Origin of the sequence: Granulicella sp. L46, assembly GCF_009765785.1 — a bacterium.
In the GTDB taxonomy this organism is placed as follows: Bacteria; Acidobacteriota; Terriglobia; order Terriglobales; family Acidobacteriaceae; genus Granulicella.
Genome location: NZ_LMUT01000009.1, coordinates 447,406 through 505,076, shown reverse-complemented (window position 1 = coordinate 505,076; position 57,671 = coordinate 447,406). Strand labels below are relative to the sequence as shown.

The window sequence follows — 57,671 nt, the reverse complement described above, 5'->3', positions numbered from 1 at the left end:
ATGGTGAGCAGTGCGTCGGCGGGGACGTAGGCCGTGAGGGATGCAGGGGCGACGGATTGCTGCGCGATGCGGATGCGATAGGCAATGGCGACCGACGTGGTGATAAGGAAGAGAGCAATGGCGGCGCGGAGTTTCATTGGCTGTCCTCCTGATACGTGTTGGAGGCGGTGAGACGCGGGCGGACCTGACTGGGTTGAGATAGCGCCACGTGCAGATGGGGGCTTCGGGCGAGGTTGCGCTGAGCGACTAGAAGGGCAGTTTTCAGTTCGTCACGGCGGCGGATGAGGTCGGGCTGGGGTGAATCTTTAGCGAGTGTGACTGCGAGCTGGGCATAGGCGAGAGCAGCCTTGAGATCGTTGTCGCGCGCGTTCGCAGAAGCCAGGAGTGTCGCAAGGCGGATTCGCTTGGCGAGGTCAAGACTGTTCGAGCCGGGAGGTAACGAGACGGCGGAGGCAGCGTTGCCGGAAGCGGTAGTGTCCGCGTCAGGGGCTGCGGACTCGTCGCTGGGCGGTGCGTTTTGTATGGAGCGAAGGACGGCCAGGGTAGCGGAGGGATCTGCAGTGGGTGCCTGCAGGAGAAGTAGATCGAGCCTGGCGCGGGTCGTGTCCTGGCCGTCTGGGCGGATGGCGATGGCCTCGCGGAGGAGACGTTCGCGATCGGCGATGGAGGTGGACGCGATGGCGGCGGCAATGATGCGGGATTCGTCCGCATAGGGTTGGCGCGCCGTAGCCGCAGTGGAGGGATGCGCGATGAACGAGAGCTCTTGACTGCCGAGCTCGACAGCTTGCGGTGTGAGAGGAGCCAAGGCGCGCGCGGCTTGAATGCGCAGATTGTAGGGCGCCGTAGCGTCACGGGCTACGGATAGCAGGTCCGTGCGAGCCTGGTCTCGGGCATTTGAAGCGAGTTCGGCCTGGGCTAGTCGCAGACGATAAGAAGCATCCCAAGGCACGGACTTTGCGAGCGACTGGAGGAACGGAATGGCCTCGGTGAAGCGGTTGTTCTTTTCCAGGAGCGAGGCGGCGTATTCCGTGTTGATGAAGGGATTGGATGGCTGGCCGCTGAGGTTGTACTGGATGCTGGCGGGTTGGGCAGGACTGAACTCCGGATCTCCGGAGAGGGGGAACTTCATGGTGCCATTTTCCGGGCTCGATGCGGGCTGGAGCGCTAATTGATGGAGCAGGTCGAGTGCGCCTGGCAGGTCGCCTGTGTCGATGCGGAGCTGGGCGAGTGCGAGGAAGTCGGTGGGTTGAAGGCTGTCGGTCTGCTGCTTGTACGCGAAGATGAATTCGCGCAGCGGGCGGATGGCCGTGAGATTGGGCTTGTAGGCGGGTGTAGGTTTCATCAGGCGATAGAGGGCGGAGCCGAACGAATCCTTGGGAACAGAGTCGGGGTTGGCGCGCCACGCGTCGAGAAGAGCTTGCAGGCGGTTGGAGCGAACCGCGAGGATGATTTCGTCCATGTGATCGGACTGGCGATCTTTGTCAGGCAGCAAGTTGAACGTGGCCTGGGCCTTTGCAACCTGGTCTTGATTGAGGTAGAGCTCGATAAGCTGGGCCTGGTAAGCGGCAATGCTGCGGGAGGATGTGTCATCGGTTGGATGGGCGCGGAGACGTTCGACCTGGCGGAGCAGGATGGGCTCGCGCGATGTGTCGGAGAGCCATTTCTCTCGCTCGAGGTCGTCGAGGATCTGATTGGGGTCCGAGGCCGAGTTGGTGACGGCGAGGATCAGGTTTGCGCCTTCCGCGGGGGTGGGCGATGCCTGGTAGACAGCCCTGAGGAGTTCGTTGGAGCGGTAGTTGCCGTTCTTTGCGAGGTAGAGGCCGAGAATGGCTTCGATCTCAGGGCGGCAGGTTGCGATGAGATGGAACTGGCCGATATGACGGGAGATGGCTTCAAAGGAGGTGAACCAAGTTTCGGGATACATGCCGTGCTGCTGCATGGAGCTGAGGATGGCAAACGACTGGCGCCAGTGGTTGAGCGCGGCATCGTGCATGTTGGCGCGATAGAGCGTGATGGCGAACTCGTCCTCGATGGCGGGATCAGATGGAGACAGTTCGAGAGCGTGGTTGTACTCGGCGATGGCAGAGGGGATGTTGTGAGCTTCGGCGTAGGTGCGCGCCAGGTTGAGATACGGTGTGGGGGAGGCGGGAGAAGCTTCGAGCTCGGCGGGCAGGAAGTCTTCGGCGTTGGGTAGGGGCTGGGCGGCATCGTGAACCGTGGAGAGGAAGATACCGAAGCGGCTGGCGTAGTAGAAGAAGGTGTCGCCGGTAAGCTGGCGCGTGGGATCGGGAGGAACGGCGAGGCGGTCGGCGATGGTGGCGTTCGCGGCGAGAGACTGGTTGAAGTCAGACAGATTGACGGTGGTGGCGGTGGGGCTAACGAAGTAGGTTTGGACGAGCGATGCCGACGCGGGACGCCAGACCGGATGCAGCGATTGCCCGCGACTGGAGACGGCGGCGAGGGCTTGCGCCTCGGTGCCGTGGGTGACCGTGTAGTTGAGTGCGGCATCGGCGAGGGCGGCGTTGCTGTTTGCTGCGAGGGCAGTGAGTGCGAGGGGATCGCGGTGCAGGAGGAGATCGAAGTAGCGGGTACGAAGTGGAGCATTGCCGTGAAGGACGAGGGTGCTGATGACGCGAAGTTCGTCTGTGGTGTCACCGACATCGCGGTAGGCTTGCGCGGCTTTCATGAGAACAGGATTGCGGCGGCGCGCCAGCAGGCGGGCTGCATAGGTTTCGAGGTCGTGGGCTAGCGAGGAGAATTGCAGACGGCTCTGCTGGAGAGATACATAGAGGTTGAGCTGGGTGTTGTTGCGCTCATCGGTGGGCAGGCTCTGTTGGCGCCAGTCTGCTTCGCGGTCGGCGAGGCCGGCAGCGGTTGCAGCTTGTAGGGCGAGAGTTGGGTTGGCGTTGGGCTGGGCTGCATTGTGGAGCTTGTCGAGGATGAGGGCGAAGACTTGCTTTTGTTCGGGCGTGTCGTAGGTCTGGATGGTTTTCCCGAGGGCGTCGACGGCTGCTTTCAGACTGTCGTTCGCGATCTGGCGGCGCTGGGTTGCGAAGTTCTTACGGAAGTCAGCGGACTCGTCGTCGGTGATCTTTTCGCGGGCGAGTTCGGCCGAGAGAACGGTGGGCGAGGTTGCAGAGACCTCGGCTGCTTGGCGGGCGGTAGTGAGCGTTGCGAGGGCGCGATCGGCCTGACCAGAGCGCGCGAGGATGCGGGCGTAAATGACGGCGCCGCTCTCGGGCTGAGGGTAGGCGGCCGTGGTCGGCGGAGTCAGCAAGTTGGAGCCAGCGAGGGCTGCGCCTTGCTCGGCGAAGGCCTTGGCTTCGGTAAGCAGGTTCCAGTGTTCGAGCTGCGCGGCAACGGTAAAGTAGTCGGTTGCGGCTTGAACGTGGCCATCGATATAGGCCACTTGCAACGCTTTGACGGCATCGGCGGGACGCTGCTGGCGGGCCCGGAGCTCGGCGAGGCGGACCATCCATGAGGGATCGTGGTAGGTGAGAAGGTAGAGGCGTTGGAAGTCGGCGGCGGCGAGTTCGGATTGCGCGGGATCGGCCTGGCTTAGTCGCAATTCGATTTCCGCGCGCGTGGTGTAGAGGTCGACTCGATCCTTGCGAACAGCGATAGCGAGCGAGTAAGCGGACTCGGCCGCGGGAAGATCGCCGAATGTGGATTCGGCTGTTGCGAGCAGGATCATGAAGCGGGAGTCGCGCGGAGATTGCTTGATGGTAGCGCGGAGAAAGTCGAGGAGCTGCTGCTGGCGGCTGTGCTGGAGAGCGTAGAGAGCGGCTTCCTGCCCGAGGCTGGCGTCTTCAGGGAAGGCTGAGAGGAGAGCGATGTACTGGTCGGTGGCGCCGGGAAAATCCTTGAGGCGAGTGAGCGCGGGGATGAGTCCGCGGCGGAGAAGCGCGATGTTTTGTTTGCGGGCGTCGGTGGTGAGGCCGGGAGCGCTGCGGGCTGCGTCAAGCTGAGCGAGGTAGAACTGCTTGAGGCCGGCGTCGTCGTGTGCGCGAGCGTAGCTGGTGGCGACGACGTCGAGGATGCGCGGGTCGTAGGGTGTTTGCGCGAGAAGGGTGAGCGCGAGGGTGCGGGCTTGTGCGGTGTCGTTCGTATCGTTGGCGCGGCTGGCGGCTTCGAGGGTGAAGTCGCGTGCTAGGGATGGCGTGGCAAGCTTGGCCGAATCGAGCAGGGTGGCGATGGCGCGCTGTGGCTGGTTGGTCCGTATGAAGAAGTCGGTGGTGGCACGGACGACGCCGAGGATGCGCGGATTCGCGGAGTAGACGGAGTCGATGATACGGGTGGCCGCGGCAATGTCGTCATGGGATTCGAGCGAATGGGCGAGCGAATACTGTAGTTCGATTTTCTGCACGGGGTCGGCGGTAAGAGTCGCTTGCTTTTCGAGCGCGCGCTCGTAGACGGGGGTGAGCGTGCGGTCCTGCGCGAGGGCGCCAATGGCGGCGGCTTCGTCGAGCGTTGAGGTGCGATCGAGGGCCTGGTTGAAGAGGGTGGTGAGGAGGGGATTCAGTTCGGGGCCAGGATGCTGCGCGGCGAGGATGTCGGCGCGGAGAGTGAGCGCAGCGGTGTTGGACGGGTTGTCGGCTACAGCTTTTGTGGTGGCTGCATCTACGATCGCCCTGGTGTTGGTGCGGGTAGCGAGCTGAAGGAGGCGGGCGTTGGACTCCTCCGAGCCGAGGAAGCTTTGCGCGGTGGAACGGAAGTTGCTGTCGCCGGCGTCGGAGGGTGGCTTGAGCCACGCATCGATGACACCCAGCGCGGAGTCGAAGTGACGCGGGATCTCGATGGGATGAATGACGGCGTTCACATACTCGGCGACGGCTGCGGGCAGGTTGTGGCGATTCTCTTCGATGGCTCCGGCTTCGTATCCAAAGAGAGCGGGCGAATGGAGGTGGGTGCGTGCGGCAGTGATTTCGGCGAGGGCGTCGTCGAACTGGAAGTAGTCCCAGAAGATGGTTGCGGTGGTGAGATAGGCCTGCGTGGAGTTGGGGTGGAGCTCGGGGATGCGGCGCCAGAAGGGCGCGGCGGCGGCCAGATCCTCACCGCCGGTGCTGGTGGCTTCGGCGTAGAGATCGCCGAGCGTGGCGAGGCGGTCGGGACTATCGGGTGCGGCGGCGAGCAGGTTTTTTTCGAGCGCTACGGCGCGAAGCGTTGAGGTGGGTTGCGGATCGAGATAGGCGAGGGAGCGATAGAGGGATACGGCCTGGTCGCCGGTATCTGCGTCTGCGGGGTAGAGGTCTGCGACCGAGCCAAGCAGCGGGGCCCCCTGCTCGAAGTGCGAGGTGAAGATGTCGATCTCGGCTTGTTCGCGGATGGCTGCCGGGTTGGATGGCGGCGAAGCAGCAGAGGCCTGGTTGTTGAGCGATTCGAGTTGAGAGAGTTCGGACTGGAGCTTTCCGGCGCGGCTGAGGTAGGTGAGGAATTCGTCACGCAGGTCGTCAGACTCCCACCATTGGCTGCGCAGCAGGGCTTCGTATGCGGCCGTGTCGCGGGTGGTGGCCGCCTGGTAGGCCGTGAGCAGGTTGTGCGTGAAGACGAGGTCGTGGGGAAAGCGTTTGGCGGCGTAGAGGTCGAGTTCTAAAGCGAGCTGCGGGCCGATGGGTTGTTTGGGATTGACGTTAGCGAAGAAGTTGTCGAGGTCGGTTCCGGAGAAGATGTCGGTAGCTTTTTTCGCGAGCTCTGCGAAGGCTTCGCGCTTCTTCTCTCGCAAATAGAGGCGTGCGAGCTTGTCATAGTTGGAGGGTTGCTGAAATTTCGCAATTGCCTGCTGGTAGATCTGCTCCTGCTGTGCGGAGAGATTGTTTTGCTCGAAGAAGGTCGCGAGCCGCTCGTAGAGTAGCGGGTCATTGGGGTTGCGATCGAGTTGCGTACGCAGCACGGTGAGCGCGCGGGGAAGCTGGCCGGTCGCTGTAAGCCGCCCGAGATAGCGGTCCAGGATGGCCGTGTAGGCGGTGCCTTCGGGAAGCGACTTGCGCGTGGGAAGCTGCGCGAGGGGCTGGGCGTTGAGCTTCTGCGCTGGTAAAGCGTCACTATCGACGGAGTCGGGATCCTGCACGCGGACGTAGAAGCCGACGGTGCCGGGGGCAGGTGCGGGCGGTGGCGCGGTGGAAGAGGAGGTGAGCGGAAGGCCGGCGGTTTTCGCGGCGAGCTCGGTGAGGAGAGATTCGTAGAGAGCGAATTCGGCTGAGGTATCGTTCTGGCGAGCGTAGGCATCGGCCATGAGGCTGGCAACGTCGAGACGTTCCGGAGCAGACGGGAAGGATGCAAGGAATTGTTTGCCGGCGGAGATAACGGTTGCGGGTTCGCCGTAATCGGAGAGAGCGCGAATGAGTTGGGCATGCAGTGCGGGGCGTTCGGGCGCAGAGGGAAAGCGCTGGTCAAGATCGGCGAGGAGCTCGGCAGCCTTGGCGCGATGGAAGTAGCGTTGCGCCTTGGAAGTTTCGGATTTGTACTGAGACTCGGGGCTTTCGCCGTTGAGCCAAAGCGAGAGGATGCCATTCCAGTAGCCGGGGCCTTGGTCGAGCGTGGCGATATCACGATAGAGTGTGAGGTTCTGCGCGCCAAGTGCGAGCGGTTGCTCGGGGGCTTGCAGAAGGATATCGATGAGACGGGCGAGACCGGCCTGCGCGGAGGGTTCGCCGGTGGGCGCGGTTCCGGATGAAGCAGCGAGCGCGTAGTTGTAACGGGCGGCCTCTGCGTACGAGTGGATGGAGAGGCTGAGGTTCGCGAGCGTGTAGAGATCGGTGGGAGTCCAGGGGGCATTGCGCGTGTCGCGGGCGATGCGGAAGGCGTCAAGGGTTTGCTGCGCGGAGTCCGTTCGTCCTGCTTGCTGATCGTAGTAGAAGATGCGGGCAAGTGCGTTGAGAGCTTCAGGGCCATCGGGATGCGCGGCGAGCTGGTCGCGGGCCGCGGCGACGAAAGCTCGCTGGCGATGAGTCTGCTGCAGCAAAGCGAAGTAGGACTGGATGAGCTCGGTGGGCCAGAGGGGCTGGAAGGCATGGTCGTAGACGGCGAGGGCGGCGTCGATGTTACCGCGATGGAACTCGATCAGGGCCTGGGCGCGGATGGGGAAGATTTTGTCCTGGGGAAACGCGTGGGTGTAGCGTTCGATCAGCGATTGCGCGGCAGGCCAGTCCTGCTGGTCGATCTCGAATTGAAAGAAGGCGGCGTAGACGGCGGGCTGGTCGGGATAACGTGCGAGGAAGGCGTTGAAGGTGGATGCTGTTTCCGAAGCTGGTAGGCCTTGCTGATAGATGGCGCCGAGAATGCGTTCGAAGGCGAGCCACGAGCGCTGCGCGGCGGGATCGATGTAGGTTTCGGAGGGGAGGGGAGGAGCGGCGGCAACGTCTTTCAGGACCGCGATCTCCTGGGGGATCATGAGGCGGCGTTGGTAGAAGTCGGCCAGTTCGAGACGGGCAGCGGTGGGGTCTGGAGAATGCGCCACGTAGAGCTTCCAGTCAGATTCAGCGGCCGGTTCGTCGAGGGCTTGCTCGTCCGTTCGAGCGCGCAGTTGATACAGCTCGGCGTCACTGGAATTCGTGGCGATGAGGCGCGATAGTTCGCTGGCAGCTTCTTTGGGAGGTCGTGGATAGAGCGCCTGGACTGAAGGCAGCTGCATGGCGCGATAGAGCGCGGACTCAACAGTGGAGGCGCCGACGACGTGTTGCAGCCAATCAGGGAGGGTAGCCCTGGCTGCGAGCGGGACGGTGAGTGTGCCGAGAACGACGCCCGCGGCGAGTAGGCGCCGATTGTCCTTTCGGAATAGACGCGTCGAAACATTGCGTACCGGTTTACGGGACGACATCGAGGGACACCTCCTGACTGCCCAGATTGTGAGCGATGTCCTCGGCTGTAACCGTGAGGGTGTAGCGGCCGACGGGAAGGTCGTTGGGAATGGTGAGAACGCCGGTATTGATTTGGGCGCGGGGATTCCAGCGAAGAGGGGTGGAGGCGACGCCGTCGATCTGGGCTGTAAGCGTTCGTGTCGAAGAGGAGGCGGTGGCGTGAATCTCAAAAGCTTCGCCACGGTGGGCGCTGGTTCGGGCGAGCTGCAGTTTCACTGTTGGCGGAGTGCTGGCGATGACGAAGGTCTTCGCCTCCGTGTAGGTGTTGCCGTGAGTATCCCGGAGGAGGAGGCGCACATTGTAGGTGCCGTCCTTCATGTCAGAAGGAGCGAGGAAGCGGGTCTCCCAGAGGCGGTTGGCTTGATCGCCGGGGGCCTGCAGATCTTCGCTGGCAAGGTGCCGCAGCGGCTTGGTGAGTCCGAAGGGAAAGAGGGCAATCACAGAAGTGATCGCAGGGTCGGTGCGGACGCGCAGGACCGGATCTCCAGGACGGATCACGCGGGGGCGGAGGAGCGATCGCGGGACAGCCAGGAAACTGGTGTACGGGGTGACGAACTTGTAGCGACGCGACAACCGGATGATTTCGGCGATGGCGGCTTCACTTTCGCCGTCGCTGTCGATCTCAGCGAGCAGCGCATTAACGCGGGCCTGTGCCCAGATGCGCGGGAGCTGGGGATGCGTGAGGTCATTCGCAGGAAGCGCGGTCTGAGCGGTTGCAATGAGTGGCTTACCATCGCGGGTTGCGTGCAAGGTGAGTGTCAGAGGCGCTGGAGAGGGTTGATACTGTCCAACCCACTGTGCGATGGAGCCGGGATAGATTGCATCGTCGAGCGGATAGATATACGAAGTGTTCGCAGCCGGCGAGGCGGTGAGGGTCGTGCTTGCGAGGGGATTGAGGGTGAGCTTGGAAATCCACGACTGGAGATGAAAGTCGACAGGCTCCGTGGAGAGAACCGCTTCGAGGAAGCCGTTGTTGCGGGCGAGTTTGCGGAGGAATGGAAGGTTGGCATCATCTCCTACCGCGAAGACATCGGTCTGTGGCGGATGCGGAGACTGCTTCCAGAGGGCGGTGTAGCGGGCCGCGATTTTGTTGCCAAGAACAGTCTCTCCGCGGTCGGAGCCGCCATCGGAGAGGAGAGCGATCGTGGTGTTGGGCTGAGTGGATTGGGCGATGGCTGCGGTCAGGGCTTTGAGGGCATCGGTTCCGCCACGAAGGTTGCTGGAACGAACGAAGGTGAGAACCTGCTGAATGGCATCGGGGGTCGCGGCGATGGGCTGAGGCTTGAAGGGGGTGACGGATTGATTGAAGAGGAGGACGTTGAAGTGGTCTGCGGGCTTGAGAGTGCGAAGAGTGGCTTCGAGTGCCGCGTAACTACGCTCGAGCTTGTCCCATTGCATGGAGAGTGAGTTGTCGAAGAGCAGGATGACGGTGCGTGGAGGAGCCTGAGTGGCAGGTTTCGGGGTATCGGGATTCGCAACGAGGATCTGCGCCTGGAAGAAGCCGGGCTCGGGCGCGGAGATGCGGGACGATGCGAGCGGTTCGCTGGCAGTTGGGAGCGGCGTTTGAGGGTCGCGATGCGTGATGACCTCGACCTGGTCTGCATCGGCTTGAGAAAGAAGCCAGTTGGCTACGAAGTCCTGGTCGAGCGATAGATTGGAGGCATGCATCGTGCCTTCGACGGTATGCTTGTCGTTGCTGGTGAGGGTGAGAGGAAAGTGTGCGGACGGGGCGGTGAAGTTTTGCAAAGCGTTTACGGAGTGAAGGGCGAAATGCAGGGTGAAATTGCCAACGGCTTGTTGCTGGCCAGCGTCGGGCTTCAGTGAGAGAGTGAAGGATTGTTTGAATGCCGAAGTCGCCAGACGCTGGTGGTATTCGATCTCGAGACGCTTGGTGCCATAGGCTGGGATGGGGACAATCTTTGCCGTGAAGAGTGAGGTGGCGCGCGGATCCTTGTCATCGCGCTCCCCGGCTTCGAGCAGACCGGGATCGACGACCTGCAGGCGAGCCTGGTCGTAGACCTGCTCGGCGCGTTTGCGCTCGAGGATCACGGCAGGAATGCGCACGGCCCCGTCCCACACGGCGAAGTCTGAGACCGTGGAGCCGCCGGGAAGCGCGAAGCGGTACGTGCCTTCTTCGATATTGCCTGAGTGGTTTGCGAAGATTTGGATGATGGAAACATGGGCATCGCCATTGTCGATGGTGACATCGACTCGCATCTCGTCGAGCGAGAGGATGGCGGGGTCGGGAGCGTCTTTGTCGCGGGGGATGAGGGTGCCAGACTGCGCGCTGGTTGGGATAGCCGCGAAGGCGAGCAGAACGAACAGAGCCAGGGTCTTCATGGCAGATTCGCCTCAGGAATCCGGACGAGGCCATTCTCTGTTCCGATGTAGATCTGACCTGCGCGGGCGGCGAAGGCAGTGATGTTGAGCGATGGCAAGCCGTTGGTAACCGCGGACCATCGGCCGGAAGCGACAGAGTAGACCAGCATCCCGTTGCCCAGAGTTCCGGCGTAGATGTGCGAGGCAGTTGCATACAGGGCGTTGGGGTTGATGACCAAGTTGCGCGGCATTCCGGGCGGCAGTTCGATGGGTGTGAAATGCCCTTGGCTATCGAGTGTCTCTACGCCTGCGCCGTATGTGCCAACAAGCGTTGTGTTGTCCGTGGATGGGAGCAGGGCGGTGATCCAGTTGTGCTTGAGGCTTGAGTTGGAGACGGTGAGATTGCGCTCGACGGCGTTCGACTTGAGGATAGAGAGGCCGCCGAGGGTGCCAGCGAGTAGTTGGCCCGAAGGACCGGCAGAAGCCAGAGCGTAGACGTGATTGTTGACCAGACCCTGGAAGGCATAGAGGCTCTCGGCGCCGGAAGGACCGAGGAAGCTGATGCCGGCGGACGTGGCGAGGACTGTGACAGCGCCCTCGAAGGTGACGTCGGTGATGTGATTGGAGATAAGGCCGTCGCGCTGGGTGAGCGTCTGGCGGGGCCGACCTTGAGCGTCGAAGAGGACTAAGCCGTCGGCTGTAGCGGCATCCATGGTGTGGCGCTCCGGGTCGATCACGAGGCGGTTGATACAGAAGAGGTGGTCGTCCTCAATGTGTCGAACGGCACCGTCGGGGCTGAGGAGATCAACGCCGTGATCGAAGAAGCCAACGTACAGGGTGCCGTCGGGTGCGAAGGCAAGTGCGGAGATGTTGGCGTCGGCGAGGGTTGACGGCTCGGGAGATAGCGCTGGTGTCCAAGCTGAACCCTCTCGCCGCAGCAGAGTGCCGTCGGCCAGGGCAAAGAGCGCATCGGGCTCAGTTAGAAACGCACCAACCCGCTGGAGAGAGGGGCTGGCCGGTCCGGTCGAGATAGAAACACGGCGAAGTGAGGGAGTGCTGTCCAACGGAATTTGTTGGATTCCCTGGTCGAGTGTGCCAATGATGAGCTGGCGCTGGTCGACAACAAGGCTATGGCTGAACGTGCCTTGAGCTAGCAGACGCGTCGGGCGAAACGAGGGAGCCGCGAGATCGAATTCGGCAGTGCCGACAGGCGTACCGACAAAAGCGCGAGGCGGGCCGGGACCGCGAGTGATGGCGAGGGACTCGACTTGGTCGTCGGGCAGGCCAGAGCCCGAGTTGGCGTGATCTACAGTGCCCGCGTGGACGTAGAACACGCCGGAGTTGCGGGTGCCGATGAGGAAGGATGCGGAGTCGATGGCGGCGAGGGCTGTGACCTGAAGCGTTGCCGCGTTGACTCCGGGTAGGTTGAAGCGAAACGGCATGAGGGTTGCGCCGTTATAGAGGAGAACACCACGACGACGGGTCCCGAGCAGCACGTCGCCGTCGGCCAAGGGAAGCACCGCGGTGAGGTCGCGGGCTTCTGTGTCCTTAGGCAGAAGTTGGTGAAGCGTTGGGGAGGAATTGGATTGCGGCTCAAGGAGGAGCAAGCCGGCCCCGGCGGTGGCAAGCAACAGTTGCGGATCGCTGGTTCCGCGGAGACGGCCGCTGGTCACGCCGTCTATGGGGGCGACCGGGAGTTCGAATCCGCAGCGGAGGCGGAACCGCGGCGTGCCATCGCCACGGAGAATGGTGAGGCCGGATGGGCCGCCAAGATAGAGATTGCCAAGGAAGAATACGCCGCTGTTATAGCTGGGCCTGGAAGCTACGGTTTCGGCTCCGAGGCTGCGCGCGAGGTTGGAGGAGGAGTCCAGGGTCTGCAGGTTGAAGGCTAGCTGGTCTGCAGTGGCGGCAGCTTGCGTGGCGCGATGGAGAGCTCGGCGAGCGCTGAAAACGACCACAAGCGCCGCCGCCAGTAGAAGGACAAGAGGAATGAACAACAGCAACAGACGTCGCGATTTTCCCAGGCCACCGGAAGGGTGCGGCGATTTCATTGCGAGCTTGAACTCCGCTTTCGCCAAAGACTCTGAAGGCTAAGTGGAGACAGCTTAGCATGCTTCTGGAGGGGGCGGTCCCGGACCCTGTGAGGATGAAGTGGCGTTGTTAATACGACGCTTTCTTGAGCTCGAGCTTGGCAATCATGCTTCTACATAGAAGAAGGGGTATCACGCCAAATGCACCGAAACTGCAGTCGATGAGCCGCCAGGCAATGGGTATGCCGCGGACGTGACCTGCGATGAGGGCGAGGGGGATAACGCTGGCGCAGGCAATAAGGCCGAAGGTGATGACCCACTTGTTTCGAACCGGATCGATCAAGGGGCCAACGAAGGCAACGGCAATCACGAGATGAGCGAACGCCAGCCAATCTGTACCGTAAGCAAGGAAGGGATACGTGGCGTTGGTTGCATGGAGTGCGTCGTTGACCCGCGAGATCCAGGGAAGCAAGCGGGTAGCCTCGGAAATGGGGCGAAAGGGGCTTGTGTGCAAGAGGGATACAAGCCAGGTTAGCTCTGTTTGTAGGGGAAAGGCAGTGATCCCGCTCAGCACCAGACCGGTGATAAAGAGGGCGAGCCAGAATCGGATTCGGCGAACAGGGTCAGGCTGTGTCATGTGGGTGAAGAGGCGCGGATGCTCCAAGGTAAAAATCCTACATTACAGGGTTGCTGGAGAAGCGCCGCCGAAACGGCGCTCCCTGCGATGAAATTCCTGCCACGCAGCGTCGAGATCCTGCTCGTCGAACTCTGGCCACATGCGGTCAGTGAATAAGAGTTCAGCATAGGCGGATTCCCAAAGCATGAAGTCCGAGAGACGCTTCTCGCCGCCGGTTCGAATCAATAAATCAACATCCCCGCCTTGCTCATCGAAGGTGTCGGCTAACAAGGCGCGGAGGGAATCTGGCGACGGAGATTCTGTGCTCGAACTAGAAGCGGCGGCTGCGACTGCCGCACGAGTGATGGCGTCGCGTGACGAGTAGTCGATCGCGACATACAGGTTCAGGTTGCACCCGGTTGCGGTGACGGCTTCGGCTCTCATGATTTCGCTGACCACTTCTTTCTGCAAGCGATCCCGGCGCCCGATCACCTGCAGCCGTGCGCCGCGCTTGCGGAGCCGTTCAGCTTCGAGGCGCAGGTACACACGGAGCAGCCAGAAGATACTCTGAACCTCGGCATCCGGTCGACGCCAGTTATCGGAGGAGAAGGCGTAGAGTGTGAGGCGGGCGATGCCCAGGTCCAAGGCCCGTTCCACGACCCGCCGTACCGCGGCGATACCTGCCCTATGGCCTGCGATGCGAGGTAATCCGCGTTGCTGGGCCCAGCGGCCATTTCCGTCCATGATGATCGCTACATGATGTCCGCTTTGGTTACTTTGCATCCGGGACCTCCGGAGCGGACCCGGCTGCCGCTGGAAGGACGCTGTACCAATTGATGTTGCGGGTGAAGTACATTGCTATCGCAACTGCCAGAAAGCTCGCAATCGCGCCGACGAATAACGCGTTGTCTTCAAGTGTCAGGAGCAGATAGATCAGGGTGTAAAGGAAGGTGAAGACAACGAAGGCCCTTGCTCCCTGTAACCTGCTGGAGAATATCCAGCCTGCATTGAGCGAAAGCAGGGTTACCGTGGCAGTCCCAGCGAGCACGAAACCAAGCTCGAAACCAATGCGCTCAGCGAAGGACAAGAGGAGCAGATAAAAGATAATCTGTGCGATGCCTACCAGGATGTACTGGGCTAGATGGGCTCGTTTCCCGGTCGTGACCTCGAAGATGAAGTAGGACAGAAAGACCAGGCCGAGGAATAACAGTACGTACTTGAGAGATCGATTGACGGACTGATAGGGGTCGGCGACTTCGATGAAGGAGATGCCAAGCGCCGTGGAGTCGAGTCCCGTGATGGAGTCACTTGGGCCTTCGGCGCGCACACCGCGGGCGATAAAGGGAACGGACCACTCTGCCGTAAAGCCATGATCCGAAATGGTTCGATTGACTGGAAGGGTGCCTCCGTCGAACCCAGGATTCCGCCAGTCGCCCTGCGCGGTGAGATGCGTTGTTTTGCCGTATGCGAGGACCGAGATCCGCTCCGCACCGGAGAATCGCAGTGTCGAGGTTGCGTGAAATTGGGAGCCAGGCTTGACGATGCCGCCGACCTTGGCGCCGAGGAGAGATAGCTTTACCAGTCGGTTTGGGTCCGCGCCAAATGTGATGGTCTCAGCAACTTCCGCTGGCACCAGCGTTGCTGTTTTGCCGTCTGTCGTCAGGGTCGCGTCGGCCAGCGCTCCTCGTGGATCGCTTACACCCACTACGATCTCTGCCTGGCTCCAATCGAGTTGCGCGCCTTGAGGAGCCGCTGCCGGAACTCCAGACAGGTCGAAGATTGCGTCGAACTTCAAATCCGCCTGAAATACCGGAACCCTGAAGAGGGAGCGGTGACGTTCCTCCGTTGTCGTCTTGACGTCCGCAGCTGCTTGAGCAGGGAACACGAGATAGATGCCGTGCTGTGTTGAAGCAGCTAGAGATTGGGGTGGAATACTGTACGGAATAGCGAGCGTTGGTCCAAGAAACGTCTGCGGGCCACCCACGCGGCTGCTGATTTCATTCGTGACCGTCGCTGCGCGGCTTGTTCTGTCATCCACCAGGCCGCTTACAAAGAGTGCGGGGATGGCCATGAGTAGGGCCAGGCTACAAACGACGATGAGCTTCACGCCCATCGACACGGATCTGAATCGCTCTTGAAGATTCGATGACTTCGCAGGAAATTCCGGCATTTGCTGCTCCTTGTTGGAAAGTACTTTGTGATGCAAAGCTACAGGACAAAAAAACTAAGCCTTGGAGGGTGTGAGGCCGCGTACCTGGCTATGGACAGGTTCGGCCTTCGCTTCCCTGGCCGCATCCTGAATGACCTGTTCGAGAGCGGAGAGGTACTCGACATAACGCTTACGGCCGGAGGACGTAATGCGGCATAACGTCTGGGGCCGATTGTGTTCATACGATTTCGATATCTCGACCATCTTTCCCTTTTCCAGTACGCCCAGGTGTCGACTCAAGTTGCCATCGGTCAGGGCACACAATTTTTTCAGATCGTTGAACGCTAGTCCCTTAGGGTTGGTAATCAAGGACGTCAAGATGCTGAGTCGGGCGCGCTCGTGGATGACCCGGTCGAGACCCTCGTAGGCAAAGCGGCCGTCGCCGGATGGAGATTCAGGCTTCATCTTCATTCTCCGTTGAGGTGAAGAGCAGAATAGCTGACACCAGTAGCTGTCCTACGCCATAGGGGATGCCCATAGCCCACGGGGAGAGCGCCCGACTGCCTCCGATCGCAAGACAGCTTAGACCCGTCAACAAGTACCAAGCTCCCACCGCAATCATTGGGCGCGGTAAGAACCGGCACGATGAAAATATCCCAAGGCCGAAGAGGACCTGCCACATTCCGGGAAGCATCCATCCGGAAGGTGCCACATAGCGCAGAAGCACGACCGTGAGAAGCAGTCCGGCAGCAGCCGCGGGCACAAATTGCTCGACCGCCATACGCAGCATCTCGTTTGATAGCGCAGAGTGAATACGGCGCGAGCGCGTGTACATCTGAACCCCCGTCAAGCCAGCAGATAAAACGGCTGTCGAGATCCAGATGCCGAGGTAGACGGACATGTGCGTGGCGGGCTCGGGCAGCCACAATGCCTGGGCGCCGGCAGCCAAACCAGCGAGCACGCCCGTGGCCGCAAGCGTTGCCGGACCATAACCACGGAACTCCGTAGTATTGGCCAACTGTTTGCGGATGCTGCTGATATCACCAAGCGCTTTGTAGAGATCGTTCATCGCAGTTCACTTTGTAATGCAAAGTACATCAGGATCAGACGGCTGTGTCAAGATACGCCCTATTGCGGAACGACATTGGAGATGGATGGTGACGAAATGGTTCTTGTCAGAGATGTCATTCCGATTACTTTGCGGAAGCCTTGAGGGCAAAGGTCGCAACGTAGCAATTTTGAGTCTCCAGTGAGTCTGCAGAAACGTCGGACGATCCAAAAACCCCTATGAACACCGGGTTTGGACGTAATATTACCTTCTGCATCGGCAAGTGATTGATAAGTATTTTGTTATCTATTACTTACGCAACCAGTGTACGGTTGAGTCGATCGGCCTTGACCCTGATTCCGAGGCATGTGAACTATTTCACGGGGAGCGAAAGTATCGCGCGAGGATCCTGATGGCGTTCTCGCACTATTGCAGTAGGTTGACGGTGTAGGTTGAGGAGGATCCGGGGATGAACGTCAAGGAATAGCCTATTGGCGTGACTTGGATGGGTTTTCCCTGATCGTCCGTTACATGCATCGATGTCGACCGGGCACCATGGGAGGGAGCGCGGAGATTGATCTTGAGGGTGCGGCCCGTGGGGAGAGTTAAGTCAGTTTCTCCGGTAGTGGAGGTGGGGTAGATGCAGACCCGGATGCTGTCTGCGAGATTTTCCAGGGTGACGCCGGAGCCGCCGATGAACACAGGGGTCTTGCCTGGCGGTAGAGCGAAGGATTTCAAGACCTGTCCGCCGTTGTAGATGGTCCCAGTATCGAAGTCCATCCAGCGGCCTTTGGGAAGATAGATGTCACGGGTAGAGGCGGTGGCGTAGTCATTTCCGTACAGAGGGGTCGCCAGGATAGCGTCGCCGATGAGCCATTCGTAAGCGCGGGAGGTTGCGTTCTCGCGACCGTAGGCGAGTGTGTCCTGCGGAAAGGCGATGGGGAGCGGCGTCATGGTCCAGGGATAGCCATCTTCGGCAAAACGGCGAGCGTTGCTGTAGATGTAGGGAGCAAAGCGGGCATGCAACTTTGCTGCCTGCAGCATGATACTGGCTACGGCGGGGCTGAAGGTCCATGGAGGCTCGCCCATACCCATCGAGCTGTGCAGCGCTGCCCATTGCGCGTTACGTTCCATGTAGGTTTCCATGCGCGGTGTGCGAGAGGTCGCGAAATGTTCTTCGCCAAAGGTGCCGCCAACGATGTCGGGATAGACGAGGGGGAATCCCGAGTAGGCGAGGGCGAGCGCATTCACGGGCCCCCGGTCCTGGTCTTGATCATAGTTAAAGTCGTTGATGCGGTGGAGATCGCCGTTGGAGGAGAGATAGCCGTTGCGCTCGATGACGAGTCTGCCTTGCGCCATTAGACGGTCATTCGTGGGATCAACTTTGTCGTCACGCAGATGGTAGCCACCGTAGCCGTAGAAGTCTTCCTTGAAGCCGTCGATGCCATATTTTTCCCAACGAGCAACGAGATCCATATACCAGGTGAGCGCGGCAGGATTGTGGGCGTCGAGAAGGTAGTACGGCGACTTAGGCCAACCGCCTTTGAAGACTTCCGGCTGACCGTCTTTGGTGAGGAAGTAGTGGCCCGCAAGGCCCTGCGTTGCAAACGGTCCATCGGTGATGAAGGTGATGCGGAGGCCGAGCATGTTTTTGAGGCCTTCGTCGTGGAAATGCTGTAAGAGGCCGCGCGGGTCTGGGTACTTCTGCGTGTCCCAAAGACCAAAGCTGGTGGTTTCATGCATGGGCGGCGGGCTGGGCCAGAAGCCGGATCCGATGACGATCCAGCGCAGAGGATAGCCGGCGGCGAGATACCGGTCCACGCTGTCGTGAATGGTTTGCTGGTTTGTGTTCCAGCCAAGCGCTCCAAACGCCTCCCAGCCGACACCGAAGGCGTCATATTTGGGCGTGAGTATGCTGTAGCCTGCGGCGATGCGGGCGGCGCGATAGGCGGCGTAGATCTGGTGAGGGTCGCCGAAGAAGTAATGCATGGGCACCGAGGCTGAAGATTCGGCTACGCCCTGAACGATCTGAGTTTGCGAAGTATGGATGATCTTGGTGTTGGGATCGATGAGGAGTTCGGCGAAACCCTGCTTTGGGTAAATGATGAAGTTGCTGACGAGTCGAGTGATTCCCTGGCCAGAGAGGAACGCATCGTCACGAAAGCCGGTGACGTCGGTATTGAATTGCTTGTCGGCGAGCGTGGAAAACTGTTTCTGTTCGATGGCGTGGTCGGCTAGACCGAACGCGGGGGAAGCTCCGGCGGTTTGAAAGCGGACCTCCGCTCCGACGTGCTCTGGACGGGCGACGAGCTGGGCATGATGCGGGCTAAGAGTGATGTCGATCTGGACGTGGTCGCCAGCGGATGTCTGCGCGAATAGAAGGCAGTGAGCGCCCGTGCAGGCGGACGTGGAAGTGACCGACACGGGGGAACCGGCGAGCAGAAGGCCGGCGCTGGCGTCTGGCGAGACAACCTGTTTGCCGTCGACCTGGAAGCCGTAACGGAAGTTATGGCTGTCTGCGATGAACGTGAGGTTCCCGCTGGTGATGCGGATGGTCGGCGATGGGGTCTGGGCTGAGCTGCCCAGCGACAGGCTGGCGAGTGCGGAAAGCGCGAGCAAGGTCAGGGTGGAACGTGATGACATATGAATCTCCGAAAGCGTCGGTGACCGCGTGTCGTAAGCCGGGACGATGGATCCACTGTAGACAGGTTTAGCGATTAACATATACTCTTTTTGAGCATCCTTCGGCAATCGTCTGCTGCCGCAGGTGGAAGCAACTTGCGGCGATCCCTTATATGCGAGAGAAGAAAGGGCCAGGATTGTGTCTATGAATGCATCGCAGGCAACAGGCGCGCCGGGCACCAAGGCACAGACGAGGGAGATGCCTACGATCTCGGTCGATGCCGATCTGGTGGTGGTGGGAGGAGGACTTGCGGGAACGTGCTGCGCCATCACTGCTGCACGTGAGGGGCTCAAGGTTGCGCTGGTGCAGGACCGTCCAGTGCTGGGCGGAAATGCTTCGAGTGAGGTGCGGTTGTGGGTGCTTGGGGCGACCTCTCACATGGGCAACAACAATCGGTGGGCACGCGAAGGCGGGGTCATCGACGAGTTGCTGGTGGAGAATACCTGGCGGAATCCCGAAGGGAACGCGGTACTGCTTGATTCGCTGCTGCTGGAGTTCGTGTTAAGAGAGCCGAATATCCGACTACTGCTAAATACGGCGATCGACAGAGCAGAGTGCGCAGAGGATGGTGCGATTCGCTCCGTGAGCGGATTCTGCAGTCAGAATCAGACGCAATACGCGTTGCGTGCGCCGCTATTCTGCGATGCGTCCGGGGATGGAGTTTTGGGATTTCTGGCGGGCGCAGCATTCCGAGTTGGAGCAGAGGCTCGCTCGGAGTTTGGGGAACTGTTGGCGCCGGAGCAGGAGAATCAGGACTTGCTGGGTCACTCGCTCTATTTCTACACGCGGGATACAGGGCGGCCGGTGGTCTATGTGCCGCCCGCATTCGCCTTGCAGGATGTTGAGCGGATTGTGCGGTATCGGGAGTTGCGGGTAACGGATTCGGGATGCAGGTTGTGGTGGCTGGAATATGGCGGTTCTAGAGATACGGTCTATGAGACGGAAGAGATCAAGTGGGAGCTTTGGCGAGTTGCGTATGGTGTGTGGAATTACATAAAGAATTCCGGGACGTTTCCTGAGGCGGAATGCCTGACCCTGGAGTGGATGGGGATGATTCCTGGCAAGAGAGAAAGTCGGCGGTTTGAAGGCGATGTGATCTTGACGCAACAGGACCTGGTGGAGCAGAAACAGTTCGCGGACGCTGTCAGCTTTGGAGGGTGGGCTATCGATCTGCATCCGGCGGAAGGCGTGTACAGCCCAAAACCGGGTTGTGAGCAATGGCATGCGAAGGGCGTGTATCAGATTCCGTATCGCGCGATGTATAGCCGAAACGTGCCCAACTTATTTCTTGCGGGGAGGATTCTTTCGGCGAGTCATATTGCGTTCGGATCGACACGGGTGATGGCGACCTGCGCGCACAATGGGCAGGCGGTGGGTATGGCTGCAGTAATTTGTTCGGAGTCGAGTGTGCGGCCAAGGGAGTTGGTGGCGGAGGACAGGATGCGGGCGTTGCAACAGCGCCTGCTTCGCACGGGGCAACATATACCGGGCGTAGCCGGCGGGGATATTGCCGAAAAAGCGCGTTCAGCGGTGGTGACGGCTTCAAGTACGTTCGAGCTTGCGGAACTGGCAAGCAACGGCGAACGTGTTTCGCTGGACCACCCACGGGCAATGCTGCTGCCGTTGACCAAGGGAGAGGTTCCGGCGTTTGGACTGACGGTGTACGCACAGCGAGCGACGACTCTGCGCGCGGAGCTATGGATGTCAGCGCGATCGGGAAATTTTACGCCGGATGTGCTGCTGTCGTCGGCGGAGGCCGCCGTTGACGCGGGAGGCAAGGGGCAGAAAGTTGAGTTGCAATTTCATTGCGAGCTCGAGGAGGATTCCTACGGATTCGTGATGTTATCAACGAATGAAGACATCTCCGTAGCGGTGACAGACGAATACCTGTGTGGGGTGCTGACTCTGTCACAGCGGATGAATGGTGCAGTGGCAAAGAGCGCTGTACAGCAGCCACCGGAGGGATCGGGGCTCGACACGTTTGCCTTCTGGCTGCCGGACCGCCGGCCGGACGCACGCAACTTCGCAATCACGATCGACCCTCCGCTGGCCGGGTTCGAAGCACGCAACGTGATCAATGGTTTCTCGCGGCCATGGCAGAGCGCCAACGTCTGGATGCCGGCACGGAATGACCGCAGACCAGCCTTGAGGTTGACATGGACGGAACCACAGACGCTGGGACAGATAGAAATTGTCTTCGACACGGATTACGATCACCCGATGGAGTCGGTGCTGATGGGACATCCTGAGCGAGTGATGCCAGGATGTGTGACGTCCTTTGAGGTTCGTGGGGAGGGTGGCGAGCTACTGGGGGAGGTGAAAGAGAACCATCAGACACGCGTCCGGGTTCGATTTGCGCAGGCTGTGGTGACGCGAGAACTTTCGGTTATCCTGCTTTCGCATGGACGCGCGCTCCCTGCAATCTACGAAGTGCGCTGCTACTAGAGACTTTTATGGATGCAGCAAAGACACCCGTGATAGAGCGACCGAAGCAGCGGAATCCGTGGTTGCTTGTGGCGGCCTTGTTTGTGGTAGCGCTGATTAACTACTTCGACCGGCAGAGCCTGTCGGTAGTTGCGCCGCGTTTTCAGCGAGAGCTGGGCATGAGTGATGAAGGCTATGGGCATGTAGTAAGCCTCTTTCTTTTTGCATCCACAATCGCGTATGCGCTGTCTGGATTTGTGGCGGATGCGCTGGGATCCCGGAAGGCGATGGCTTTGTTTGTGGGGTGGTGGTCGCTGGCGGAGGCGGCGACGGCCTTTGCGACGACGACGATGCATCTTGGGATTGCGCGATTCTGCCTGGGACTCGGCGAACCGGGCCTGTGGGTAGCTGCGCCCAAAGCGGTGGGCGAGACGTTCAGTAAGGAGAAGCGCGGATTGGCGATTGGGGTTTACACCATGGGCGCAACGGTGGGCGCGGTGGTCGCGCTGCCGGTGATTGCGATGATTACCACCCATCTGCCTTGGCGCTCGATCTTCCTAATCGATGGCGCGGTTGGACTGCTGTGGCTGCCGTTCTGGTTTTTCGCGTTTCGCTCGCAGACGGCGGCAGAACGGGTCACGATTGAGATCGCCGAGAAGGGCGTTGGCCTGGAAGCGAACGAGGCAGGGCTGCGCGCGGTGCTGGCGAAACCGGCAACCTGGAAGCTGGCGCTGGCGCGCGGGATTACCGATCCAGTTTGGTATTTCTATCTGTTCTGGTTTCCGAAGTATCTGCTGTCGGCGAGGCATATGACGCTGGCGCAGGTGGCGCACTTCGGATGGGTCGTGTACCTGGGTGCGGGAGTTGGCACGGTTGCGGGTGGGATGGTATCGGGATGGATGATCCGGCGGGGCGTTCGAGTGGGTGTCGCTTACCGCTACACGATGCTGGGAGCGGGGCTGGTGATGCCCCTCAGTCCGCTGTGCAGTTTGCTCTCGAGCAGTAGTTTGGCGATTGCGGTGGCTTCGATGATTGCGCTGGCGCATATGGCGTGGCTGGTGACGCTGACGGCAACGATTGTCGAGGTGTATCCGCAGTCGATGCTGGGCAAGGCGGCCGGACTGATTGCATCTGGCAGTGGCTTCGGCGGGATGCTATCCAGTGAATTGATTGCGTATCTGGTAACGCACCATGGATACCGCCCGATCTTCTTTCTGATGGCGGTGATGCATCCGCTGGCGATTGTGCTGATATGGAGGGTATTCAGCATTCGGCCACAACAGGAAGTGAGCGTCGCAGCTGCGTGATGCGGCGGGAGCGGAGAGATCGTGCAACTCAGGGGAGGTCCGTTTTGAAGAGCTTCTGTACTGCACTCCAGCTATCGCGGTGCTGTCGATCAAAGGTGACGACGCCCCAGTTCCGGATTCCATTGGGCGGCGTGCCGTGGAAGAGAGAACGGTAATCTGCCCACGTCCATAGCGACGCGCCGATCATCCAGGGGCGTGCCTTGACGGCAGCGACGGCCTCGCTAATGTCCTGGATGCGAAGCGGATCTTCGAGACCGGGTTCGCCCATCTTGCCGAACTCGGTGACGAAGATAGGCTTGTCGGGATAGAGTTCGTGCGCGTGATCGAAGCGTTGGGCGTAGTTACCGTAAATATTAATGGAGACGAAGTCACTGTACTGACTGGCTTCATCTTTGCCGGTTTTGACCGCCGGATCGCTGGTGAAGCGGGAGGCAAAGGTGATGAGGCGCGTGGGATCGACCTTGAGCGTGTAGGCACGCATGTCGCGGGTCCAGGCGAGGCCTTGAGGGGTGTAGGACTCGTACTCGTTGCCTACGCTCCAGGCGATGACGGATGGATGGTTCCAATCTTCCCGCATCATCTCCTGCATCTGCTGCTTCCAAAGCGCGCGCAGACCGGAGTCCGCCATCTGCCATGCGCCAAGGTCCCAGTTGCCAGCTTCGGCGATGATGAGCATGCCGTGCTTGTCGGCAAAGTCAAGGAGATCGGGAGCCTGCGGATAGTGTGCGATACGCATCATGCGCATATTGTCAGCGAGCATGTCGCTGAGGTCGCGGTCGATGATAGCAGGGGACTCACGCAGGCCCTCTTTGGGATCTTCGCTTACACGGTTTGCGCCGAATAGATGAACGGGTGTGCCGTTGAGTAAGAGCTGCGTGCCTTGTACGCGGATGTCGCGGACACCGATGCTCGAGCTCCATTGATCGCCGGGAACCTGTACAGATGCCTGATAGAGAAATGGATCCTTAACGCTCCAGAGATGCGCGCGGCTCAGGCTGGACGACCAGTGAAGAACGACGTCCGATCCAGCGGCAACGTGCGTTGGCGGAAAGGAGATGGTGATCCCCGCAATGGATCCCTGAGGAGCACTGTCGATAGCGGTGGCGCCGCCGTTGTGCAGCCAGAGTTGAACCTTCAACGTGGCGGTGCCGGTGGTTAGATCCGGTTGCGCGTCGACCTTGACGTTGCGGATGTAGACCGCGTCCGTAATGAGCAGGCTAACGGGGCGCACAATGCCGCCGTAGGGCATCCAGCCGACGATGGTGGCGTTGGAGGCGGAACCGAAGTTATCGGAGCGCTGCGAACCGTGTGAGGTTGCCAGCGTGGGGATGGTTGTCGTGAGCGTGGGAACGTTGCTGGCTTCGACGGTGAGATGATTTGTGCCCGGCACAAGGAGCTTGGTGACGTCGAATTCGAAGGGTGTGTAGCCACCGTCGTGCGTTCCGAGAAAGTGACCGTTGAGCCAGACGTTGGCAACATCATAGACTGCGTCAAAGTGGAGACGGATGATTTGGCCGGGCTGGAGCGTGGGGGACTGGAAGTCGCGATCGTACATTCCGTCGCCGATAAAGCTGCGGTAGCCGTCCATGGTTAGCCAGGAGCTGGGGACGGAGACAGCAACCGGACCGTCACTGGTGGCGGTCTTGAAGGTCCAACCGGCACCGTCAAGGTCGATGCGTTGCGACGCGCAGGCAGGCAGACAGGCGCAAAGCAGCAGCGCAAATATAAGCAGGCGCTTGCTTGCAGGTGGTTTCAACGGAACCCCCTTATGGATGCATTGGGCTGCGACGCGCTTCCTCCAGGGACAGTGGAGGAAGCGGTCGCAGACTGGGTTGTACGACGCGGGCAGAGTCGGCTAGAAGATGAGCTTGAGTGCGAGCTGCACCTGGCGTCCAGCTGCGGCCGCGCTGACGACACCGAAGTTCGGATTATTGTTTGGGCCCGTGGCGCTGGCGGAGGAGAACGTCGTGCCAGGGGCGCTGTAGTTGACATGGTTGAAGGTGTTGAAGGTTTCTACGCGAAACTGAAGCGAAGCGCGCTGCGTAATGGGCGTGGTCTTGAAGACGGAGATATCGAAGTCTTCCGTGCCAGCAGCGCGATTATTGGGCAGCGTGCGGGGGACGTTACCGAAGGAGTTGCCGGAAACGTTTGGCGCATTGCTGAAGGCGGCAGTGTTGAACCATTCGCTCTTGCTGCGGTTACGCAGGATCGTGCTTTGGCCGGGGGTAAAGTTTGGACGGGTGGCATACGGGTTGTTGCTATCGCCACTGATCGCCAGCGGAAAACCTGTCTGGAAGGTGGCGATGGCGTTGACTTGATAGCCACCGATCAATCCATTGACGAATCTATTGCTTGAGCTGAAGCGATTCCCTTTGCCAAAGGGGAGATCGTAAAGCATGCTGGTGGTGGAGCGTTGTGAGACGTCCGTCGGATCGAGCGAGTATTCAGCGCGCGGGTTGTAGATGTTCTGGAAGCCGTTGAGGTTGGTGGATGCCGACAGATAGGCGAGCGGCGTATTGATGCTGTCGTCGAGCAGCTTTCCGACGGTGTAGGCGAACAGAATCGTGAGACCATGACCGGCACGGCGCTGTGCGGTGAGTTCGAGATATTGTCCGTTGTAGCTGCCTTCATGGGGTGTGGTGTCGGCAACACTGAGGTAGCAGGGAAATTGGACGAGCGACTGCGCGAGCGTTATTAGCGTGCCCGCGGTGTTAGCACAGGGGCTGCTTACTTTTGCGCCCGGATTGGCTAGCACTTCGTTAATCTCAGCCTGCGTAAGTTGATTGAGGTTCTGATTGCCTTCGGGAAAATCTGTGCCCCGGTTAGCTGCATACGTAGCTTCGAGGACAATCTGGTAGGCGATCTGCTTCTCCAAAGACAGCGTCCACTGCTGAGACATCGGAGTTGGGCTATGGGCGCGCTGGAAGGCTACCGCACCTCCCAGAAAAAGGTTTGGGAAGGGCGTGCTTCCGGGCTGCGCAGGTTGGTACGGCAAGCCTGAGGAGAATTGAAATGGAGTCGTATACGAGGTAGTGGTGTTGGAGAAACCGTTGGTGAGGCCCGTAAAGATGCTGTTGAAGATGGAGGGATAGTAGATGCCGTAACCGCCGCGGAGGATGAATTTTCCAGAGTCCGTGAGGCCTAGCGCAAAGCCGATGCGAGGTGCGAAGTTCAGGTAATTTTCATTCATGAAGTTGCGGTCTTTTCCGCTTGCAGCCTGGAGAAGGCCGGGAAGACCAGTTACGGGATTGATCGCCGTCGTGTTGAAGTTGCTGTATCCATTGTTCTGTTCGTAGGCCTGTTGCTGGTAATCGTAGCGAAGTCCAAGATTAAGGGTGAGGCGACGCAGAGCCTGCCAGTCATCCTGCACGAAGAACGACGTGTCTGTACTGCGATCGGTTTCACCGCCCGTGACGGTGAGGGTAGCAGCGGCCGCGCCCGCGGTTGAGGTGCTCACATTGCCCAGGAGATAAGTGGCGTAGCTACTGCCGCCGACTCCTCCGCTGGCGGTAGTGGTTTGAGCGAAGTTGTAGGTACCAGATGGTGCGTTTCTCTGGAAGTTCGAACCGATGTTGTAACGAACATCTGCGCCAAACTTAAAAGAGTGATTTCCTAGAAGTTTGGAAACCGTATCCGTAATCTGGGGACCGGTATACGTCCTGTAACCGGCGGTGCCGTTGAACGCGGGCAGGCCGTTGCTCAAGACGGGTAACGTGTACTGCGGGACAGCGTGCGGACCGGTGGTGGGAAGACCGAGAGCACCGGGAAGGTCTTTGCCGAAGCTGGCCGCCTGGAATGGAAACGTGACGCGGGTAACGCCTACCAGCACTGTGTTGAACAGACTGGGTGAGAAGATCTGGTTGTCGCTGAGGGCGAGACTTTGAACCATTAGATTATCGTTGCGGTTGGCTGCGAGCGGGTTGGGATACAGGGTTGCAGCGGCTACCGCGCCTGCTGCACCGTCGTTCGTCTGGTTGTCGCTATAGCCGTAACGAACGAAGGCATTGTTCGTGTCTGAAAAGCGAAAATCGACACGCCCGAGAGCCTGACGGCCGGTGACCTGAATCTTGGGCTCGAAGTAAAAGTTGTTGGTGAGGAGGTTGGGGTTGGCGATGGCAGCCGGTGTGTTCGGGACAGGATAAAACTCAGCTTGGACTGCCAGCGCGACGGGATCGAGCCGGTCGGTGGGAATCACATCGTTCGGAAATTGAGTGCCGGGGTTGGTGGGTGGCCCTGTGTAGTTGAGCGGGGCGCCGGGGTCGTAGATGGGGATGGGCACGGCGCTGCCTTGCACGGAAGAACCCGCGTGCGAAAAGTCACCGTTGCGCTCGGCCAAGGTAGGCATGGATAGGTATTGAGGTTGACCCTGAATCTCGTGATATTCTTCCCAGTTACCGAAGAAGAAGGCCCTATTGCGCTTGATGGGACCGCCAAGCGCAGCGCCGAACTGGTTATAACGAAGCTCAGGCTTAGGGAAGGCCGAATTAGCGAAGTAGTTCTGCGCGTCAAAGGCGTCGTTACGGAGGAACTCGTAAGCCGTGCCGTGGAACTGCGATGTGCCGGAGCGGCTGACGAGATTGACGACACCACCAGCGGTATATCCGTACTCGGCTGAGATGACGCCGCTCTGCACTTTGAACTCTTCGATTGCATCAACGGTGGGATTGATGGCGACTTCGCCGGTGACCGCCTGGATGTTGTTCTGGCCGTCGAGGATGAAGCCGGAGTCTCCGACGGGCGAACCGTTAACGCTGATGGCGGACAGAAAGACGCCGCGGTTGCCGAAGCCTTCCTGATTGGCGCCGAGGTCGTTTCGAACGCCGGGCGTGAGTGCCACGAGAGCAAGCGCGTTGCGGCCGTTGAGCGGCAGCTCATGGATCGATTTGGCCTCGAGAACGTCACCGAGCGTGGCGCTCGTGGTGTTGAGTGCAGAGGCGTCGGAGGAGACTTCGATGGTCTGCTCGCCAGCACCTGCCTGGAGGACCATCGAGACTTCAGCCCGCTTGTCGACATCGACCTGAACGCGGCTATCGGCTTTGTTAAAACCAGGCTGAACCGCTGTCACGTTATAGAACCCGACATTGAGCGGCGGCGAGTTGTAGAAGCCGGCTTGATCTGTTTTCAGGTGAATGACTTGTTGCGTTTGCTCGCTGCGAATATCGACGCTGGCGCCTGCAAGGGCGGCTCCGCTGGCATCACGAAGGTTGCCAGAGATGTTGCCTGTTCCCTGCTGCGCATACGCAGCGCCGCCGGCAACTACGGACACGATTAGCAGCGCGATAAGCCTAGCCGCCTGCCTCTTCGTTGACCACGAAACTACCTTGTGAATCTTCAACATTGTTGCGCCTCCTTAGGATCGATTGCGTCGAGGTACAGCTCTATCTGGAAATCCAAAACTCATATGATTGCGGCGGTACTGTGATTGAGATTTGCGACTCGCCGCGCTTCGTTCCCAGAGGGTCGTTAAGCGAAGAGACGGTGTATCGGTGGCCCTGTAGTTCTTTGGCGGTGATGCCGGTCAGGACGAATGTGTACGGGTGTGTGCCACGGTTGGAGAGCGCAATACCGAGCTTGCCAAGCTTGCGCCAAACGAGGATCCGCTGGTCGTATTGCACCGTCGACTCATCTACCTGCAGGCGAGTCGCGTCCCAGGGAAGGTATTTGAGGAAGCCTGCCAGTGCATTCCAGATATAAGGGTTGAAGTCCCAGTGACCAACCTGCAAATTGGGACGGAGCGTATTGTTGATTGCCCCGGCAGGACGCCAGAAACCCAGAGCGTAGCCGGTTGCTTCCATATTGGTGACGGGCTTGAGTGCGTGTAGCCAGTACCACACCGGAGAGTTTTCAAAGACCATCCAGTTCATAAGCGATTGGCCTGTGTTCATGAAGTACTGATCCACTGTGAGGTTCTTTGCCCACGGCTGGTACTCAAACTCATTTTCGTAAACAGGCTTGCCGTCGGCTCCGTCTAGATACTTCGCACGGAGATCGATAGGGTCATTGGAGTCGTGACCTATCTGGTGCCAGGTCCATGAGTCGATATTTTTAGTTAGTGCGGGATCCTTGCGAATCTCGGCCGCGTACTTGCCGGATGGACCATCCCAGCTTGGCGCCTGAATTTGAACATCCGGTAGAAGGGCGCGGACCTTGGGTGCTGTTGCCCTGAGGACAGTGAAGTAGTCCTCGGGCGAGTAGGAGCATGTTGCATAGGCTTGGGCGGCGCTGCCGGATGCATGAGCTACCGCGCTTTTAGCTTGAAGACCCACGCCTGGCTCGTTCTGCAGACCCCATTGCACGACGCGCAAGCCGTGTGCGTCAAGATAGCGGAGGTCCTGGACCATCGCATCACTAAACGCTGAAACGAATTCCGGGGTTGTCGATGCAATGGTGCCCCCGTAGTAGGACTTGTTCGCTTTCCAATAGGGTGCGGGGGACCAGTACTCAACGTCGAAGCCCTCGATTCCGGAGACCTCCTGCATGGTGTGAAGGTCGTTCATCTGGCCTGGGTAGCGCTCGATGATGTGCTTTTGCTCAGCGTCTAATCCACGGAGATATAACCCGAGTGCCAAACGCGAATAACGGAAGCCGTGCAGCATCTGGGTGTAAAACCTGGTTTTCTCACTCGGGGTCAGGTCGTGGGGCACTGCGACTACTTCACTTGGCATGCCTTGGTTTCCCGAGCCAATGCTGTCACTTTGGATTTCGAAGCCGAGACCGCGGATGATTTGCTGTGGCTTGTCCCCGCGAACTGTGTACGTTCCGCTCGTGACTGGCGTTTGCGCCCGAAGGCGAGTTGCCGTCTCTGAAGCAATGAGCAAGAGTCCAAGCGCGAACGCGAGTCGGAAGGAGGGACGGGGAGCGAGGCAGGGATATAACGTCATTGTTTATAAGGAACCGTTAGTTAAGCGTTTAATGAACGGGCTGAGGTTATATAGCTATTGAAAGAATTGTCAAGCGAAAATTTTGCAGAGCGCCTGATCGTTTAACTCACCAGGCCCTGATCTCATAGATGGCTGCGGATGGATCCCCATGGGTGGCAAGAATGACGATTCGGATCGCGCTGACGGTAATTGGCTGGTCGAACGTGTGGCGTCGCAATCTCTGGTAGTTGCCTTCTACGGTTGCGAGGGTCGTCCACTTCCCTAAAATTTCGGCGTGCACCTCGTAGTCCCTCGCACACTGTGGATCCCGATAAAATGGAGCGTATGCGTGGTATTCCCGAAGCAGATGTCCCGGAAACGTTACTTGCACTACGAGCAGCGTTTGAGGCTGCTGCCAACGCAGCTCCACCCATTGAGGCAATGACTGGTGCGGATCGGAGCGCCATAGGTGGGTTTGATCGTGCGGGCGACTCTTGCCGCTGATGACGTTCTCTGCGGGGAAGCAGGACTGCGGGGGGTCTACCTTGAGTGCCAGAGTTACACCGCTGGAGTAGCGGCGCATGGTTGCAGGGGCCATCTGAAATGCGGAGAGGTGGCCCGGCTCGATGGCTCCGGCTACATGCCACAGGACGTTGGAGTTTTCTGTGAGATCGACGCGAACATAGCCTGTAGTGGGAACGGACGTTCCGGACGGGACCTGCCACTCGATCCATTGCTGATCGCCCTGAGGAACTTTGACGGTTCCTCGCGCCAGCTCCATCTCATCGGAAATCCGATAATCCCAGATGTGGATCACTTTCATAAGGCGCACGCCGACGACCTGCTCCACGTCGGAGTGATTGGAGAGACAGAATTGGAGCTTGCGCAAAGGTTCCCCGCCAACGCCGATCCACTGGCCTCGCCGGTGGACCAACTCCTGCTTGAGCGGGACTGCCTGGTCACGCCAGAAGTGCAAGCCGGCGTGAGCACCGATGTTCTCAGGGCTGAGTCCGGCGAACTTCGCTTCACTGGAGGCGATAACACTTGCGCTCCGGGCCTTATCGGCGGGGTCTTCGTTTAGAACATTCGGAAGGAAACAACCATCGCGCAGTAAGTTTTGTTGGACGGCCTTGTACTTGGAACTGCAGATCTCCGCTACTGAGCTCTTTTCTTCAACAGCAATCGCTGCTGTGACGCCGGCGGCCTGCCCCATCAGCGCGGTTGTGGCCATGACGCGGACGGTGGCAAGAGCGCAGTGCGTCGCGCTTACGTTGCGACCAGCCATCATCAGATTGTCCAGATCCTTCGCAACGAGGATGCGCAACGGGATTCCATAGGGACCGGCATAGGACCGAACGGCATATTCACTTGTCTCGGCATAGCCTTCCGCGCTGGAGGGCTCGCTGGTGGCGGCGAGCAGGCCACCCGGGGTATGTAAATCGATAAACCACCCGCCAAATGCAATTTCATCCTCATGAATGGTGCTGTGAATCGCGTCCCATTCGGTCATGAGATAGCGGCCCATGATGCGCCGACTCTCGCGCTTACCGGGTACCTGACCGATCCAATCGAGCGCATAGTTCTCGGCGAGCTTCATGGTCTTAGGGTCTTTGTTTTTGATCCAATCCCACACGCCGAGCGTATGCCGCGTGAGCTCATGGCGGATGATCTCGGCATCGTGGATAGTGTTATAGGGCACACCGATCTCAATCCACCAGTAGCCACCGCGGATCTCCTTGGGGAGACGACCTTGATCGTAGAAGAAGCTGGCATCTTCGTGATGGATAGCCCAGTCGGGCAGCTTGAACGGGGTGGGGCGGCCCATATCGCGAGCTTTGAAGTGAATCGAGTTTCCCATGACGTCGGCGTTCGCGGTGGCGGGGGCGTGGGGTTCATCGAACTCAGCCTTACCCTCGCTGCCCATTCTCCACTCGCAGCCGGCTTCAGAGGCGACGATGCCGTCTCCGGTGCAATCGATGAAGACCTTCCCTTGGAGAGTGAGATCAATCTCGGCATTGCCAACACGGCACTGTACGGAGCGAAGTTCCCTGCCTTCCACGGATACTCCGAGGACAACCGTGTTGAGATGCAGCGTGAGGTTTTCGGTTCGCTGAACGAGATCGTACTGCGTAAGGTCCCAAACAGAGTTGGTCCATCCGTTCTCGAAGATTTCCTCGTGGTTTGCGGCGCGCTCTTCGATCAGAAGCTCGGAGATTATCCCTGTTTCGCGAGCGTATCCGTGAAAAGCCGCGGCGCCGTGGGGCGTTACGCGGACCTCGGATGAGCTGTTGCCGCCTAGTACGGGCCGGTCCTGAACCAGACAGGTCTTCGCCCCGCGACGAGCCGAAGCGACTGCTGCGCACAAACCGGCCAGGCCGCCGCCACAAACCACGACTTCGTATTGCTCTGTGACTTGCTTGATCACGCCAATATTTCTCCAGGGGGGATGTATCCGGCTGAGCGCCTGCCAAGTCGAAGTTGAAAAAATAGAATGGTTATCGCAACCGGGTGCATGAAGGCGAGGCAGACGAAGATCGGTTGGTAGCCATGGGCTTGAATTGTGTAAGCGATGAGACCCGCGGAGACGGCACCACCCGCTGCGCTCGCGGCGCCGATCATGCCCTGCACTGTAGCTACGATCTGGCTCGAGTAGAGATCGAGCGCTAGTGTCGTGATGTTCGTCATCCATGCCATGTGGCTGACGGCGAGTAGCGAGAGAACTACAACGGCCGATGTGGTGTTGCTGATCCGGGGGACGACGCTCAGCGCGAGCATGCAAATGGCCGTGGGGACCATGACCGCAAATCGTCCGGGCACCGCACCGCGGCGTGAAACAAACCAGCTCGATGTAACACCGCCCAGGATGGATCCAAGATCGGCCGCCACGTATAAGATCCACAAAGTTTTGCCTACCATCCCGAGGGTCAGGTGATGGCTTTCCTGCATGTACTTTGGTATCCAGAAGAGAAAGAAGTACCACACGGTGTCGGTCATCATGCGCGTAACGATCATCGCGATGAGGTGGGGCTGGCGCAAGACTTGGCGCCATGGCATTGTCGGTGCCGGGATGCGAGTTGGCGAGTCCGGATCGCGATAAACGGCAAACCAGATCAGCGTTACCAGCAGACCGAGAGCACCGGGTATAAAGAACGCAGCCCGCCAGCCGAAACGCAACGCTAGAAACGCCGTGAGTGGCACGGCGATGGCTGCGCCCAACGTGCCGCCCATGCTATAGATTCCGACGGCGATCGCACGCTGCCTGGCGGAAAACCAGTCCCCGACAGCGCGCACAGACGCAGTGTAGTTTCCAGGTTCGGCAACGCCAAGGAGCGCGCGGTAGATAGCCAGCGAAAAAAAGCCTGTTGCGAATCCAGTAAGAACGCTGGCGAGAGACCAGCAAAGAAGGAAGACGCCCTGTGTTCGCCTGGGACGAAACCTGTCTACCAGTCGACCGGAGACAACATACATGATCATGTAGGCGATCAAAAAACTCTCGACTACATAGCCATACCGAACGTTGCTGAGATGCATTTCGCGTTGGATCGTGACGGCGAGAACGGAGAGCGTCTGGCGGTCCACATAGTTGACAACGCTGACCAACAAGAGGAGGCCTGCGAAGACCCAACGAATCGGCTGCTGATGTGGGTGCAAGGCCGCAGTCGCGTTTACTGCTGCCTCCGGAGGCACGACAACGAGCTTGACCGGCGGAGATTCGGGGGTGGAGTGGTGGGGCATATTCACAGGGTTAAGCGATTAACAACACAGACACTACCACCCGATGGATTTCGTTGTCAACGAAGGAATTTGGTCTTCGGCCCGACGCCGGGGGAAGCTGGTAGAGAGAGCTTAGGTCGTCTGGCCAGGCATGAACTGGAACGGCAGAAGAATCCGGGTGCGTCGGTGGCTGGGGTTCTCGATAGAGTCGATCAGCCTAGCTGCGGCCACCTCACCCATTTGGAAGGTGGGTATAGCGAAGGCGGTTGGCTGGGGACGGAGCATGGAGATGAATCCAGCATTGCCGCGCGCGAGGATCGCGATGTCGGACGGAGACTTGAGATTGCGTGCCTCGACGTAATCGTAGAGATGATTGAGCAACTGATCATCGCCAACGAAAACCGCCGTGGGACGGTCGCGCTTGCTCGCGAACCAACGGTCTAGCACCATGAAGGCGGTGGGTTGCTGATATTCGGTATAGCCAATGCGGCTCTCTGGGAGTTCCACGCCCGAGTCGGAGAAGGCACGGCGCATGCCCTGCACGAGCTGCAGGTTAGTGGGAAGATGCTGCGATCCGCTGAGAAACGCGATCGACTTGTGGCCGCGGGCAAGAAGATGGAAACCGGCTGCCTCGCCGATGGCAAAGTCATCGACTCCTACATAATCGATCAACTCTCGACCGTAATAAGAATTGATCATAACGAACTTGATTTTTGCTTCGTCGAGCTCGTGAATTGTCTGGCTGATTTCGCGCGGGGCGCAAAGGCGGGTGTTGATAAAGATAAGCCCGTCGGTGAATTTGCTTTCGAGAATTTGATCGCGGGTGGCGCGGCCAGGCCGACCGGAGGGGGAGTAGACGAGGAGGTTATACCCGCGGCTGGAGAGGGTGCTTTGGATGCCGGAGAGAGCCTGCGCGATGAACTGGTTGAAGAAGATTGGATCGCGGAGGGGCACCATAAGACCCAGGAGACGCGTCCGACGCTCGACGAGGGCCTTCGCCAAAACATTTTGCGTGTAACCAAGTTCCTTGGCAATTTTGAGGATGAGCTGCCGCTTGGCGAGGCCGACCCGCTTGGTTTCGTTATGGTTTAGGACAATCGATACCGCAGCAGCCGAGACTCCCGCGCGCTTGGCGATGTCCGACAACTTCGGTGCCGACATTCGTGACTCTCTCCGATAACGTCATCTTCTACTTCTGGCCTTGAAGATGCAACTCTGCGATCCCGCACGGAGGCTGACCGTGAATGGTTCACCCGTCGGTGACTTGGAAGCCTTCGCCTTCTGGCGATTCAGAGGAATTGGTGACGGGGCACGGATCATCGGTCTGCATTCAGTCGTGAACATCGGACGATGCCATCTCTGTCGACCGCGACAGGCCTGCCGGACTGACGCTCAGCGATCAGGCCCGAGCGCCTCGGCACTTGCATGTCTTGCATCGCCGCCTAGCAGAACCGTTCTCGAGGAAGGGGCTCGAACGTATCTCACGCCACACCGCAATTTTGAGTCTCCAGTGAGCCTCCGGAAAGAGCCCAATGCTCGGAAACCAGCATAAACACTGAGTCTGGACGTAATATCACCTTCTGCATCGGCAAATGAGGCGGCGTTTCATCGTGTAGCTATTCACTCAGGTTGCGGGGATGTTCCCCGAACTGAAAGCCCTTTCCGGCGATTCTGAGCTAGTTCTCCCGGGCCGGGGGAGCAGCAGGAGGCCATTCGCCAAGAACGCTCTCAACAAGGCCTTGGAAGGACTTACGTTCGATATGGACCCCCTCACCATCCACGATCTGCGGAGAACGGGCGCTACGCTGCTAACGGAACATGGCTTCAACCGCGACGTGATCGAAAAGGCTCTGAGCCGCAAGGCCGTTGCGGGTTCGTGCCATCTACGTAGTTGCCTAGTGCGCCGATCAGCGCAAGAAGATGCTGCAGTGGTGGGGAATTATGTGGACTCCATCGTGACCGAATCCAAGGCGACCGTTGGCGACTTTAGTGGCGTGGCATAGCTGGTCAGCCATTGATTTTGCTGCAATTTGTTGAAGGGCCTTACAACGAACCTTTCTCGAGCCAGGCTGCCCCTCGAGCGTACAGTGCCTCGACCTCCGGGCCGGTCGAGCAAGGCATGGCAGGGTGCACGACGTATCCTACCTTGGTTTGAACATAGGCCAGGTGGCAGTAGTTTTCAGGGAAGCGCTGGAGCAGTGAACGATCGAGGCGAAGCGTCGCGCCCGGTTCCACCGGATCGATGCGGTCCTTGTCGTAGATCGATTCCCGCAAAACCAGCCCCCACTTGCTGTCGCGCTTTTCCCAGAAGTCATAATGCCGAGCCAAGCACGAAACATCGCAAAGACGTTCGTCCACGAAGGCGCGCTGCGTGATTGTCACCTTTGTCTGGGAGACAGCGAAGTTGCCGCGTACGTCGACCGCTGTGCCGCCCAGTAGATGCAGGATGCGAACGCCGTTGGCAAATCCTTTGCGGCTCGCCTCGATGAACTCAGCGTAGGGGGCCTGGAGCCACGTGGCGGTCATGCGCCCCTCCGGATGCCATATCGTGCTCAGCCGTTCCCAGTCGCCCATGTCCCGCCAGATGACCCAGTTGTTCACGAGTTCCTGAATCGCAAGCTTTTCTGCACGGCTTTCCTCCAAGACTCACCTCCTGTACTTCCAAACCAGCGTTAGGCCCAAAGCTGCAGCGGCGACCATGAACAACGGTACCCATGTCCAGTTCAGCCGCGTAGCGATCGCACTGACGATGACCGGGCCTGTAACCAAACCGAGCTTGCTGCCCTGCACAAGAACGCCGTTGATGATTGGAACGTCGCGTGAGGAACGCGCGCATTCCGGCACTTTCGCAAGGACACAACCGGGAATCAACCCTCCCACGCAGGAAAGCGCGAAGGCGCACGCGAAGGATCCCTGCCAGGGAAACCCAAGCGCAAACGTGCCAAGCGCCGCGGCCGCCATCACTACAAAGGCGATTGTCATCAGCAGCCGCGAAGAGACTCCGGAACGCAACAGCAGTCCCGACCCGACGCTGCCTGCTATGTTGGAGAACATCGCGATGGACGCCAAATGTCCGGCCTGTTGCGGGGCGAGATGGTAGTGGTCCTGCAGAAAGCTTGGGTACATGGCCAGCGTGCCTTGGTGCTGAACGGTAAAGCAGCCAAAGATCAACGCGAGCATGATCGCGTCGGAGTTCAACAGGGACTGACCAAATTCGTGCCAGCTGATTGGAGACGATTCCTGTTTTATTGCGACAGGACGACGTTCCCACTGCGTGACTGCAAAAAAGAGTAGCCCGAATACGAGCAAGACGAGACCGCTGAGTCGCCACAGCCCGCGCCACCCAGCATGCGCCATGATGGCTGGTCCAAACCATGTCGCCAACGCTATGCCAGCGGGCATGTACGCTCCCCAAGCGGCCAGCGCCGCCTGTCGGTCTTTGGGGCGAGTTACAACTGTGATCATCGACGGAGCGCCGATGATGATCATCACAAACCCAACACCTTCCAGCAGCCGGGATAGGACAAGAATAGATTGGTCGGCGGCGCCTGCTCCCCAGAACGCGGACAAGGCCAGAATCACGAAGCCAAAGGTGATGAATCGGGGAAGCCCAAAACGAAGCGAGGCCAGGCTGATCAGGGCTCCGCCCAGAAGACCGACAACATTGATTCCGGAAACCACCCATGCACCCGCAACCAGGCTGAGATGCAATTCGCGGCGAATCACAGGCAGAGCGCTGTGGGCCGCACCGATCTGCGTCGCAGCGAGGACCCCGGCGAGCAACGCCAGCGAGACGAGCGTCCACGATGTCCTGCTAGTCCCGGTTGCTCCATCACCAATGTCGGCTATCGTTTCCTGCATCCGCTATGCCTTGGGGATCGGGGTTGATTGCCAGGAAACAAAATGCCAGACACCGTTCGCTTTACGCACCCAGAGCGCCGTGAAGAGGTTATTTAGCTCTTTACGAATGCCGTGAATATCGAGCCAGATTTTGATCTGTCCCGATAGAGCAGCGGTCGACTCGCCAAAAATCTCGACGCGAACGTTGCTTCGCTCGAACCTCTCATAGCGAATTTCGCCAGACCTTAGCGAGGTCATGTACTCTTCCTTCGAATCCAGGACCGCGGAAGAATGTATGTACACCAACTCAGGACCGAATAGGGCATCGAGTTCACCCAGGTCGCCCGTCTCCATGGCGCGATAGCGCCGGTCTTCAAGCTCATCGATTTCCATTCGGATCTTTGACTCTGTCTCGTTCATGCCACTCCTTTGTCGATGGATCTCCCCTCACCAGGGCTGGACGACGTTACTGACCGGGTCACGGTCGGGCGACGTGAGGCAAAAGCCGATGCAGAGAAAGGGAAGGTCCGGGTGAGGATTATGACCCCGATGAATCTTCGCGATCGGTTCGGAGTACACATCACCGGCCTTGGCCTGGATGAGGATGCCTTCCTGAAAATGCGCCTCGAACATTCCCTGCAGCACCACGAAAAAGGTGGCGCCGTTGTGCTGGTGCCAGTTGGTAAAACCTTTGGGCGCAACTTCTGCGTTGTAGACCAAGACATTCACCTCAGGATCGCGAGGGAGCGAAGCGTAAAGAATGTCCATCAACACATTGCGATAGAGTTCCTGCCCGGGTTTCGTATATCCATCCAGGCGCAGTTTCAGTTCCTTGTACTCTTTGTTCGGGTCCATGCGCGTGCCTTTCACGGCGGTTATTTGGTTGTTATTCCCTTCAGCACGAACTTGTGAATGCGCCTGCCATCCAACACCTCGCAGACGTAGATGTTTCCTTTGGGGTCGGTCAACACCCAGTGGGGTCCGTAAAATTCACCTGGTCCGATGCCGGGACTCCCGAGCCACTCCAGGGGCGTCAGTGTCTTGCGATCGAACACCCAGACGCGCGAGGCGCTGCGACTCATGACATAGAGAAACCGCTGCTCTGGGTCAGGAGAGAACGCAACCGCACCGGCGGTCTGTCCGTTGCCACAGCCACCGATCTCTTCGCACCAGCGGTCGATCCATATCTGCGTCTGGTATTTACCGTCGACGGAGAATATTTGCACACGCTGACCCCCACGGTCTGCTACATACACAACACCGTCGTTCGATACCTTGACGTCGTGCACAGTGCTAAATTGTGAAGGCCCTGGGTCATCGGCTGGCAGGGTCTTGTTCATCACGCGTGTCGGATCTGCATATGCCTTCGCCTTTGGCAATGGACCATCTAAGGGCTTGTTTCCGAAGGCTCCCCACATTCGCTTAAAAGCGCCGGTGTCCGCGTCGAAGACGATGACGCGCTTGTTGCCGTAGCCATCGGATACGAAGAGCTCATTCGTTTTGGGATAGACCGACAATCCCGCAGGGCGCCACATCTGCTGCGTGTCGGCATTGGATTTCTTCGGGCTTCCATGCCCTATCTGCAACACGAATTTGCCGTCTTGGGTGAACTTCAGCACTTGGTCGTTGGGGCCGTCGCCGCAAATCCAAACGAATCCCTTGTAGTCGATGTAAATGCCGTGTTCCGACTCCGGCCAGTCATAGCCTTCGCCTGGGCCGCCCCATCCTTTGATGTAGTTTCCGTTCTGATCGAAGACCAGTACGGGTGGGCCGGTTTTGTCGCCTGTGTGCACAACCGTGCGCGGCCGTTGCAGTACCCAGATGTTGCCCTTGCTGTCGCTGACTGCGCTGGAGACCTGACCCAGCGTCCAGCCATTCGGAATTTTCGGCCACGCGGGGTCGACTTCGAACGTGGGAGCCGGTTGTCCCGTGGCAACTCTTGTTTGTGCATGCGCCGTGGCGAAGTTCCCCGACGTTGTCGCAACTGCCAAGGCCAACCACACAATCGACTGATTCCACTTCTGCTTACTTGCCATAACATCCTCTCGCTTGTTCGTGTGGTCTACAACGGTTTGAAGGCGCCAAAGTGTACAAGCGTCGTGTGTATCGCTTCAGCCGTATCCTTGATGGCTCCCAAGTCATACCAGGTCTTGCGAATCCGCTCGCGGTGCTCCGTGGTGATTCCCTTGTAGGCGCAGATGCGGTCGAACTTTTTCTTCAGCTCTTCCGTGTCGATGGGAGTGGGACGACCGCCGACATCCTGGCCACCTTCGGAAGCTGTGCGGGTCATCTCCTGGCCATCTTTTCGGCGAACGGTCAGCTTGAATCCGTGCAACGTGGGGTCTTCGTGGATAGTGATCTTCTTCATCAACGCCCGCACTTCCGGGTTCATCAGGCTCTCTTGGGTGTACGCGTCCAAGAACAGATCACCGTGCACAAGTGCCCAGGCGATGTAATAGGGAGTGCTGTGGTCGGCGGTCTCTTCGTTGCGAGGGTCGAACTTACCAGGATCGGAGCCATCGCCGAAGGAGTTGACCTCTATAAGCACGGACTCGATGTCCTCCGGTTTTGCAAAGTTCTGAAAGTCCGGCATTAGAGACATGATGGGTGCGCCGCCATTTCCCGGGAAGCGTTTGTACTCCAGCGCCTGCACCACCAGGCGATGATCCGAATCATCTAGCTTGTGCATCGGATTGCCGCCGGCGTGCGAAGGAATCTTCAGGTCGAAGGGCCCAGTGACGACGTCCCACAGACCGCCCATGCCTTCAAACGGCTGCGCGGGTCCGGTCATGCCTTCCCGCGCACAGATGGCTCCAAAGATGGCGCAGCGCACCATCTCTGCGTCATGATTTCCCTTGGACATCGAGTTCGGGCCGTAGGCGTGATCGATGCGCATGGGCAGATGTGGCACCAAGGAAAGCGAAAGTGCATTGGCGAGTTGGTCGTTGTTCAGGCCCATCAGCTTGCCGACAGCCATGGCGCAGGCTGGACCGACATAGAGGTTGTCGATGCCGTTTTTTGGATAGTTGGGTGCAGCCAACTGCAACGCGCCGTAAACTTCCCACGAGATGATCATGGCGAGCAGGGCCTGGCGTCCCGTGCTATGCAGGGCCTCCGCGACCGCGAGGATACCGGGAACAATATCGCTCGCATGGGCGCCGTTGTCGTTGAAGTCGTTATGGCGCACCATGGATCCGTTAACAAATCCTGCCAGGTCCGGTGGAGTGGAGATGTCGTAACCCCACACGGTGCTCTTCAGCGGTCCTGCGGGGTATATCCTGGCCACCTTTGCGCCGATGCGAATGGAGTTGGATTCAAAGCCAGCGATCGCGCATCCGATGGTATCGACCAGCATCCATCCCATGTCATGGACCACCTCATCGGTCAGCAGCGACTCGGAAGCTCCGCTGACCCACTCGACGATGCGGCGGCTTGTCTCGTCCATCGGACCGTTCCCATAGGCGCGGCCCGAGTCGTTCACGTAGCCCGCCGTGGCCGTGCGGCCGGTGACCCCCTTCCACCGGGACATCGGAACGAATTGCTTGGCGCTCGCCGCATACGGGCTCTGATTTTGTTGGGCGGCGCTCGCCACGCCGATGCCGTTGGAGGCCACAGCTGCGCCGGTATAGATCCCGAACTTCATCAGGTCGCGTCGGTTTAGACCGCCGGAGCTTTCCGAAGCCACGATCTTCTTCGGCTCTTCACTCGTTTTCGCCATAGGATTTACTCGATTCGTGTTGTTGGATCCGGTTGAGTTGCGGAGGCTTGTTGCTCCCTAGAAGAGGATTTTGGCAGCAAGCTGAATCTGACGTGACGGGAATGCCGAAGTAAGCGTGCCTGCCCCGCTTAGCACCGACTCCACATCGTTCGTGGCCGGCCCGGTTCCAGCGAAGATGATGCGTGAAGGCTGGTTGAAGTTGGCGCGATTGAAAATATTGAATATTTCAGCGCGCAGCTCAAGTGAGCCTTGTTTCCCCAGCCATCTGACGCGTGTGTCTTTTACTACGGAGAAGTCGACGTCTTTGAAATTCGGCCCGATGAGCGCGTTCAGGGATTCGTCGCCCAGGAAGCCCGAAGGCTGGATCGTGAAGGCGCAGGGATCGAAGTAGAGGGTCGACGTATTGAGCTTCTGGCCGGAGGCAACGCCCAGGCAGCCTGCGGTAGTGCCCCGCGTGATGTTGCTGTTGTTGCGGCCAGGGATAACATTAGGCCGATCAATGCCGGAAGCATTTCCGCTGACGTATTCCTTCGATCGGCTGGTGGAGAAGGCCGGCGTGAACGGGTAGCCACTCTGCAGTTGCACAATACCGCTGATCCACCATCCGTTGAGAAGTCCCGGCACAAAACCACGACCGCCCATCGTTGGAAAGTTATAGACGGCGTTGAAGTGGAAAGAGAACGGGATGTTGAACGCGGCGGGCGCCCTTTCGCGGTTGATATGCAGCGCATCCACAGTCGCTGCGGAGTAGGAGACGCTCGTGTCCTGGTTCGACTGGCCCTGGTTCGTGTCCAGCAGCTTGGACCAGGTGAAGTTCGCCTGCATCTGGAGGCCATTGCCGACACGCTTCTCCAGCGTGGTCTGCAGCGAGTTGTACCAGGAGAACGCCGTGTTGCTGACCCATCCGAAGTCGTTCCAGTACGGATTGCGTCGCACTTCTGTGGGCAGAGTCGCAGGGCTCGGATTGCTAAGGTACGTTCCAAGCCAGCACGTGTTGGCGCTGCCGTACGTATACTGCTGCTGGCCGAGCGGCAGAGGAACGTAGCCTGCCGGAGGAGCAACGCAGGTCTCCGCGCCCGTTGCCGTCGTGCCCGGAATGCCTTGCGGAATGACTGGGTTCACGAAGGGCAGAGCCATCAAGTTGAAGCCTTCTGATCCGCCATAAGCGACCGTCACCGCTGTCTTGAAGGGAAGCTGTCTCTGCACCGATAAAGTGTATTGGAGTAGCTTCGCCTGCTTCATGTCGTAGTCGTAGGTTGTGCCTGTCCGAGCCTGAAGGTTGTTCGTTGGCAACGTAAATGGCACGGTGAAGGAGCTCGGACTGGTGACAGTGATGTAGTTTTCTTGTGGCGCGATCTTCACCTGATGCACCGTGCTGTAGTAGCCTGCCACGTTGTACAGCAGGGCGATGCCGCCGCGGACAGCAGTCTTTCCGTCACCCGTGACGTCCCACGAAAATCCCAGGCGGGGTCCAAAATTCAGGAACGATGTATTGATGGTGTAAGGGCCTGGCGTAAGGTTCGAATCCACATAGATGTTTCGAAGCGCATTGGAGTCGCCGTTGATATCACGGGCGTTGGTATTGAACTCATAACGCAAACCGAGATTGAGCGTGAGAGTTCGCGAAACCTTCCAATCGTCCTGACCGTAGAAACCGAACGTTTCGTAGCGAATGTCCTTCACGTTGTTGAAGGGCGGAGCGAACGCGCTCAGGCTGCTGGGAGTGCCTTTCAGAAAGGAGGCCACATTGGAGAAGCTGATGGCGCCGAAAGTGTTCGTGCCGTTTGCCGTGTACTGCACGATGTGATTGATTAGCGTACCGAACTGGATGGAGTGCCTTCCCATCGTCTTGAAGACATCGTCTGCCAGGCCGAACGTCTCCAACAGCGAGCGCGATGTCGGGTTGCCGCCAGCGAGCATGGCACCAGCCGTGGTGACGCCGCTTACATTCAATGTCCCCATCGGAAAGCCGGTAGCGAATGAGTAGTCTGGTCCAGTCACATACTGCGCCGTATTGTTCCCCAGGTACTGGCCGCTGCGGGCATAGGAGAACGTCGCATTGTTCAGAAGTGTGGGGGAGATAATGTGGTTCTCTCCGATCGTCAGGAACATCATGGTGCTGCTTGGGAAGGATGGGTAGCCGGGATAGAAGTTGACAAGGCTCTGGTTGGCTTTGTCGTAGGTGTACCGGCCAAACAGGGTATCGCGAGCCGAGAATGTCTGGTCGATGCGGCCCTCCGCGTAGTCTTCCGAAGTTACCGAGGGATAGCTGAAGGCGATTTGATTGGTCCCGTAGTTGGGTTCTGGGAACAGCGAAAGCCAAGGCGCAACGGTCGCTGCGACGGTGACGGACGTTGTCGTGCCGAGCTGCGAACATGCCGTGTTTGTGATTACAGAGCCGGCGGGGCCGCGGCAGCCGGAGCCTAGCGTGCCATTGATGTTCGATGTCCCTTGCCGTTGGCGCAGCCCTTCGTATGTCACGAAATAAAACGTCTTGTCTTTACGGATCGCACCGCCAACCGAGCCCCCGAAGTTGTTCCGCTGAAACTCGGGAAGGCGGCGCGGACTTCCATCCGGGTGGGTGCCAGAGCTTGCCGGCGTATCGAAGTAATTGCGGGCATCCATTGCGCTGTTACGCAGGTATTCGAAGATGTCCCCATGAATGTCGTTGGTACCGCTCTTGCTCACCATCACCATTTGGCTGCCCATTGTCATGCCGTACTGTGCAGGGAAGTTGTTGGTGATTATCTTGAACTCACGGATGCCATCGAGGCCCAGCGTGTCGCCGCTGACGGAGGAGTTTGTCGCTCCGCCGTACGATACCAGCATCGTGCCGTCCAAGAGGTAGTTGTTGGAGCGGAGCGGAGCGCCGTTGCTACTAAACATACTGCCAGCACCGCCGCCCATGGAGTAGTTCGAATTGCTCGGCTTCTGCTTCAGCTCGGTAACGCCAGGCTGGATCAGAGCTAACTGCATGTAGTTGCGGCCGTTGAGCGGAAGGTCGGCCATCTGTTTTTCGCTGACCACGCCGCCGAGCGAACTGCTCGAGGTGTCGACCATGGGCACAGGCGCGAACACGTCGACCTGTTGATCGACCGACCCGTTCTCCAGCGAAAGGTCGACGACCGCCTCTTCGGTAACGGTCAACGTGATGCCGCTACGAACCAACTGCTTGAATCCTGGGCTCTTCACCACGAGCTCATAGTTGCCGGCCGGAATAGCTGAAAGGTGATAGGTGCCGTCGGCGAGGCTCGTGGCGGTACGCGTGACACCGGTATCCACGTTTTTAGCTGTAACGATGGCGCCGGGCACGCTGGCGCCGCTCACGTCCTTCACCGTTCCTTCCAGTGTGGCCGTGCTGTTCTGGGCCACCATCGTACAGGGCGTCAGAGCCAAGACCACAGCACACAACCTACGTGCAATTCGCTTCATTGATCTCTCTCCCAAACAATCCGGAACCGCAGAGTGGCGTCCCCTTCAGCGCTACCGGATATAGTCCCGGTGGCTCCGGTTGCGCAAGCAGATTGGGGTGACAAACAGGTGTGCAGCCCGTTACATGCGCTGAAACCCTGTATTTTGCCCGAGAGAAGCGGCGATAGCCGTCCTGCAAACTTGAACCAAGAGCTCGGCCGTTACATGCATCACCGCGGCGATTTCTCAGTGTCGAAAACATTCTCGCAGCGAAATCTGGCGACGCGAGAGTGCGCAATCTGCATGGCTTCGCTCCGATTGACAACGCACAAAACCCCATGAGAGCATGTTGCGCATGCTTTCCACCCAGAACGATGCACTACAGTCTGCGGTAGAGCGCGTTCTGCAAAGTAGAGAACTACACGGTTCGCAGGTATCGCAAAAGCTTCTGAAGTTCCTCGCCGAAAGATCTCTCTCCGGTGACGCGGATCAGTTGAAGGAATACACGATTGCCATCGATGGTCTGGGCAAGCCAGACTCGTACGATCCGCGTCACAATTCAGCGGTCCGTATCCAGGTGGGCCGCCTCCGCCAGAAGCTCGGGGAGTACTACCGTACGGAAGGCAAGGAAGATGATGTTGTCATCGACCTGCCAAAAGGCTGTTTTCAGCTGACATGTACTTCGCGCAGGGGATTTCCCGCTGCCGCTCTGGAGTCATCGCCCTCGGAGTACGTTCTTCCGCCCCAGGCCGAAGAGATGGACGGCGGAATCAGCTGGTGGGGACCGGCCGTCTTCATGATTGTGGCCGCGATGGTGGCACTTCTGAGCATGACCTACCTGGTTGTGCGGCTTTCCAGCGTCTCGACCTTCAATTCCGGCAATTGGAATGAGGACTTTGAAAAGCTCTGGCGGCCTTTCGTTGGTTCTGCACTGCCGTCCATCGTCGCGATTGAAGATCCTTTGTTTGTACAGATGGCTTCGAATCCGGGCATCTATTATCGGGACCGCTCCTTAAATCAGTGGGAGGACGTTCCGAAATCTGCCGGCGTCACGGCGCTGCGCAGCACCTACGGTTCGAACAGCCTGCAGCCGAGCCACTATTACACGGCTTATGGAGAAGCGCAGGCTGCCTTCCTTCTCGGCAAGTTTCTCGGGCCTCGAATGCGTAATTTCTCGGTGCTGAAAACCAGTCAGCTCTCGTGGCAGCAACTCGCGGACAATAATGTTCTGTTTGTTGGTGTTCAGAATCTATTCTTCGACAAGCAGCTCATGCAGATGCCTCTGACGCTGCCGCTCACACCTTTCCTGAATGGTGTTCATAATCTGCACCCCAAGAGCGGCGAACCAGCCGATTTTCTCGACAACTACACGACAGCCCCTTCGGAAACGGGGACCGCATATGCCTTAGTGACGTGTGTCCCGGGTCCTCGCGGCCGGACCTATATAGAGAGCTTCACCAGCAATCGCTCCGCCGGATATTTGGGTGCGTTGGAGTGGTTCTCGGATCCGGCGCAGGCGCGCATCCTGGTCGACAAGCTAGAAGGACCCTCAGGAAAGATGCCTAACTACTTTCAGGTCCTCCTGTCGGTCCAGTTCGTCGACGATGTGCCTACGCGAACCAACTACATCCTCAGCCGGGTCCTGCATTAAATCCTGGGCTATATGCGCCTTTGTAACGGACAGATGCCTTCCGCGAAATATGTATCGGCATCAGGATACGTGACGTAACTAACAAGTTGGTGACATGTTGTTTGTCCAGTTCCTGCATTTTGACGGTTATGCTGATCCGGCGGATGAGCAAGAAATCCGGACAAATCATGGCGCACACCATCTATCGCGAAAGTAAAGGGTCTGCGGTCGCTGCAAGGAACTGGGACACGGCGTACGAGCGCAAGGTCGTGCTGCTGCTGGGGTTGGGCTTCGGCCTGGTAGGCCTGGACCGCTGGATTATCGCTCCACTCTTCCCCTTCATCATGCAAGACTTGCATTTGACCTATCAGGACCTGGGGAATATTGTTGGCGTGCTTGGAATTTCCTGGGGCGTGTTTGCCGCGATCATGGGTCGGATCTCCGATCACGTTGGTCGCAAGAAGGTGATCGTTCCGGCAATCTTCGCTTTTTCCGTTCTGTCCGCGCTCTCCGGGGTCGCGACTAGCCTGCTTAGCCTAGCCATGATCCGCGCCATCATGGGCATGACCGAGGGCGCCTACTGTCCCACCAGCTTTGCCGCAACAGGGGACGCTTCGGCTCCGGAACGTCGAGGTCTCAATCTCGGCCTTCAGCAATGCAGCAATGCGCTGTTCGGTCTCGGCCTGGGCCCGATCATAGCGACCCAACTCTTCGCTATAGTCCATTCGTGGCGGTGGGTATTCGCGGTTGTGGCGATTCCGGGGCTCATTCTCACATTTTTCGTCTATGTCGTCCTGCGCGAGAGCCCGCTGCCGCAACACCCGCAACTCTTCGGCAAATCGCGCTGGAGCGAAATCTTCAAGACTCGGAATCTTCTCATCAGCATGGGAGCACTTCTCTGTGCCATGACCGGAGTGTTTGTTCTAAGTGCAATGGTGCCGAGTTATCTCGTGGATTACCTGCATGTCGGCTTCACAAAGATGGGCATCATTACTTCTGCCATCGGCTTTGGTGGATTTATCGGACAGTTCACGGTCCCGGGTCTGTCGGATCGGTTTGGCCGCAGGCAGATGGCTGTGCTGTGTTTCTGCGTGTCGGCGGCCTGCCTCCTCATGCTGAAATTCACCGGGGCGAATCCAGTGCTGCTTTTTGCGGAACTCTTTTTCACGTCGTTTTTCTGCCTTGGAATCGTCGCCCTGCTGACCGGACCTATCGCAACGGAGTCCGCACCGGCAGGTCTGATTTCGTCCGCGATCGGAGTTGTTGTCGGCGTAGGAGAGGTCTTCGGAGGAGGGGTCGCTCCTGCGGTCGCCGGCTACATCGCACAGCATTTCGGAATCGCCGCCATCCTCTGGTTGGCACTCGGGGGCGTCTGTTGCGGCGCGGTGCTCTGCGTGTTCCTTAGGGAAACAGCGCCGCGAAAACTTCATTCCATCCCGTCCCTCTAACCTCACCAAGGAGCAACTTACCATGAAGATCTTTCGTTCCACCTGCACCACACTCGTTGTTTGCGCTCTTGCCCTTTGCGCGGGTACCCGCCTCCGCGCCCAAACCGCCAGCCCGGAAGTCAGGCGCGAAATCATTGATGTGCGCAATCAGTGGATGGCCGCTGAAATGAAAAAGGATATTCCTTATCTCGACGGCCTGATGGCTCCCGAGTTTGTGGTGGGCAACAGTCAGGGACAGGTAATGGATAAAGCTCATTACCTGGAGTCGCAGGCGCGTCCTGACCGCATCCTCCATATCGGCGAAGGCCGGGATGTGACCGTCAGCGACTATGGCGATGTCGCGATACTCACGGAGAGCCTGACCCTGCAGGCAAGCGATAAAGGCGTGCCCTTCGGCGGCGACTTCCGCTTTGTCCGAGTTTTTGTCAAGAAAGACGGGCACTGGCATCCCGTGCTTGCGCAAGGAACCCCCATTACCCACAAGTAGTTCTTAGAGCATTGTGTGCCATCGCGCACGGAGGTCACCAGCCTTGAGCACACCCGTCGGGAAACACGTCCCTTTTCTTCGCTCACTTTCGTTTCGTGTTCTGGTGGGTCTTATCCTTGGCAGCTTGACCGGGTTCTTTTTTCCGCACTTCGGGACCGCGCTGCAACCCCTCGGTACGGGTTTCATCAAGCTCATCCGCATGATGATCGGGCCGCTCGTCTTCTTGACGGTCGTCACCGGCATCGCCGGCATGAGCGATATGAAGAAGCTCGGCCGGGTTGGCCTTAAAGCGCTCGTCTACTTCGAAGTGGTCACGACGTTTGCGCTTGGCATCGGTTACTTCGCTGCCAAGGTCTTCCATCCCGGTTCGGGCCTGAAGCTTGCGCCGACGGCCGTGGACACCGATAGCGTGGCGCAGTACGCGGCGCCCGGACAACATAAGACGGTCGTCGACCTGCTGATGAATATCATCCCCGACACCTTTGTGGGCGCCTTCACCAATGGCGAAATTCTCGAGGTCCTATTTATTGCGATTCTTGTCGGGATTGCGATTCTGTCTATCCCGGGTCGCGAAGTCCTGTTGAAGGCCGCCAAAATACTAAACGAAGTCGTCTACAAGATTATCAACATCGTTATGGAAGCCGCACCCGTGGGAGCTTTTGGAGCGATGGCATTCACGATTGGCCGTTACGGCCTGGTGACAGTCGTCGCATTGGGTAAGGTATTACTCTGCGTCTACGGCACCTCGCTCGTGTTCATCTTCTTCGTTCTCGGCGGCATCTGCCTTTGGAACCACATCAACCTCTTCAAGCTTGTGAGCTACCTGCGCGAAGAAATCTTCATCGTGCTGGGAACATCATCCTCGGAGCCTGCCCTTCCGGGCCTGATGCGCAAGCTCGAAGCGATGGGCTGCTCCCGCACCGTGACCGGCCTAGTCGTCCCGGCGGGCTATTCCTTCAATCTTGATGGCACGTCGATCTACCTTACGGTCTCGGCTCTCTTCCTGGTACAGGCTACGGGCTCGCACCTAACCATCGGACAGGAGGTGCTAATGCTTCTGATCCTGATGGTGAACTCGAAAGGCGCGGCCGCTGTGGTCGGCGGCGGCTTCATCACACTGGCCGCGACGCTCACGGCGCTCGGCTCCGTGCCCGTGACATCGATCGCGCTGCTGCTTGGCATCGATCGCTTCATGTCGCAGTGCCGCTCGATTACCAACCTTATTGGTAACGCTGTGGCCACGATCACTATCGCTCGCTCGGAGAACGAATTCCAGGCAGAGACCGCCAATCGCGTGATGAACGAACAGTCGGATCGCTAATGATGAGCTGGCTACGGTGCATGCGGCAGATCAGGTCTACTCCATCTACACGGATCCTTCGCGTGACTTCTGGGCGCGCGAGGTTATGCCGCAATTAAAGTTGCATTCACTTTCAGCCCTGATCAGCGCAACAGGTTTGTCCAGGCGGGGCTTTGATCGAAGCGCGAAATGGTGAGGTGCGACCTCACCCACGCAATCAATACGGGGCGATGGCCATTACCGCAAGTATGAAGTCTATCCAAAATGCGAAGAATCTTCGGACAAGCCCTGGCACCGGCACTTTACTTGGCTTGGAACTCCAGCGGGACTCGATGCTGGAGCTGGCGAACTGGTCGGAATTGTCAACGACGAGTCCGAAGCGTCCTGCGCATAGACGCGGCGCGAATACTGAGCTGGAATGATGATTGCGGCGTCGATCTAGTCTCGAGATGGACTGCGGAGGCGATTGTTCGGTGCTCACCTGGCACGCTGGTCAGAGCTTGGCGATTACTGACTTCACCTGAGTGTATTGCTGCAGTCCGTATTCGCCCAATTCGCGCCCGATGCCGGACTGCTTGAAGCCGCCGAACGGTGCTCTCGTATCCATGACGTTATAGCAATTCACCCACACGGTGCCCGCTCGTACCCCGTTGGACACTGCGAGGGCTTTCTTGATGTCGCGCGTCCAGACCGCAGCGGCCAAGCCATATTTTGTATGGTTAGCTCGCGCGATGACTTCATCGACATTCTTGAACGAGATGATGCTCATGACTGGGCCGAAGATCTCTTCCGCGGCGATGCGCATCGTGTCCTGAACATCGGCGAAGACGGTCGGTTGCATGAAGTAGCCGAAACTTCCGATGCGCTCTCCTCCGCAGGCGAGGGTGGCTCCCTCTTTGCGCCCGGATTCGACATACCTCATGACGGTGTCGAACTGCGACTGGTCCACCAACGGCCCGAGCTCGGTGCGGGGATCGAAGGGGTCGCCGACGACCCTCGACCTGGCTCGAACGATACTCTTCTCGACAAACTGTTCGTACATTGTTTCCTCAACAAATACTCTCGATCCTGCGCAGCAGGATTGGCCTTGATTGGAAAACAGCCCCCGATGCGCACCTTCGACGGCTTCGTCCAGATCAACGTCTGCAAAGATGATGTTGGGACTCTTCCCACCCAACTCGAGCGTTACAGGCTTCAAGTTGGATTTAGCGGATGCTTCCATAATGAGGTGCCCGACCTCGGTAGAGCCGGTGAAGGCCACTTTGTCGATGTCCATGTGACGTGCGATGGCCGCCCCGGCGGTCGGACCGAATCCAGGCAGAAGATTTACGACGCCTTCCGGAAAACCCGCTTCCAGAATTAGCTCGCCGATCCGCAGAGCGGACAAGGGTGTTTGCTCTGCGGGCTTGAGCAGAATGGTATTCCCGGTGGCAAGTGCAGGAGCGAGCTTCCACGCCATCATCAGCATGGGGAAGTTCCAGGGAATGATCTGCCCGACAACACCGACCGGCTCGTGCCTGGTGTAGCAAAGGTAGTCGCCGTCGATGGGGATGGTCTTGCCGTGGATCTTGTCTGCCCACCCGCCGAAGTATCGATAGCAGGCGACGGTCCTGGCCACGTCCACTGCGGTGGCAACGGAGACGGGCTTGCCATTGTCGAGGGCTTCGAGGCGCGCCAGTTCATTGCCGTGACTTTCAATCAGATCGGCGAGGCGAAGAAGGAGCCTTCCTCGCTCGGATGCAGGCATCTTTCTCCATGGACCGTGTTCGAATGCCTGGCGTGCGGCCTGGACAGCGAGGTCGACGTCCATTGCATCTGCCTCTGCCACCTGACATATCTCTTCGCCGGTGGATGGATTGATGGTCGCGAAGGTTTTTCCCGACGCGCTCGCAACCCAGCGGTTGTTGATCAGAAGCTTGAGCTGCGGAAGTGCAACCTTGATTTCGTCATGCACGGCGACAGTACTGGCCATAGAACGTTGCTCCTTGAAATGCTATTGGCAAGCCGCGTGAGAAGAGTCCACCTTACGCGGCGGTTGGCTGGCATCTTTGTATCCACAGATGTACTCCAGCCAATTTCTGTAGAGACGGACCGCGGTGGGTCGCCATGTGTTTTCGATTTGTGTCTTTTCCATCGCCGCTGCGACTCCGGCGAGCAATTCGTTGGTGGGACATGAGCTGGCACTCTCTCGCAGCGAAGAGAATGCCTGTTCAGAAGCTCTGTCGAAGTAGCCGTGCGGCGACTGCGGATAGACTCCTGCCTCGGTTCGGATATATCTTCCAATGTCCCGGCGATACTCGCGCAGGAGCGTATCGGTCGCGTACTCCGGATGCCCTTGAAAGAAGATGAACAGGCTTTTTCCCTGCTTCGTGAATGTATCGACCTCGGCGTCAGCCGTCCGGGAAACAACACTGTATCCGTGCGCTTCCAGCTGCCGCGCATCCACGCCGTTCCATCGGGAGTGAGGGATGGCGAAGTGTGGAGCAACTCCTTGCAGCAGCCCATCGTCGGACTCACGGAGGCACTCGAAGACTCCAAAGTGCTTAGCATGATTGCGGCGGCGCTCAATGCCATCCATGTGCAGAATAGCGGCGTGTGCGGCAAGGCAGGACCAAATGGCAGAACGTGTGTTGTCTCGGGCCCAATCGAGCATTTGCACGAAACTCTCCCAATAGGACTCGTCCTTCAGGGCAGCGTTGATCGGCTCGGTACCGGTGACGATGAGGCCGTCGAGGCTCTGACCGTAGAGCTCATCGACGCAGGCATATCTGCTGGCGGCGTGATCTCCGTTTGATGCTGTCACTGCGGCGCCACGCAGCACATAGAGCGACAGCTCGACCGCCATACCTTCGGAGGCAGACTCCAGCAGCGACAAGAACTGGTTCTCGGTCGCTTTGAAAGCCGCCTCCGGCATGTTATTGACCAAGCCGATTCTGATGGCTTCACGCGATGGTTCCAAGAGCTGCGGCGGCCGCGACGCACCTTCAGGACGGTCGTGGTCGAATCGGCTTGAATGCAGTCGAACAGGCATGGGCACCTCCTTTGAAATTGCTATCGCGTGCTCGGGGTTGCCGGTTGGGCAGCCCTGAGCGCCTGGTCCAGGTCGTCGAGGATGTCCTCGATGTGTTCAATTCCAATACTTAGCCGGATCATCTCCGGGAATACTCCGGCGTTGCGCTGCTCTTCTGGTGACATCTGCCGGTGGGTGGTCGATGAAGGATGACAGACCAGTGATTTTGCGTCTCCGAGATTGACGAGCCGAGTCACGAGGTTTAACGCGTCGTGGAATCGCATGGCTCCCTCATAGCCTCCTCGAATGCCAACGGACATGAGGGAGCAAGCTTGACCGTCCAGGTACTTTTGCGCCAAGGCATGATAGGGGCTTTCGGGAAAGCCGGCATATCGCACCCACTCGACATTTGGGTTGGTGCGCAGAAACTCTGCCACTCTTCTGCCGTTCTCCACGTGACGCTCTACACGCAGCGCCACCGTTTCAATCCCCTGCAATAGCAGGAACGAGCTGAGAGGGGAGAGAACGGCACCCATTGTGCGCTGGTAGACGCTGCGGCAACGCGCGATATAGGCGGCCTTTCCGTAGTGTTCGGTGTAGACGAGGCCGTGATACGAAGGGTCCGGCTGGCTGAAGGCGGGGAAGCGCGATGCGTGTGCCTTCCAGTCGAAGTTCCCGCCGTCGACGATGGCTCCGCCCATGGTTGTGCCATGGCCGCCAAGAAATTTGGTTAGCGAGTTCACCACGATGTCCGCGCCGTGCTCGATCGGGCGCAGCAGGACGGGCGTGGCCACGGTGTTGTCGACGATGAGGGGAATTCCATGATCGTGGGCCACCTTGGAGAGCGCTTCGAGATCGCAGATGTTGCCTGCGGGATTGCCGACGCTCTCACAGAAGATGGCTCGCGTCTTGTCGTCGATCAACTTGGCGATCGCCTCGGCGTGGTCGGATGCTGCGAAGCGGACGGTGACTCCCTGTGCTGGTAAAACGTGCGCAAACAGTGTGTGCGTGGTTCCATAGAGCTGCGGCACAGAGATGAGATTGCAGCCCAGCTCGACTACATTCTGAACAGCGAAGTTTACCGCCGCCTGGCCGCTGCTTACGCAGAGAGCTTCCAGCCCGCCTTCCAGAGCTGCAACCCGTCGTTCGAGTACAGCGGTGGTGGGGTTCTGGATGCGCGTGTAACGGAAGCCGTCGGCCTCAAGGTTGAAGAGCGCGGCAGCATGGTCGGCGCTATCGAACGCGTACGAGGCGGTCTGGTAGATGGGGACAGCCACCGCCTTCGTGGTCGGATCCACCTGATAGCCACCGTGTATCGCGATTGTCTCGCGCTTCATAGGGTCGTTCCTGTTCTGATTGCTGTGTGGGGTTCGTTGATCGTAGTCGATGCCGGATCATTATTCGTGCCAGGAACAGAGTCTGAAAAAAGGCGATTCATCTGACCCACTACACAATGGATATCTTGTTCGGTCGTCCGGAAACTCGTGATGCAGGCGCGGACAACGGAAACTCCGTCAAGCACTGCTTCCGACATCCACGCAACCTGGTTTTCGCGGAGGGCTGCGAGCAGTATGGAGGGGACAAGCCCATCGCGGGTGAAGCACACCAGCGGAAGCGGCGTCGAATTCACGATGCGCCACCCCGTGTCCTGCAGCGACTCCCGCAGCAGACGGCCCATCCGCGCCTGGTGATCGATCATCTCTGCGTAGCCCGCCTCGCCTTGCTCTGCGAGCGCCATGAAGAGCTTCAGTCCTATAAAGCGACGGGACCATTGGATTGAGTTGGTGAAGGGATTGAATGTGTTGGAAGCCTCATCGCCTACCCCGGGTGGCTTTCCAGGCATGTAGGAGACCTCGGAGCGGAACGCCTGCGCGACGCTCTCCGGGTGCCGGCAGAAGAACATTCCGCAACCCATAGGAACCGAGAACCACTTATGCGCATCGCAGGTGATCGAGTCCGCGGCCTCAATACCAACGAGATGATGCTTGAGATCTTGCGAGATGATCGCCGCGCCGCCCCATGCGGCATCGACGTGAAACCATAGGCTGGCGTCCGAGCAGACGCGCGCGATCTCCAGCAGCGGATCAATCGCACCCGCGGCGGTCGTCCCTACGGTACCCACCACCATGAACGGCAGGAACCCGTTGCGGAGGTCTTCGGCGATCCTGCTGCTTAGTTGTTCAACGTTCATTTGGAGATGGCGGTCTGTCGCGATGGGACGAAGACAATGCCGACCGAGCCCAGTGATGTGCGCGATTTTGTTGAAGCCATGATGAGCCTCCTCGGTCAGATAGATGGTCGGTTGTCCCGCGAGGTGTCGCAGACCGTGTTCGCCGTAGCTGGGAAATTTCCGGGTTAACGCCACGACGACCGCAGAGAGATTTGCCTCCATCCCTCCACTGGTGAAGGTCGCGATCGAATCCTGCGGCAGACCGAACTTCGCCGAGAGCCAACCGAGTGTGTGGCGCTCCATTTCATTGGCCGCTGGAGAGGTGCGCCAGTTTGCCAACTGCGGGTTATACATTGCTACCAGGGTGTCGGCGACGACCGAAGCCAGTGTCACACTGGGGTTGAATAGGCCGAAGTAACGCTGGTGCGTCACCTGCACCTGCCACTTCCGCAGCATCGCCTCCACGTCGGCGACTACCTCGTCCAGGGTCATGCTTCGCTTGAAGTCGTAGCGCGATTGGAGATGAGCGCGAATCTCCTCCGCCGTCACATTTGGGACGATGGGACCGTCGGCGATCTCGGACTCCAGCCTCGCGAACTCTTGCTGAATTTGACCGATGTTCAACGGATGGTTCCTCCCGTAGACGCGAACGGTGATCTAGCGAACTTGCAGGTCTTCGTCCTATTCATAGTCGGACCTCGCCCGCCTGGATTCGGTGATACAAATTCTCATCGAGCGGAACATACTCGTTCGACTCCGAGAGATCAAAGTAGAGAGGATCGGCGATCGCAACGGGATCGTATCCCTGGCGAGCCAGCTCAGTGGTTGAGTACTTGAACGTACCCGTTATGTCTGCGCTGGTGCGCATCCGCAGGAACAATGGGCGCGCGTAGTGTGGGAGCCGGCTCGTCAAATGCTGATGAAATGCAGCCAGATCCAGTTCAGTCTCTGCGACGACCGCTGCCATTCCCACCCGGCCCTCGGTACCGAGAACCGTGACGCCGTAGACATTGGCATGCCGGATGCCGGGAAACTCGGATATCACAGCCGACACTTCGGAGGTAGCAACGTTCTCGCCCTTACGGCGAAAAGTATCGCCAACCCGATCAATAAAGTAGAAGAACCCCTGCTCATCTGTGCGCATGAGATCGCCACTGCGGATCCAGGTGTCACCCGCTTCGAAGACATCGCGAAGAACTTTCTTCTTCGAATCTTCGTCGCTCTCATATCCATCAAAGCGGCGACCCACGCTCGTCGGATCGTCAATTACTTTGCCAAGCGCTTCGCCAACTTGATTTGGCGCACACTTGATGCAGAACCCTCTTTCATTGCGGACCGGCTCGCCGCTTTCGACGTCGAGCGGGACCAGCGCCGGCGAGAATCGATGCACAAGATAGCCTGGAATATGGCCGATGGCTCCGCGCTTGCCCTGCACATTGAACAACGAGATGTTTCCTTCGGTAGCAGCATAAAATTCGAGGATTTGCGGAATGCGGAAGCGATCCTTGAAGGCGTCCCATACCTCCGGCGCCATGCCATTGCCGCATGCGAGGCGAATGTGATGCTCGGTCTCGACCACGGATGGCGCAGCGTGAAGGAGGTACCGGCAAAGCTCTCCGATGTACTGAACCAGTGTGCAGTCCCAGCGCACAATGTCATTCCAGAATTCGCTCGCTGAAAACTTTTCGCGGATCACGATCGTGCCCGAGGCGACCATCACTGCACCGGGCGCCTGGACTCCTCCCACACTGTGGTACATCGGCAAGCAGTTGTACATGCGGTCATCGGCAGTTGCCTGCATCATGCCGGCGAACCAGTGGCTCCACTGCATCACACGCGCATGACTGATGCGAGCAGCCTTGGGCAATCCGGTTGTGCCGGAGGTATAGATGTAGAGTGCCAAATCATCGATGACGGTCTCGCGGCGCTCCTGCGGAGTCAACGGCTCGACGGAATGAGGAGCAAGCTCGAGATCTATGCGCGGGTGCGCAGAATCGCTGGCTCCGTGGACCCAGATCACCGGAGATGACTCAAGGTGAGGCCGCGCGGCCGTCAACGTCTCGACGCACTCGGCAGCCGCGATGATGTGCTTAGGCGACACAACACGAATGCAATGGGCAAGCGACGTTCCCACAAGGTGGGTATTGAGTAGCGAGACGACCACTCCCGTGCTGGTGATTCCAAGCCATATCGCCAGGTACTCCGGCCGATTTGTCATCAGAAGGCAAACAACGTCGCCTTTCACGAGACCTTGCTCCAGCGTCCATCGCGCATATTGGTTTGCGCGTTCCGCGAGCTCGCGGTAGGTCAGGCTTTCGCGGTCTGAAAGCAACGCCGGTCGGTTACCGTGGCGGGCGGCGATCTCATCGATCACGACGGGGAAGATCCGATGGCGATGGCTCGCGATCGGGGCTGTCAGCTCCAGCGCGCGCAACCATGGCATCGAAGAAGAACGGCTGCCCGGTATCGCGTTGCCTTTAAAAGCGTCGCTCATGCCGTGTTGCCTGCGTCGACTGTGATCACCGTACCCGTAATATTCCTGGATTGATCGCCGAGAAGAAAGTGAACGGCATCCGCAACATCGTCCACTTCCACAAGGCGTTTCAATGCACTGCGACGTTCGATCTGCTGCCGCTGCTCGTCGGTGAGATCTTTGGTCATCTCGGTGGCGACAAACCCGGGAGCGACTGCATTAACGTTCACTCCCATGCGGCCGACTTCCCGTGCCAGAGACCGCGTGAAGCCGACCAGTGAGGCTTTGGTAGCGGCGTAAATAGAAAGCCCGTTGTAGCCTGCGGATGCAGTGATGGAGGAGATATTGACAATGCGACCACCCCCGTCAGCCATCATCGAACGGACCACATACTTTGTAAGGAGCATCGGCGAAAGCGTGTTCAATCGCACGACCTGTTCAATCTGGGCATCGGGGGTAAGAGCCAAAACACCATGGGCGCTCATGCCGGCGTTGTTCACCAGGCCATAAATTGCACCGAACTGCTCTCTCAGCATCGCTACCAGCTTTGGGATCTGGTCGATCTCTGTCAGGTCAAAAGGGATGAAATCAAGCGGTCCCGAACCAGATGCCTCTGCCGCACGCTTTGCCGCCGTAAACTCATCGCCTTCCTTGCGCGCGATCGCGATAGGGCGGAAGCCCGACTTCGCGAGGCGGCGAACAATCCCCAGGCCCAACCCGCGGCTCCCACCGGTTACGATCACGTTACGCATGGCGTCTGATCAGCTTTCCAGTCTGTGATACGGCAAGAGTGGACACAAAGTTAATTCCGACCGGGACCTTATAAAGCGCAAGCTCAGCGCGGCAAAATTGCAGAATTTCACGCTGCAGCTCTTGAGTACCGCTGCCCTCTGGCTGCTTCGGTCTCTTCAACACCACATCTGCGACGACCAGCCCTCCAGTGATCGAACTCTTCCTGGTCCGGACGAGCGACATGCCAACCTCGGGATGACGATTGATCACCGCTTCCACTTCTTCGGGATGAACCTTTAGGCCTCCCACATTGATGGTTCCGTCTCGCCGCCCGGCGAAGTAATAGCGACCCTCTCGTAACTCCAGCACATCGCCTGTATCAACAAACCCCTCGGCATCTCTCAAAGGAAGGCTGTCCTGGCCAAGATATGCGGAGGCGGTGCGAC

36 protein-coding genes and 1 pseudogene (1 of these 37 running past the window's edge) are annotated in these 57,671 nt (G+C 58.8%); 7 read left to right on the top strand and 30 right to left on the bottom strand.

Going from position 1 to position 57,671, the window contains the following annotated elements; translation table 11 throughout:
• The 10 genes from GSQ80_RS08885 to GSQ80_RS08840 all read right to left on the bottom strand — a co-directional run.
• Positions 1 to 137, bottom strand: partial view of a hypothetical protein gene (locus GSQ80_RS08885; RefSeq protein ID WP_158787272.1) — the 5' portion only. 1,663 nt of this gene lie to the left of the window's left edge; only the first 137 of its 1,800 coding nucleotides appear in the window; the start codon lies at positions 135 to 137; its stop codon lies off the left edge, out of view.
• Positions 134 to 7,816, bottom strand: a complete 7,683-nt coding sequence (locus tag GSQ80_RS08880) for a hypothetical protein (RefSeq protein ID WP_158787271.1) — start codon at positions 7,814 to 7,816, stop codon at positions 134 to 136. Before GSQ80_RS08880 ends, GSQ80_RS08885 begins: the two co-directional genes overlap by 4 nt.
• Positions 7,803 to 10,196: a VIT and VWA domain-containing protein gene (locus GSQ80_RS08875; RefSeq protein ID WP_158787270.1), complete on the bottom strand. Its 2,394-nt coding sequence runs from the start codon at positions 10,194 to 10,196 to the stop codon at positions 7,803 to 7,805. Before GSQ80_RS08875 ends, GSQ80_RS08880 begins: the two co-directional genes overlap by 14 nt.
• A complete protein-coding gene (locus GSQ80_RS08870; RefSeq protein ID WP_158787269.1) occupies positions 10,193 to 12,226 on the bottom strand; it encodes a hypothetical protein in 2,034 nt (677 codons plus the stop codon). Before GSQ80_RS08870 ends, GSQ80_RS08875 begins: the two co-directional genes overlap by 4 nt.
• Positions 12,227 to 12,335: 109 nt before the next feature.
• A complete protein-coding gene (locus tag GSQ80_RS08865; RefSeq protein WP_254059528.1) occupies positions 12,336 to 12,677 on the bottom strand; it encodes a hypothetical protein in 342 nt (113 codons plus the stop codon).
• A gap of 207 nt (positions 12,678 to 12,884) precedes the next feature.
• Positions 12,885 to 13,604 (bottom strand): di-trans,poly-cis-decaprenylcistransferase, encoded by a 720-nt coding sequence (locus tag GSQ80_RS08860; RefSeq protein ID WP_158787268.1) that lies wholly within the window; start codon positions 13,602 to 13,604, stop codon positions 12,885 to 12,887.
• Complete coding sequence (gene creD, locus GSQ80_RS08855; protein ID WP_158787267.1) at positions 13,594 to 14,991, bottom strand: cell envelope integrity protein CreD; 1,398 nt, start codon at positions 14,989 to 14,991, stop codon at positions 13,594 to 13,596. Before creD ends, GSQ80_RS08860 begins: the two co-directional genes overlap by 11 nt.
• 54 nt (positions 14,992 to 15,045) lie before the next feature.
• Positions 15,046 to 15,435 (bottom strand): transcriptional regulator, encoded by a 390-nt coding sequence (locus tag GSQ80_RS08850; RefSeq protein ID WP_158787266.1) that lies wholly within the window; start codon positions 15,433 to 15,435, stop codon positions 15,046 to 15,048.
• On the bottom strand, positions 15,425 to 16,039 hold the full coding sequence (locus GSQ80_RS08845; RefSeq protein WP_158787265.1) for a hypothetical protein: 615 nt from the start codon (positions 16,037 to 16,039) through the stop codon (positions 15,425 to 15,427). The genes GSQ80_RS08850 and GSQ80_RS08845 overlap by 11 nt, the downstream gene beginning before the upstream one ends.
• 405 nt (positions 16,040 to 16,444) lie before the next feature.
• Positions 16,445 to 18,661, bottom strand: coding sequence for a TIM-barrel domain-containing protein (locus GSQ80_RS08840; protein WP_158787264.1), 2,217 nt, complete (start codon positions 18,659 to 18,661; stop codon positions 16,445 to 16,447).
• 184 nt (positions 18,662 to 18,845) lie between these two features.
• Between GSQ80_RS08840 and GSQ80_RS08835 the strand changes: the two genes are divergently transcribed.
• Positions 18,846 to 21,146 (top strand): FAD-dependent oxidoreductase, encoded by a 2,301-nt coding sequence (locus tag GSQ80_RS08835; protein ID WP_158787263.1) that lies wholly within the window; start codon positions 18,846 to 18,848, stop codon positions 21,144 to 21,146.
• A gap of 8 nt (positions 21,147 to 21,154) precedes the next feature.
• A complete protein-coding gene (locus GSQ80_RS08830; RefSeq protein WP_158787262.1) occupies positions 21,155 to 22,432 on the top strand; it encodes an MFS transporter in 1,278 nt (425 codons plus the stop codon).
• A gap of 28 nt (positions 22,433 to 22,460) precedes the next feature.
• On the opposite strand, the gene GSQ80_RS08825 is transcribed toward GSQ80_RS08830, so the two are convergent.
• The 6 genes from GSQ80_RS08825 to GSQ80_RS08800 form a co-directional block, all read right to left on the bottom strand.
• The gene (locus tag GSQ80_RS08825) at positions 22,461 to 24,188 is read right to left on the bottom strand and encodes a glycoside hydrolase family 2 protein (RefSeq protein WP_158787261.1); all 1,728 of its coding nucleotides are present in this window, start codon (positions 24,186 to 24,188) and stop codon (positions 22,461 to 22,463) included.
• Between the two features lie 99 nt (positions 24,189 to 24,287).
• The gene (locus GSQ80_RS08820) at positions 24,288 to 27,770 is read right to left on the bottom strand and encodes a carboxypeptidase-like regulatory domain-containing protein (RefSeq protein ID WP_158787260.1); all 3,483 of its coding nucleotides are present in this window, start codon (positions 27,768 to 27,770) and stop codon (positions 24,288 to 24,290) included.
• A 40-nt stretch (positions 27,771 to 27,810) separates the two neighbouring features.
• Complete coding sequence (locus GSQ80_RS08815) at positions 27,811 to 29,097, bottom strand: hypothetical protein (RefSeq protein ID WP_158787259.1); 1,287 nt, start codon at positions 29,095 to 29,097, stop codon at positions 27,811 to 27,813.
• A 322-nt stretch (positions 29,098 to 29,419) separates the two neighbouring features.
• The gene (locus GSQ80_RS08810; RefSeq protein WP_254059527.1) at positions 29,420 to 31,717 is read right to left on the bottom strand and encodes an FAD-dependent oxidoreductase; all 2,298 of its coding nucleotides are present in this window, start codon (positions 31,715 to 31,717) and stop codon (positions 29,420 to 29,422) included.
• On the bottom strand, positions 31,714 to 33,027 hold the full coding sequence (locus GSQ80_RS08805) for an MFS transporter (protein ID WP_158787258.1): 1,314 nt from the start codon (positions 33,025 to 33,027) through the stop codon (positions 31,714 to 31,716). The genes GSQ80_RS08810 and GSQ80_RS08805 overlap by 4 nt, the downstream gene beginning before the upstream one ends.
• A 111-nt stretch (positions 33,028 to 33,138) precedes the next feature.
• On the bottom strand, positions 33,139 to 34,167 hold the full coding sequence (locus GSQ80_RS08800) for a LacI family DNA-binding transcriptional regulator (RefSeq protein WP_158787257.1): 1,029 nt from the start codon (positions 34,165 to 34,167) through the stop codon (positions 33,139 to 33,141).
• 599 nt (positions 34,168 to 34,766) lie between these two features.
• Between GSQ80_RS08800 and GSQ80_RS08795 the strand changes: the two genes are divergently transcribed.
• Positions 34,767 to 35,009, top strand: a complete 243-nt coding sequence (locus tag GSQ80_RS08795) for a hypothetical protein (protein WP_158787256.1) — start codon at positions 34,767 to 34,769, stop codon at positions 35,007 to 35,009.
• Between the two features lie 40 nt (positions 35,010 to 35,049).
• On the opposite strand, the gene GSQ80_RS08790 is transcribed toward GSQ80_RS08795, so the two are convergent.
• The 7 genes from GSQ80_RS08790 to GSQ80_RS08760 are packed head-to-tail and all read right to left on the bottom strand — an operon-like array spanning position 35,050 to position 43,996.
• Positions 35,050 to 35,649 carry a nuclear transport factor 2 family protein gene (locus GSQ80_RS08790; protein WP_158787255.1) on the bottom strand — a complete coding sequence of 200 codons (600 nt, stop codon included), beginning with the start codon at positions 35,647 to 35,649 and terminating at the stop codon, positions 35,050 to 35,052.
• Between the two features lie 3 nt (positions 35,650 to 35,652).
• Entirely contained in the window at positions 35,653 to 36,867 is a 1,215-nt protein-coding gene (locus GSQ80_RS08785) for a CynX/NimT family MFS transporter (protein ID WP_158787254.1), read from the bottom strand.
• 3 nt (positions 36,868 to 36,870) lie between these two features.
• Entirely contained in the window at positions 36,871 to 37,239 is a 369-nt protein-coding gene (locus GSQ80_RS08780; RefSeq protein ID WP_158787253.1) for a nuclear transport factor 2 family protein, read from the bottom strand.
• Positions 37,240 to 37,293: 54 nt separating this feature from the next.
• The gene (locus GSQ80_RS08775) at positions 37,294 to 37,701 is read right to left on the bottom strand and encodes a cupin domain-containing protein (protein ID WP_158787252.1); all 408 of its coding nucleotides are present in this window, start codon (positions 37,699 to 37,701) and stop codon (positions 37,294 to 37,296) included.
• A gap of 20 nt (positions 37,702 to 37,721) precedes the next feature.
• Positions 37,722 to 38,882 carry a hypothetical protein gene (locus GSQ80_RS08770; protein ID WP_158787251.1) on the bottom strand — a complete coding sequence of 387 codons (1,161 nt, stop codon included), beginning with the start codon at positions 38,880 to 38,882 and terminating at the stop codon, positions 37,722 to 37,724.
• Between the two features lie 26 nt (positions 38,883 to 38,908).
• On the bottom strand, positions 38,909 to 40,564 hold the full coding sequence (locus GSQ80_RS08765; protein WP_158787250.1) for an MmgE/PrpD family protein: 1,656 nt from the start codon (positions 40,562 to 40,564) through the stop codon (positions 38,909 to 38,911).
• 57 nt (positions 40,565 to 40,621) lie between these two features.
• The gene (locus GSQ80_RS08760) at positions 40,622 to 43,996 is read right to left on the bottom strand and encodes a TonB-dependent receptor (protein WP_158787249.1); all 3,375 of its coding nucleotides are present in this window, start codon (positions 43,994 to 43,996) and stop codon (positions 40,622 to 40,624) included.
• A gap of 334 nt (positions 43,997 to 44,330) precedes the next feature.
• Here GSQ80_RS08760 and GSQ80_RS08755 point away from each other — a divergent pair, with 334 nt between their 5' ends.
• From GSQ80_RS08755 to dctA, 4 genes are all read left to right on the top strand, one after another.
• Positions 44,331 to 45,626 (top strand): hypothetical protein, encoded by a 1,296-nt coding sequence (locus tag GSQ80_RS08755; RefSeq protein ID WP_216850217.1) that lies wholly within the window; start codon positions 44,331 to 44,333, stop codon positions 45,624 to 45,626.
• 143 nt (positions 45,627 to 45,769) lie between these two features.
• Positions 45,770 to 47,053 carry an MFS transporter gene (locus GSQ80_RS08750; protein WP_216850216.1) on the top strand — a complete coding sequence of 428 codons (1,284 nt, stop codon included), beginning with the start codon at positions 45,770 to 45,772 and terminating at the stop codon, positions 47,051 to 47,053.
• 22 nt (positions 47,054 to 47,075) lie between these two features.
• Positions 47,076 to 47,540: a nuclear transport factor 2 family protein gene (locus tag GSQ80_RS08745; RefSeq protein WP_158787247.1), complete on the top strand. Its 465-nt coding sequence runs from the start codon at positions 47,076 to 47,078 to the stop codon at positions 47,538 to 47,540.
• Between the two features lie 43 nt (positions 47,541 to 47,583).
• Complete coding sequence (dctA, locus tag GSQ80_RS08740) at positions 47,584 to 48,861, top strand: C4-dicarboxylate transporter DctA (protein WP_254059526.1); 1,278 nt, start codon at positions 47,584 to 47,586, stop codon at positions 48,859 to 48,861.
• Between the two features lie 472 nt (positions 48,862 to 49,333).
• Here the strand turns inward: dctA and GSQ80_RS08735 are convergent, their stop codons facing one another.
• The 7 genes and pseudogenes from GSQ80_RS08735 to GSQ80_RS08705 form a co-directional block, all read right to left on the bottom strand.
• Positions 49,334 to 50,812: an aldehyde dehydrogenase family protein gene (locus GSQ80_RS08735; RefSeq protein WP_158787245.1), complete on the bottom strand. Its 1,479-nt coding sequence runs from the start codon at positions 50,810 to 50,812 to the stop codon at positions 49,334 to 49,336.
• 21 nt (positions 50,813 to 50,833) lie between these two features.
• The gene (locus tag GSQ80_RS08730) at positions 50,834 to 51,871 is read right to left on the bottom strand and encodes a homoserine O-succinyltransferase (RefSeq protein ID WP_158787244.1); all 1,038 of its coding nucleotides are present in this window, start codon (positions 51,869 to 51,871) and stop codon (positions 50,834 to 50,836) included.
• A 20-nt stretch (positions 51,872 to 51,891) separates the two neighbouring features.
• Entirely contained in the window at positions 51,892 to 53,187 is a 1,296-nt protein-coding gene (locus GSQ80_RS08725) for an O-acetylhomoserine aminocarboxypropyltransferase/cysteine synthase family protein (RefSeq protein ID WP_158787243.1), read from the bottom strand.
• Positions 53,184 to 54,644, bottom strand: coding sequence for a pyridoxal-dependent decarboxylase (locus tag GSQ80_RS08720; RefSeq protein WP_158787242.1), 1,461 nt, complete (start codon positions 54,642 to 54,644; stop codon positions 53,184 to 53,186). The genes GSQ80_RS08725 and GSQ80_RS08720 overlap by 4 nt, the downstream gene beginning before the upstream one ends.
• Before the next feature lie 61 nt (positions 54,645 to 54,705).
• Positions 54,706 to 56,514: a long-chain-acyl-CoA synthetase gene (locus tag GSQ80_RS08715; protein ID WP_158787241.1), complete on the bottom strand. Its 1,809-nt coding sequence runs from the start codon at positions 56,512 to 56,514 to the stop codon at positions 54,706 to 54,708.
• Positions 56,511 to 57,245, bottom strand: coding sequence for an SDR family NAD(P)-dependent oxidoreductase (locus tag GSQ80_RS08710; RefSeq protein ID WP_158787240.1), 735 nt, complete (start codon positions 57,243 to 57,245; stop codon positions 56,511 to 56,513). Before GSQ80_RS08710 ends, GSQ80_RS08715 begins: the two co-directional genes overlap by 4 nt.
• Positions 57,238 to 57,671, bottom strand: a pseudogene (locus tag GSQ80_RS08705) (hypothetical protein); the annotation flags it as partial. The pseudogene GSQ80_RS08705 and the gene GSQ80_RS08710, both read right to left, overlap by 8 nt.

What these genes read in the sequence shown, in the direction of transcription:
- GSQ80_RS08880 (WP_158787271.1), bottom strand. Translation starts at nt 7,816, where the DNA reads ATGTCGTCCCGTAAACCGGTACGCAATGTTTCGACGCGTCTATTCCGA.
- GSQ80_RS08875 (WP_158787270.1), bottom strand. Translation starts at nt 10,196, where the DNA reads ATGAAGACCCTGGCTCTGTTCGTTCTGCTCGCCTTCGCGGCTATCCCA.
- GSQ80_RS08870 (WP_158787269.1), bottom strand. Translation starts at nt 12,226, where the DNA reads ATGAAATCGCCGCACCCTTCCGGTGGCCTGGGAAAATCGCGACGTCTG.
- GSQ80_RS08860 (WP_158787268.1), bottom strand. Translation starts at nt 13,604, where the DNA reads ATGCAAAGTAACCAAAGCGGACATCATGTAGCGATCATCATGGACGGA.
- creD (WP_158787267.1), bottom strand. Translation starts at nt 14,991, where the DNA reads ATGCCGGAATTTCCTGCGAAGTCATCGAATCTTCAAGAGCGATTCAGA.
- GSQ80_RS08850 (WP_158787266.1), bottom strand. Translation starts at nt 15,435, where the DNA reads ATGAAGCCTGAATCTCCATCCGGCGACGGCCGCTTTGCCTACGAGGGT.
- GSQ80_RS08845 (WP_158787265.1), bottom strand. Translation starts at nt 16,039, where the DNA reads ATGAACGATCTCTACAAAGCGCTTGGTGATATCAGCAGCATCCGCAAA.
- GSQ80_RS08840 (WP_158787264.1), bottom strand. Translation starts at nt 18,661, where the DNA reads ATGTCATCACGTTCCACCCTGACCTTGCTCGCGCTTTCCGCACTCGCC.
- GSQ80_RS08835 (WP_158787263.1), top strand. Translation starts at nt 18,846, where the DNA reads ATGAATGCATCGCAGGCAACAGGCGCGCCGGGCACCAAGGCACAGACG.
- GSQ80_RS08830 (WP_158787262.1), top strand. Translation starts at nt 21,155, where the DNA reads ATGGATGCAGCAAAGACACCCGTGATAGAGCGACCGAAGCAGCGGAAT.
- GSQ80_RS08820 (WP_158787260.1), bottom strand. Translation starts at nt 27,770, where the DNA reads ATGTTGAAGATTCACAAGGTAGTTTCGTGGTCAACGAAGAGGCAGGCG.
- GSQ80_RS08815 (WP_158787259.1), bottom strand. Translation starts at nt 29,097, where the DNA reads ATGCCAAGTGAAGTAGTCGCAGTGCCCCACGACCTGACCCCGAGTGAG.
- GSQ80_RS08805 (WP_158787258.1), bottom strand. Translation starts at nt 33,027, where the DNA reads ATGCCCCACCACTCCACCCCCGAATCTCCGCCGGTCAAGCTCGTTGTC.
- GSQ80_RS08800 (WP_158787257.1), bottom strand. Translation starts at nt 34,167, where the DNA reads ATGTCGGCACCGAAGTTGTCGGACATCGCCAAGCGCGCGGGAGTCTCG.
- GSQ80_RS08795 (WP_158787256.1), top strand. Translation starts at nt 34,767, where the DNA reads ATGGACCCCCTCACCATCCACGATCTGCGGAGAACGGGCGCTACGCTG.
- GSQ80_RS08785 (WP_158787254.1), bottom strand. Translation starts at nt 36,867, where the DNA reads ATGCAGGAAACGATAGCCGACATTGGTGATGGAGCAACCGGGACTAGC.
- GSQ80_RS08780 (WP_158787253.1), bottom strand. Translation starts at nt 37,239, where the DNA reads ATGGAAATCGATGAGCTTGAAGACCGGCGCTATCGCGCCATGGAGACG.
- GSQ80_RS08775 (WP_158787252.1), bottom strand. Translation starts at nt 37,701, where the DNA reads ATGGACCCGAACAAAGAGTACAAGGAACTGAAACTGCGCCTGGATGGA.
- GSQ80_RS08770 (WP_158787251.1), bottom strand. Translation starts at nt 38,882, where the DNA reads ATGGCAAGTAAGCAGAAGTGGAATCAGTCGATTGTGTGGTTGGCCTTG.
- GSQ80_RS08765 (WP_158787250.1), bottom strand. Translation starts at nt 40,564, where the DNA reads ATGGCGAAAACGAGTGAAGAGCCGAAGAAGATCGTGGCTTCGGAAAGC.
- GSQ80_RS08760 (WP_158787249.1), bottom strand. Translation starts at nt 43,996, where the DNA reads ATGAAGCGAATTGCACGTAGGTTGTGTGCTGTGGTCTTGGCTCTGACG.
- GSQ80_RS08755 (WP_216850217.1), top strand. Translation starts at nt 44,331, where the DNA reads ATGCTTTCCACCCAGAACGATGCACTACAGTCTGCGGTAGAGCGCGTT.
- GSQ80_RS08750 (WP_216850216.1), top strand. Translation starts at nt 45,770, where the DNA reads ATGAGCAAGAAATCCGGACAAATCATGGCGCACACCATCTATCGCGAA.
- GSQ80_RS08745 (WP_158787247.1), top strand. Translation starts at nt 47,076, where the DNA reads ATGAAGATCTTTCGTTCCACCTGCACCACACTCGTTGTTTGCGCTCTT.
- GSQ80_RS08735 (WP_158787245.1), bottom strand. Translation starts at nt 50,812, where the DNA reads ATGGCCAGTACTGTCGCCGTGCATGACGAAATCAAGGTTGCACTTCCG.
- GSQ80_RS08730 (WP_158787244.1), bottom strand. Translation starts at nt 51,871, where the DNA reads ATGCCTGTTCGACTGCATTCAAGCCGATTCGACCACGACCGTCCTGAA.
- GSQ80_RS08725 (WP_158787243.1), bottom strand. Translation starts at nt 53,187, where the DNA reads ATGAAGCGCGAGACAATCGCGATACACGGTGGCTATCAGGTGGATCCG.
- GSQ80_RS08715 (WP_158787241.1), bottom strand. Translation starts at nt 56,514, where the DNA reads ATGAGCGACGCTTTTAAAGGCAACGCGATACCGGGCAGCCGTTCTTCT.
- GSQ80_RS08710 (WP_158787240.1), bottom strand. Translation starts at nt 57,245, where the DNA reads ATGCGTAACGTGATCGTAACCGGTGGGAGCCGCGGGTTGGGCCTGGGG.